The sequence below is a fragment of the Brucella oryzae genome (assembly GCF_041929965.1).
Classification (GTDB): domain Bacteria; phylum Pseudomonadota; class Alphaproteobacteria; order Rhizobiales; family Rhizobiaceae; genus Brucella; species Brucella oryzae.
The window spans coordinates 1-56,230 of record NZ_JBHEEO010000023.1 but is presented as its reverse complement, the minus strand read 5'-3'; the positions used below and the strand labels follow the sequence as shown (position 1 = coordinate 56,230).

The following is a 56,230-nucleotide window of genomic DNA, read 5'->3' as shown; positions in this document are numbered from 1 at the left end:
TCCATTCGGGGCAGGTCTTCATCAATAATTATGGCGCTGGCGGCGGTATCGAACTGCCCTTCGGCGGCGTGAAGAAATCCGGGCATGGCCGCGAAAAGGGTTTTGAGGCGCTCTACGGGTTTGCCTCGCTGAAGACCATCTCGGTCTGGCACGGATAAATATAGCATTTGGGAGAAGCATAGTGTCGCTTGAAGGTAAGGTCGCGCTCATCACGGGAGCAGGTTCGGGGTTTGGCGAAGGCATGGCGAAGCGCTTTGCCGAGGGTGGCGCAAAGGTCGTCATCGTCGACCGCGACAAGGCGGGCGCTGAGCGCGTTGCAGGCGAAATCGGCGATGCGGCGCTGGCCGTGGCCGCCGATATTTCCAGGGAAGCCGATGTCGATGCGGCGGTGGAAGCCGCTCTGTCGAAATTCGGCAAGGTCGATATTCTCATCAACAATGCGGGCATCGGTCACAAGCCGCAAAATGCCGAACTGGTGGAACCGGAAGAGTTCGACCGCATTCTGGGCGTCAATGTGCGCGGCGTCTATCTGATGACGCGCAAGCTCATTCCGCATTTCAAGGGCAATGGGGAGGGCGTTATATTGAACGTCGCTTCGACCGGCGCTGGTCGCCCGCGTCCGAACCTCGCCTGGTACAATGCCACCAAGGGCTGGGTCGTTTCGGTGACGAAGGCGCTCGCCATTGAACTGGCGCCATCGAAAATCCGCGTTGTGGCGCTGAACCCGGTTGCTGGTGAAACGCCGCTTCTCACCACATTCATGGGTGAGGACACCGAAGAAATCCGCAAGAAGTTCCGCGATTCCATCCCGATGGGCCGCCTGTTGAAACCTGATGATCTGGCTGAGGCGGCGGCTTTTCTTTGCTCGCCCGCTGCCTCTATGATTACGGGGGTTGCGCTCGACGTGGATGGCGGGCGTTCGATTTAAAAGTTGGAGGGATAGGGGAACCCATGGGTAACTTACTGAAAGCCGGACTTATAACGGCTGCGATGCTGGCATCGATCAACGGTGCCTTCGCGAAAGACACACTGGTGGTCGGCGAAGTGCTGGAGCCGCCCGGTCTGGACCCGACCGCCAATGCCGCCGCCGGTATCCGGCAGGTTACCTATGCGAACCTCTATGAAGGTCTCGTGCGCATTGTCGAAGACGGCACGGTGAAGCCGCTTCTGGCTGAAAGCTGGACCGTCTCCGACGACAAGAAGACCTATACGTTCAAGCTGCGTCAGGGCGTGAAGTTTCATGACGGCACGCCGTTTGACTGCTCGGTGGTGAAATTCTCCTATGAGCGCGCTGTCGCTCCGGATTCCACCAATGCGCAGAAGGGTCTATTCGAACCCATCGAAAAGACAGAATGCCCCGATCCGGCGACAGCCGTTGTCACGCTGAAGCGCCCGACCTCGAACTTCCTGTTCAATATGGGCTGGGGCGATGCCGTCATGGTCGCGCCGAATTCGGCTGGCGAGAACAAGACCAAGCCGGTCGGCACGGGTCCGTTCAAGTTTAAGCGCTGGGTGCAGGGCGACCGCGTCGAGCTGGAACGCAATGCGGATTATTGGGGTGAGCCTGCAAAGCTCTCCGCCGTCACCTTCCGCTTCGTCAGCGATCCTTCGGCTGCGGCTGCTGCCATCCTTGCCGGTGACATTGACGTATTCCCGATGTTCCAGGCGCCTGAGCTGATCAGCCGCTTCAAGAGCGACGACAAGCTGCAGGTTGAAGTGGGCGATACGGCGGGCAAGGTTCTCTTGTCGCTCAACAATGCCAAGGCGCCTTTCGACAATGTGAAGGTGCGCCAGGCGCTGGCCCATGCCATCGACAGCAAGGCGCTGATCGAAGGCACTTATTCGGGCTTCGGCACGCCAATCGGCTCGCATTATTCGCCGGTTGATCCGGGCTATGTCGATCTCTCGCAGACCTATCCTTATGATCCGGCCAAGGCCAAGCAGCTTCTGGAAGAGGCTGGTGTACCGGCAGGCACGTCGATCACCATCACGCTTCCGCCACCGGCCTATGCGCGTCGCGGCGGCGAGATCATCGCGGCGATGCTGGCCGAGGTCGGCATTCAGGTCAATCTGGTGCCGATCGAGTTTGCACAGTGGCTGGATCAGGTGTTCAAGCGGTCGGATTTCGACGCGACGATCATCGCCCATACCGAAGCGCGCGATCTCGATATCTATGCCCGCGACAAGTACTACTTCAACTACAACAACCCGGATTATAAGGCGCTTTACAAGTCTTATGCCGAGGCTGGCAGCGACGAAGAACAGCTGGAACTCGTCAAGAAGTTGCAGGAAAAGCTGGCCGCTGATGAACCGAATGTCTTCCTCTATGCGCTGCCGAAAATCGGCGTCTGGAACAAAAACGTCAAGGGTCTGTGGAAGAACATGCCGATCCCGGCGGACGATCTGACACAAGCCTATTGGGCTGACTAACAAAGTTCGCCCCGTCGTCTGTTCGGCGGGGCGATTTCATGCGGATGGCCGTGCACCCCAATAAGATAAGGGGAGGGCGTGCGGCGAGTTGGAATGTGGAAAGCGGATATCCGTCTTTTCAAGGAGGTCGCTTTGCTGGCTTACATATCCGGGCGGTTGGTCTCGCTCTTGCTGACGACGCTTGCGGCTTCCGTCATCGTCTTTCTGCTGATGCAGGTGCTGCCGGGCGACCCGGCAGCTGTGATCCTTGGCATCAATGCGCAGCCTGAAACGCTGGCCGCGCTTCATACCCAGCTTGGCCTCGACCAGCCGATCTGGTGGCGCTATCTCACATGGATCGGCGGCTTTCTCAAAGGCGATTTCGGCACGAGCTATACCTATTCCGTGCCGATCAGCGAGTTGCTCGGACCGCGCATCATGGTCACGCTGCCGCTGGCGCTTTTGTCCATGGTGCTGTCGGTCGCGGTCGCCATTCCGGTTGGCGTCTATGCGGCGTCGAAGCGCGGCAAGACCGGCGATGTGCTTTCCATGGGCGTGGCGCAGGTCGGCGTCGCCATCCCGAATTTCTGGCTTGGCCTGCTTTTGATCCTGCTGTTTGCCTTGCAGCTCGGCTGGTTTCCGGCTTCGGGTTTTGCCGGATGGGAAAATGGTTTCTGGACAGGTATGCGCTCGCTGTTTCTGCCTGCGCTGGCGCTCGCGCTGCCGCTTGCCGCTATTCTGGCCCGCGTGACGCGCTCCGCTGTCATCGAAACATTGGGTGAGGATTTCGTGCGGACCGCGCGCGCCAAGGGCCTGACACGCAAGGCCGCACTCTGGCGTCATGCGGTGCCCAATGCGCTGATCCCGGTCGTCACCATCATCGGACTGCAATTCTCCTTTCTGCTGGCGGGAACCATCATCATCGAAAACGTCTTCAATCTGCCCGGCCTTGGAAGGCTGGTGTTTCAGGCCATCGCGCAGCGCGATCTCGTCACCGTGCAGTCGCTGGTGACGCTGCTTGCTGCCTCCGTGATTGCGGTCAATTTCATTGTCGATCTTGTCTACGGCTTCATCGATCCGCGCCTTTCGACAGGAGGCAGCCGATGAGCCCAGCAAAGCAAGACGCACAAATCCTGCCGAAGCCCGGCATTTTCCGAACGGTGCTTTTGAGCCGCAGCCTGACCATCGGTACGCTGATTACGGTTATCCTCGTTGCGATGGCGCTCATCTCCTTTTTGTGGACGCCCTATTCGCCGACAGCGATGAATTTCCGCGACAAGTTGCAGGGGCCAAGCTTCAATCATCTGTTCGGCACGGATAATTTCGGTCGCGATGTGTTTTCCATGATCATGGTCGGGGCGCGCAATTCCATCGCCGTGTCGATCATTGCCGTGCTTGTCGGTGCCGGGATCGGCATTCCGCTTGGCGCTTTCGCGGCTGCGCGCGGCGGCATGGTGGACGGTTTCGTCATGCGCGTGACGGATCTCGCCTTCGCCTTTCCGGCGCTGCTGACGGCGGTGATCATCACGGCTGTTTTCGGCCCCGGCGCGGTGAACGCGATGATCGCCATCGGCATTTTCAACATTCCGGTGTTTGCGCGTGTCACACGCGGCGCATCGCTGGGGCTTTGGAAGCGTGAATATGTGCAGGCAGCCCGTTGCGCAGGGCGCGGCGACGTGTCGATCACGCTGTTGCACGTGCTGCCCAATATCAACCATGTGCTGATCGTGCAGGCGACGATCCAGTTCGCGCTGGCCATCGTCGCCGAAGCGGGGCTGTCCTATGTCGGGCTTGGCACCCAGCCGCCGATGCCGAGCTGGGGCAAAATGCTCAATGACGCACAGACCTTTATTTATGACGCGCCTTGGCTCGCCATTTTCCCCGGCCTCGCCATCACATTTGCCGTGCTTGGCCTCAACATGCTGGGTGACGGATTGCGCGATGTGCTCGACCCGCGCGTCAGGAGGCAGAGATGACAGCACCCCTCCTTGAAATGGACAATATGTCCGTCGAGCTGCCCTTTGGCGCTCGTACGGCAGACATTGTCTCCGGCATCACGCTCACGCTGAACCGTGGCGAACGCCTTGGTGTGGTGGGCGAATCCGGCAGCGGCAAGTCGATCACGGCACTTGCCGCCATGGGCCTGCTGCCCGAGCGCATGCGCGTGCGCGGTCGCTTGCGTTTCGACGGCGAGGATCTGGCGAACAAGCCGGAAGCGGAACTCTGCAAGATGCGCGGACGGCGCATGGCGATGATCTTTCAGGAGCCGATGACGGCGCTCAATCCGGTCAAGTCCATCGGTGCGCAGATTGCCGAAGGTCGTCGTCTGCATTTGGGTGAAAGCCGTGCCGATGCCGAGCGCAAGGCGCGCGAGTTGCTGGATCGCGTGGGGCTGCCTGCGCCGCGCTTCAATCTCGATCTTTACCCGCACCAGCTTTCCGGCGGGCAACGCCAGCGCGTGATGATCGCCATGGCGATTGCCTGCGAGCCCGACCTGCTGATTGCCGATGAGCCGACAACGGCACTTGATGTGACCGTGCAGGCGCAGATCCTCGATCTGATGGACGAGCTGATCGATGAAACCGGCACCGCCCTGATGCTGATCACCCACGATCTCGGCGTGGTGTCGGAAATGACCGACCGGATCGCCGTCATGTATGCGGGCCGCATTGTCGAGACGGGCCGTACGGAAGCCGTCTTCCACCGCATGGCGCATCCCTATGCGCGCGGCTTGTTTGCAGCCTCGCCGCATGGCGCCGCCCTCGTGCGCAACCACAATACGGGAAAACGCCAGCGCCTTGCCGCCATTCCGGGCGTGGTGCCGGACCCGCTGGCGCGTCCGCCTTATTGCACCTTTGCCGATCGCTGCGCCTTTGTGCAGGACGATTGCCGACAGGCGATACCGGGGCTGGACTTCATCGCCGAGAATGACGGCATCGCGCATCGCGCCGCTTGCCTGCATCCGCGTGAAGGCGAGGTGGTGTCATGAGCAAGATGATTTTGCAGGTGCGCGATGTGGTGCGCGAATATCAGCTTCCGCGCGCATCGTTCTTTTCAAAGCCCAGCGCATTGCGTGTGTTGCATGGAGTGAATGTCGAGATCGAAGCAGGGCAAAGCCTTGGCATCGTCGGCGAAAGCGGTTCCGGAAAATCCACGCTGGCGCGCGCCGTGATGGGGCTGGAGCGCCCGCAATCGGGTCAGATTCTCATCAACGGGCAGGATATCTATGCACTGGATCGCTCGGGCCTGCGTGAAGCGCGCAAGGGCTTTCAGGCGATATTTCAGGATCCATACGGTTCGCTCGATCCGCGCCATACGGTCAAGCGGATTATTTCCGAGCCGATTGTGTCGCTTGAAAGCGGCGCCAGTTCCAAGGACCGTGACGACCGCGTGGCGGAAGTGCTGGAAGCGGTTGGCCTGCCGAAAGCATCTGCGGAAAAATATCCGCATGAATTTTCCGGCGGGCAGCGCCAGCGCATCGCGATTGCGCGGGCGCTAATCACCAAACCGGCGCTGATTGTCGCTGACGAGCCGGTCTCGGCGCTCGACGTTTCCATTCAGGCGCAGGTCTTGAACCTGATGATGGATTTGCAGGAAAAGTTCGGTCTTTCCTATCTTTTTATCAGCCATGACCTTGGCGTGGTGCGCGCGATTACCGACCGTGTTGCGGTGATCTATCGCGGCAATATTGTCGAGCAGGGGCCGACGAATGAGGTCTTCGACAATCCACAGCACGACTATACTCGGGCGCTGGTTGACGCCGTGCCAAAGCCTTTCTCCGGTCGCCGCAAGCGCGCGCGGCGATCCGATTCTACACTGAAATTGCCTGAGTGATTTGAGGAAATATCCAATGTCGAATCTAGCCGATTTGTCAGCTGTCGAACTCGTGTCCGCCTATCAGGCGAAGTCGCTTTCGCCGGTCGAAGTCACCGAAGCCGTCATCACCCGCATCGCAGCCTATGAGCCGAAGCTGAACGCGCTTTGGGCTTATGATCCGGATGCGGCGCGGGCGGCGGCCAAGGCCTCGGAAGCGCGCTGGTCGCAGGGCGAGCCTGCCGGTCCCATCGATGGTGTGCCGCTGACAATCAAGGAGAATATCGCGACCGAAGGAACGCCCGTGCCGCTTGGCTGTGCGGCGCTGCCGTTGAAGCCTGCCGCCGCTGACGCGCCGCCTGCGGCGCGCACCCGAGAGGCTGGTGGCGTGCTGCTCGCCAAGACGACCATGCCGGATCTCGGCATGTTGTCATCGGGCCTGTCGAGCTTTCACAAGCTTGCCCGCAATCCGTGGGACCTGAACACCAATCCGGGCGGTTCAAGCGCCGGTGCGGGCAGCGCGGGTGCCGCCGGTTACGGCCCGCTGCACATTGGCACCGACATTGGCGGCTCCATTCGCCTGCCTGCCGGCTGGTGCGGTCTGGTCGGTCTGAAGCCGTCTTTCGGGCGCATTCCGATCGATCCGCCGTTTTTCGGTCGTGTTGCCGGTCCGATGACCCGCACGGTTGCCGACAGCGCGCTTTACATGTCGGTGCTGTCGCGGCCAGACCGTCGCGACGCCATGAGCCTGCCTTATCAGGACATTGACTGGATGAGCCTTGATATCGACGTCAAGGGCCTGAAGATTGGCCTTTGGCTCGATGCCGGTTTCGGTGAACCTGTAGGCGACGAAACCCGCGCTGCGGTGGAAGCGGCGGCCAAGCTTTTTGCTGATGCGGGCGCGATCATCGAGCCGGTTGCGCCATTCCTCAATCGCACCATGATCGATGGTCTCGACCGTTTCTGGCGCGCGCGGTCGTGGTCGGATATCAAGAAGATGACGCCGGAAAACCGCGCGAAAATCCTGCCTTATATCTATCAGTGGACCGAAACCGCCGAAGGTCTGAACGGTGAGGAAGTCTATCTCGGTTTTGCCCAGATGGACGCTATGCGTAACGCGGCTCTTTCTGCATCGAAGGGTTTCGACTTCATCATTTCGCCAACCGCTCCAATGCCGACCTATCCGGCGGAATGGGCGTCTCCAATCAACGATCCGCAGCGTCCGTTCGAACATATCGCCTTCACCGTTGCGATGAACATGTCGGAACAGCCGGCCATTTCGATCAATTGCGGTTATACGGCAAAGGGCCTGCCCATCGGCTTGCAGATTTTCGGCCAGCGTTTCGACGATTTGGGCGTGTTGCGCCTTGCAAAAGCATATGAAGATATGCGGCCTGCGCAGAAGCCTTGGCCGGTTATCGCCTGATCGCCAAACCCTGCCCCTCATCCTGAGGAGGCGCGAAGCGCCGCCTCGAATGGCGAGGGGCCATCTCCCATCCTTCGAGACGGTGACCTTCGACAAGCTCAGGGTCACCTCCTCAGGATGAGGGAGATGGGGCGGGCGCTCAGGATGTGGGAGCTGTTATTTCTTCGGACGAAGCGGTGCCCGTTCCTTGTAGCGGTCCATGGCGGTGAGCTTCTGGATCAGCGGATCGGCGTCGCGCCAGCCGTAAATCTCGGTACGCAGATATTCGAGTTCGGTTTCGAGCTCTTCTTCGCCGATTTCCGTCCACCATGATTTCGGGCGTCCATCGCTGCCGTCCGACCATCGATAGCCGCGTGCTTTCAGGTGGTCCTTCATTTCGAACGGGCTGTTCTCGGCATAGATGCGCATCCGCGCGCGCTGGCTCGCCTTCAACAGTTCGGCAAAGGGCGTGGTATCGCCGGATTTTTCCTTCAGCACCGCGAGCAGGGCCTGGCAGTCATCTTCGGCCCGGTGTCCGTTGTGGAAATAGCCGCTCTGGCCGATCAGATAACCGAGCTTGGTGCCTTCAAAACCGCGTGCGGTCCAGTCGATCTCCTTCACCGAGCAGGCCCAAGGCTTGTTGGCGAAAGCGATTGAGAAACGCTCGAGAAACGGGCGGTCGAAACCGGCATTGTGCGCGATGATGATGTCGGCCTCGGCGACGAGCGCGTCGAGCTTTTCGCGCGGGATCGTCTGGCCTTTCACCATATCGTCGGTAATGCCGGTGATGCGGGTGATATCAGCGGGGATCGGCTTGGACGGTTGCTGCAGCGCGCCGAATGTGGCGCAAACATCACCTATCGACCCGTCATCCGCATAGCGAAAGGCCACCGCACCGATTTCGATGATTTCTTCCTGCGCCGGATTGAGACCTGTCGTTTCCGTATCCACCACCACGCCAAGACGCGGAAAGGCTTGTGTGTCGGCATTCGGTACTGTCGGCGGTGGGTCGAGCCGCTGTAGGATGCGATAACGCCCGCTGTCTTTCAGTCGTTTCACCATCTCCGCTTCATCGATGCCCGTCGTCTTGCCGGGCCTGGTGCGGGCAGGGCGCAGTTCTGCCCGTTCCTCTCCTTCCTCCGGCGAAGGAGCAAAAAGGTCGAACTGATGGCGCATGGAACTTCTCCGCATGGGGGAACGGGTTTGACAAAGAATGCCATTTTGCGGTGCTGTAACCAAGGCCGCATTCGTATAAGTAACAGGTAATGATCCTGTCGAGCGGCAGCAAGGCAGGGCGCTTGCGCAGGGAAAAGACGTGAGGAGGGGACTTCGTGGCAGATTATGATTATTGCGTCATCGGTGGTGGCATTGTCGGGCTCGCGACAGCAAAAGCCATGCAGGAAGCTGAGCCGGGTGCAAGGATCATTCTGCTGGAGAAGGAAAGCGATTTCGCGCGCCACCAGACGGGACATAATAGCGGCGTCATCCATGCCGGTGTCTATTACCAGCCAGGTTCATTGAAGGCACAATTGTGCCGGGCGGGTGCAGAGGCCACGAAAGCCTTTTGCAAGCAATATTCCATTCCATTCGAAACATGCGGCAAGCTTTTGGTCGCGACCTCTTCGCAGGAAGTCGAACGCATGGAGGCGCTCGCCAAACGCGCGATCCAGAACGACATCACCTTCCAGCATATGGACCAGCAGGCTTTGCGCAAGGTCGAGCCTGCCGTTGCGGGGCTCGGGGCGCTGCTCGTTCCGGCGACAGGCATTGTCGATTATGCAAAAGTATCGCGGGCGATAGCTGCAGAAATCATCGAGCGCGGCGGTATCGTGCGGCTCAATGCACCGGTTACGGCAATCCGGGAGGATGGCAAAGGCGTTACGGTAACGGTGAAGGATGAAACCGTGCGTGCTGCCAAACTGGTCGCTTGTGCGGGCTTGCAGTCAGACCGCATCGCGCGGCTTGCGGGGTTGGATATCAGTCATCGCATCGTGCCTTTTCGCGGTGAATACTACACCCTGCCGCAATCGAAGGCGAATATCGTCAAGCATTTGATCTATCCGATCCCCGATCCTGATTTACCATTTCTCGGCATCCACCTGACGCGAACGATTGACGGCGGTGTCACGGTCGGCCCAAACGCAGTTCTGGGTTTTTCGCGCGAAGGCTACGATAAAGGCAGTTTCCGTGCAGGCGATGTCGCGGATATGTCCACATTTCCCGGTTTCTGGAAGATGGCGATGAAGAACTGGCGCTCGGCACTATCCGAATTCAGCAATTCCGCCTCCCGTGCACGCTATTTGAAGGAATGTCGCAAATATTGCCCGACGCTGGAGCTTTCCGATCTTGGTGCGCCCGGCGCCGGAATACGCGCGCAAGCCGTTCTCGATGATGGCACCCTGGTACACGATTTTCTCTTCAGGGAAACGGAGAGAATGCTGCATGTATGTAATGCGCCGTCACCGGCGGCAACCTCTTCTGTCCCTATTGGTCGTATGATTGTCGAAAAGCTTCTGGGGATAAACCTGAAGGTAAAAACTGCGTGAAAAAAGATTTTCGCCGAAATATGTTGTTTTCAATTTATTTTTAGCAATCGCTTATTCTAATTGTTGCTACATTAGGCTCTAATGCTCATCAATATTGCGGGCTAACAACTTGACTTTGATCCTGGTTTGTAATTGCACATTGGGTTCAATCTGAAATAGCGTTTTTTGCATTCTCATTTTCAACCGATTCAGGACCTGTTCGTGAAGTTCGTGCCGCCGCTGGTAGTATTGCTGTTTGCTGCGACGATGTTGGGCGTCTGGACGCTCGACACGAAGCGCAGGCATCTTTTGCTCTTCGGCCTGAGCTTTACCAGCTTTGCTTTCGGGCTTCTGGTTCCCATATCGCTGATCTCGAACAGTCTGACCCTAACCTCGCCGGTTGCCACGACTTTCCATTTTATGGGAGGCTGGCTGCTTTGCGAAGGTGTGATGATACGCATGGGCGGACATTATTCCCGCTTGGCGTCTGGCCTGATCGGGCTCAGCCTTCTCGCCGCCATGATCTATTTCATTACAAATGATATGGGCTATTCGTGGATTGCACCTGCAGTCCAACTGACGTTAGGTAGTCTGGTAGCTGTCCTTTGCATTCAGACGCGCGACCTTGCACGCCGAAGCTGGGTCGAGCGCGTGCTGTTCGGCGCCTTGATAGTGTTGACGGTGCATTTCTATGCGCAGGCAGGAATGGCATTGGGGCTCTCATCCGAAATTGCACGACCGTCCGAGTTGATACATTCGCGCTATTGGCAGGGCATCATGATATTTGGTGCTTTTTCCGGCGTTTTTTCCGGTCTTGTTCTTTTGGTAGTGACCACTTCCGATGTGGTGAAGGAATTGCAGGCGGAGCGTGACTCCGATCCGCTGACCGGTGTTTTCAATCGTCGCGGCCTTGAGCGCTGCGCCTATCTGCGTCTGGCCGAGGCCCAGCGCGGTGATTATGGGGTCATCATCGCCGATATAGACCACTTCAAATTGATCAACGACGAACTGGGTCATGCCACAGGCGATCAGGTTCTGGTTGAATTTACCCGCGTCCTGCAAATGGTTGCTGCAAATACAACGATCATTGGACGCGTCGGTGGCGAGGAGTTCGTTCTTCTGGTTCAGGGCGATGCGGAAATGTGCGAGCGACTGGGCAGCAGGCTTTGCGGACGTGTGGCCCGACACAGTTTTTCCATGTTGCCTGCGGATCGTCAGATGACATGCAGTTTCGGTGTCGCCATGGTGCGCGGCGGTGAAACATTATGGGAAACGGCGGCCCGTGCGGATATTGCTCTCATGCGGGTCAAGCATCGCGGGCGCAATCGCGTGGCGGTGGAGGGGCTGGAGTTTCCAAGTGCAAAACAGAACGCCTATCTCCTGACTGCCTAACTTGGTTCCAGAGAACTGCGGACCGGATTTCTTCCTCCTGTAAAGGATTTGGTTACCATAATTGACGATGCTGGAGATGACCTTTCAGTCACCGCCTTGCTATGTCTTGTTCGTCTTTTTGCTGAACTGACATGCGAGGCGGTACATGAAAGTTGATCTCCACTCGGATTTGTACCATGGCGTGTGTAACAGAAGTGTATGGCTACGCGGCTCCGCGCAGCAATGGCATCAGGCTTCCATTCGGTTTCAGGGGATTTACGCGCGTTGCGATATTTGCTGCGACGGGCCTGGTGGCCGGAAGCTGGATGATGACCGCGCTCGGTACGCTGGAAACGGTTGTGCCGGCCTTTGCGCCCGTTGCCCCGATCATGCGCCGCGTCTCTCTGATCGCGCCGCAGACGCTTGCCGTCGTCGATCACAAAATCGCGCCATCGCGCCGCATCAGGCAAAGCTTCATCGATGCCTATACAGCCGATACTGTCTATTCCAATCTCGACTGGCACCGAACCAAAAACACGAACGATAAGCCGATTATCGCCGATATCGGTCCAGATTCCGTAATCGAGGACAAGCCTGTCGATACGGCATCTCTCATCGAATTGCGCGCAGATCGCGTCCATCGCGTAGAGCCCGTTGTGGCGAGTGTTCTGCCGGAGCAACCTGCCGCGGAGGCTGGTGCGACTGTGGTCGCCTATGCGCAGATCCCGAACGCATCGCAGGCAGCGTCAGCCTTCAGCAAGATAGAGCCGCTTTCGCAAACCGAAGAAGCGGATGCCGTCGAAAAGCAGACAAACCTTCCCACCGGCAATGTTGTTCCTGTTCCGCAGCCTGCTCCGGATCAGAAGACGGACATGGCTGCAGAAGACGAAGCCACCCAGGACGCATTCCTGCCCGATGATGTGCCGCTGCCGGGCGCCAAGCCTTCGCTGCGCCGTTCTCGTATGCATGGTAAGACCGAGCTTGCCTACGCGCCGGAAAGCGGTGCAACCGAAGAACCACGCCCTGGTCTGTTCAGCCCGCTTTTCAATCAGGCCGCGCGCAGCAAGGTCGCTATCTACGACATTTCCGCAGCCACTGTTTATCTGCCGAGCGGCGAGCGCCTTGAAGCACACTCTGGCCTGGGATCAATGCGTGACAATCCGCGCTACGTTAACCAGAAGAACCGCGGGCCCACGCCGCCTCATACCTATGATCTGCGCATGCGTGAAGCGCTGTTTCACGGCGTCGAAGCAATCCGCCTCACGCCCGTCGATGGCAACAACCGTTATAATCGCGATGGTCTTCTGGCGCATACTTTCATGCTGGGACGCCGCGGCGATTCCAATGGCTGCGTGGTATTCAAGGACTATCCACGCTTCTTGCGTGCCTTCAAGCGCGGTGAGTTCAACAAGATGGTTGTCGTGACCCGAATACCGTCCTCGAAGCCTGCGCGTATCGCATCGCTTTTCTGATAAATCGCCTGTCGCGGGACGATCATTTCGAAGAATGAGGTTACACAAAGAATTGTGATCCCCAATTCCTTGCTAGGTACGTAAGAATTGCTAGAAATCTTTCATCGAAACCGTTGGGAGATTTCTATGAAACTTTATTACAAGGTTGGTGCTTGTTCGCTCGCACCTCACATTATTCTGAGCGAAACGGGCCTGCCTTATGAGCTGGAAGCCGTGGACCTCAAGGCCAAGAAGACGGCGGATGGTGGCGATTATTTCGCGGTCAATCCGCGGGGCGCGGTTCCGGCGCTGGAATTAAAGCCCGGCACTGTTATCACGCAGAATGCGGCAATCCTCCAATATATAGGCGACCATTCCGACGTTGCGGCGTTCAAGCCCGCCTATGGCACGATGGAACGTGCACGCCTGCAGGAAGCGCTAGGCTTCTGCTCGGATATGCATTCGGCTTTTGGTGGCCTGTTTGCGCCTAATCTGACCGAGGAAGCGAAGGCTAGCGTTATCGCCAACATCAATCGGCGTATGGAGCAGTTCGAAGCCATGCTGTCGGACAAGAATGCCTACTGGCTTGGCGATGATTTTACGCAGGCAGACGCCTATGCTTCTGTGATCATCGGCTGGGGCGTCGGCCTCAAGCTCGATTTGAGCGCCTATCCAAGGGCACTGAAGCTGCGCGAACGCGTGCTGGCTCGTCCAAACGTACAAAAGGCGTTGAAGGAAGAAGGTCTGAACTAAAAGCAACTGCCGGAGGCCCAAACCTTCGGCTTTTTGTTGCCTGAGGTGCGGATGCAGTTAACAGGCTGACCGTTGTGGAAGAGGTAATTCGCGTCGATTGTTGGAAAATCAAATGGCGGAGAGAGAGGGATTCGAACCCTCGATACGGTTTCCCGTATACACGCGTTCCAGGCGTGCGCCTTCAACCACTCGGCCACCTCTCCGTCTGCCTTGCTGTCGGGAAACCGTGTCTCACGGTGAAAACTGACTGCAAACGTGACACCGCTTTTTGAAATAGGCGCTGGTTAATCGCCAATTAGCGGGTGCGGCGCGAATATAGCCAGAAAATGCATATGTTCAACAGCTATTTGCAAGTTTTTGCGTCTAAATCACTGAGCCTGTGCAAACTGCGGCGACCGTTGGGTAACTGTATGTAATTATTATGTTTTATTTTGATCGTAAAATTGTGTTCCTGCGTGGCTTTGAGTCTGGCGAGCTCTTTGTGCTATGCTTTAACAACGTCAAAAAGATAAATCTTCGGACGTCCGGCCTTAAAACCGGTGCCGAGATCAGGGCAGGAAATCTGGGGCAGAGAATCGTGATCCGATTTGTATTGCGTAGTTTTGCGGTTGTCTTTCTGGCTTTCGCGGTGATTTTTGCGGTCCTTGACGGCGCGCGGTCCGTCGGTGCGTCGCAGTTCATAGCGAAGCCGCTTTTGTCCATGTGGTCGCGCAACGCGCCTGAAACATTGGCCGATGCAGAAACCTTCGTGACGCACTATATAGGAGCAGGAGCCTGGAATGCGGTCTGCATCCCTCTGCTTGAGCAGCCGGGTTGGCTTCTTTTCGGCATTCTCGCTCTTTTATTCTATGCAATCGGTCATCGTCGGGAGCGCCCTCTGGGACGCTTTGCCGCTCGATAATCAGGAGGTGGATACCATGAGTTTCTTGGACAGCTACCGCAAGAAGACGCAGATGCCTTCGACGGATGAAGCTTTGCCGGGACGCGCGCAACCGATCCCGACATCCGCGACCCACTTCGTCAATCGTCGCTCGCTGAAAGGACCATGGCCGGAAGGCTATAAGCAGGTTCTGTTCGGAATGGGCTGTTTCTGGGGCGCCGAGCGGCTCTTCTGGCAGGTGCCAGGCGTATATGTAACAGCTGTCGGTTATGCGGGCGGAGTCACGCCCAACCCCACCTATGAGGAAACCTGCACGGGGCTGACCGGCCATGCGGAAGTTGTGCTGGTCGTCTACGATCCGAAGGTAGTGAGCCTCGATGAGCTGCTGACCCTTTTCTGGGAGGAGCACGATCCGACGCAGGGCATGCGGCAGGGCAACGATATCGGTACGACCTATCGTTCGGTCATCTATACTTTCGACAAGGCTGATCGTGACGTGGCGGAAAAGAGCCGGGAGGCCTATTCGCAGGCGCTTGCCGGTCGTGGTCTCGGTCCGATCACCACGGAAATCGAGGATGCGCCGGAGCTCTATTATGCCGAGGACTATCACCAGCAATATCTGGCGAAGAACCCTAACGGTTATTGCGGATTGCGCGGCACTGGCGTGAGCTGTCCGATCCCACTGGCACAATAAGCGGGCTGTCATCAACAGATCGCGCGGTGCTTACCGCGCGATTTTCTTTTTCAGGATCAGCATCCCGGCATAGTCGCCTTCCAGATGCTCGAAATCGCTCCAGCCGATCCGGCGGTACAGGTCCGGCTTGTCGGTGTAGAGAAAGGCTTCTGCATAGCCGAGTTCCTGCGCCGCGTCCTCGATAGCGCCGACGAGACCTTTGGCAATGCCTTTGCCGCGATAGTCAGGCGCGACGAAAACACTTGCCACCCACGGCTTCAGATGCGGATGTGTTTCCAGATCGCTGTGGATCAGAAGGGCAAGGCCGGCAGGTTGTCCGTTCCAGAGCGCAACCCGCGCCGCCTGACCATCGTCTTCGTGCGAAATATCGCTAAAAGCCTTTGCGGTTTGCGCCAGGGACGAGCCGGTAAATTCGCCCCATTCCGCATGGTTCCATGAGGCGCAGACGGACACAAGATCGGGACGGTCGGCGAGGGAGACGATCTGAAGCATGGTGTTACCAGTGCGGTGGTCTGGTGACCGGGACGTCCGGCGCGGTTTGTTCTTCCAGTTCCAGAAAGCGGTCGGTCAATGCGCCGAGCTTCTTAGAAAGCTGGTCTATGGTTTTCCATTGTTCCGCCAGAACGGATGACAACTCGTCGATTGTCTTTTCCTGTTCGGCTACGCGAATTTCGAGCTCGGTCAGGCGCTGGTCCGGTGTCATGGCTGGCTTCCATTGGTATTTTGAGCATCGGTGTTTAGCCGCTTTCGATCCATATCGGAAGTACGGTAACACATCATTGCGTCAGCACGAGCGCGCCGTTTGAAACTTCATAATGACGAAGACGCCTCAGAAAACTCATGCCGAGAAGTGTGTCGGACAGGGCATCGTCACGCAGAACCATGGCTTCCACATTTTCCAACCGGACACGTCCAATTTCGATGCTGGGCAAGATGGCGGATGCAGCAATGGTTTCGCCGTTGGCGGTCGAGACGCGATATTTGAAATCGGCGGGTTTTAGCGCCAGGCCGACGCGCCTTGCGGCGCTGGCGTTGATCGCAACGACACTTGCTCCCGTATCCACCATAGCGCGAAGGGATTGACCGGCAACTTTTATGTCCGTGATGAAATGGCCGCGGCTGTCCGGCGCGATCTGCATCCGGCGTCCGCTATAGGCGATCAGGTTCTGCGAAGGAGTTGCAGAAGCTGAAGCGGATGTGTTTGAACCGGCTTTCGGCTGCTGGCCGAATTTTTCAAACAGAAGCGGGAAGGCAATTGCCAGTCCCGCAAATACTAGAAAGATCGTAAAAACCCTCGCCATGCCGACCCCATTCCTAGAAATGATAGCAGGCGCGGGCCGCTCTGCGTTGTTTATTTTAGCACGCATCCCAAAAACCGCTTCACACTTTTCGGGATGCGCACTGGTGCTTACTTTGTGCCGTACATACGGTCGCCTGCATCGCCGAGACCGGGAACGATATAGCCCTTTTCATCAAGACGTTCATCGATGGAGGCCGTGAATACGTCGACATCCGGATGGGCTTCGGTAAAGCGCTTGATGCCTTCCGGAGCCGCCAGCAGGCAGAGGAAGCGGATATTGGTCGCACCGCGTTCCTTCAGCTTGTCGATGGCTGCGATTGCCGAATGTCCGGTGGCCAGCATCGGGTCGACAACGATGATGAGGCGGTTGACGATGTCTTCCGGTGCCTTGAAATAATATTCGACCGGCTGCAGCGTGTCGTGATCGCGATAAAGGCCGATATGGGCGACGCGCGCGGCGGGCACCAGATCGAGCATGCCTTCAAGAAGACCATTGCCTGCCCGCAGGATTGAGGCGAAGACGAGCTTCTTGCCTTCAAGCACCGGTGCGTCCATCGGCATCAATGGGGTTTCGATCGACATGGTGGTCAGTTCGAGATCGCGCGTCACTTCGTAGCAAAGCAACAGCGATATTTCCTTCAGCAGCCGCCGGAAGCTGGCTGTGGACGTTTCCTTCTTGCGCATGATGGTGAGCTTGTGCTGGACAAGCGGATGGCTGACGACTGTAACGCCCATGATCTTTCCACTTTTCTTGTTATCTTTTCTGAATTTAACGGCAGTTTGCGCCGGAGAAAACGCGTGGCGAGCGCGCACGCACAGTTTTATGTCTCTTTGGCCATTTTTCGGCGTCAACGCAAGCCGGTTCGATAACCATGTTCACAAAAGGGGTAGTGGGAAAACGTCTGTGCTTGTATCGTTCGGCACAAGCTTTATATGCATAACCGAAATTGTTTTCGTACTATTCAAAAGCAGGATGAGCTATGAGCCAGCAAAACGGCAATGCGGACCGCGTGGGCGCACAAGGTGGCATGGAGCATTCATTCGGCTTCAAGGCGGTTGACGAAAATGAAAAGCAGGGTCTCGTCAACGACGTTTTCCATAAGGTCGCAAGCAAGTACGATGTGATGAACGATCTCATGTCGGCGGGCATGCACCGTGTCTGGAAAGATGCGATGATCGCATGGCTGGCGCCGTCGAAACGCCCCGGCTGGACTTCTCTTGACGTTGCAGGCGGCACTGGCGATATTGCTTTCCGCATTGTCGAGGCCTCCAACCGTCAGGCTCATGTCACCATTCTCGATATCAACGGCTCAATGCTGGGCGTCGGGCGCGAACGCGCCATCAAGAAGGGGCTTATCGACAATCTCGAATTCGTCGAGGCCAATGCCGAAGAGCTGCCGTTCGGGGACGATAGTTTCGACGCTTATACGATTGCTTTCGGCATTCGCAATGTTCCGCATATCGACAAGGCGCTGTCGGAAGCCTATCGCGTGCTGAAACCGGGCGGGCGTTTCCTGTGCCTCGAATTCTCCGAGGTTGAACTGCCGGTTCTCGACAAGGTCTACGACCAGTGGTCGTTCCACGCCATTCCGCGCATCGGCAAGATGATTACCGGCGATGCCGATTCATACAGCTATCTTGTTGAATCGATCCGCAAATTCCCCAAGCAGCAGGATTTTGCCGCGATGATCGAGAAGGCTGGTTTCGAGCGCGTGAGTTATCGCAATTTTACCGGCGGTATTGCCGCGCTTCATTCCGGCTGGAAACTTTAGCATATGAGTAATCTTTCCGCCGCTTTCCGGCTGATGCGGGCCGGATGGATATTGACGCGCGAGGGTGTCATCAGCGCGCTTCCCGTCGAGGGGCTTTCCGGCCTTCCGGCGTTCGGACACAGGATTGCGGGCATTCTGGCGCGTCCGCGCGCGCGTCACATGCAGCGTTCCGAGCGCATGTCGCGGGCCATGAACAAGCTTGGTCCGTCCTATGTGAAGCTCGGCCAGTTTCTGGCCACGCGACCCGATATTGTCGGGCGCGATGTTGCTGCCGATCTCGAACTTTTGCAGGACAGGCTCGATTTCTTCCCGCAGGCCGATGCGGTTGTCGCCATTGAAGGTTCGCTTGGCCGCAAGATCGATGATCTTTACCTGCAATTCGACGCGCCGATTGCCGCCGCTTCAATGGCGCAGGTGCATCCGGCGGAAGTCATGAAGGACGGATCGCGCCAGAAAGTGGCGGTCAAGGTCATTCGTCCGGGCGTTCGCCACCGCTTCGCCCGCGACCTTGAAGGCTTCTATATGGTTGCGCGTATGCAGGAACGCCACGTTCCCTTCACGCGCCGCCTGCGCCCGGTGCAGGTTGTCGAGACGCTGCAGCAGACCACGCGTATCGAGATGGATCTCCGTCTGGAAGCGGCGGCACTTTCCGAGATCGCCGAGAACATCAAGGGCGATGCGGGTTTCCGCGTTCCCAATGTCGATTGGGAACGTACAGGTCGCGATGTGCTGACCCTCGAATGGATCGACGGCATCAAGATGTCTGATGTTTCGGCGCTTGAAGCCGCGGGTTTCAATCTCAAGAAGCTTGCTGAAACGCTGATCCAGTCCTTCCTGCGTCATACGCTGCGTGACGGCTTTTTCCATGCCGACATGCATCCGGGCAACCTGTTCGTCGATCATCAGGGGCTGATTGTTGCGGTTGATTTCGGTATCACCGGGCGGCTCAACAAGCAGCAGCGGCGCTTCCTCGCCGAAATTCTCTACGGCTTCATTACCCGCGACTACATGCGCGTGGCAGAGGTGCATTTCGAAGCAGGCTACGTGCCGCACACCCATGACGTGGCAAGCTTTGCGCAGGCCATTCGCGCCATTGGCGAGCCAATCCACGGCCAGCCCGCCGAAACCATTTCCATGGCGAAGCTCCTGACGCTTCTGTTCGAAGTGACCGAGCTTTTCGATATGGAAACCCGGCCTGAGCTCCTGATGTTGCAGAAAACCATGGTGGTGGTGGAAGGCGTGTCGCGCACGCTCGACCCGCATTTCAACATGTGGAAGGCAGCCGAACCTGTCGTGGGTGACTGGATCGCCAAAAATCTCGGGCCGCAGGGCATGTTGCTCGATGCGAAGGACAGCGCTTATGCGCTGCTGCATTTCACGCGCAAGACGCCGGAACTCGTGGCGCGTGTCGAGCGTGTTTCCGTTGCGCTGGACGACATGGCCGCAAATGGATTGCGCTTCGATGCGGCAACGGCGGAAGCCATTGGCCGGGCCGAAGCCCGGCATTCACGCTGGGGCCGCATCGCGCAGGGCGTGATTGCGATTGCACTCGCAGCCATAGCGATCAAGCTCTATATCTGGCTGTGAAACTATTCTCTTTTGAGAGGTCGGCGACACATGGCATTGCTGGACGGTAAACGCATCCTTCTCATCATTGGCGGCGGCATTGCCGCCTACAAGACGCCGGACCTGATCCGCCGTCTGCGTGAGCGTGGTGCGCATGTCCGCCCGTTAATGACGGCGGCAGCGCAGCAATTCGTAACACCACTGACCATTGGCGCAGTTTCTGCCGATCATGTCTTTACCGATCTTTTCTCGCGTGAGGATGAGCAGGATGTCGGCCATATCCGGCTTGCCCGCGATGCGGATCTGATCGTCGTCGCGCCTGCGACGGCTGACCTGATGGCGAAGATGGCCCATGGACTTGCGGATGATCTTGCAAGCACGGTGCTGCTGGCCCGCAAGGTTCCGCTGCTGATCGCGCCCGCCATGAACCCGGCCATGTGGGACAATCCCGCGACAAAACGCAACCGCCTGACTCTCGAGAAGGATGGCGTTCGCTTCATCGGGCCGGAAAAGGGCGAGATGGCGGAAAGCGGCGAAGCGGGAACGGGACGAATGGGCGAGCCGCTGGCGATTGTCGCGGCAATCGAAAACCTGCTCGCACCGCAGGAAAAGCCGCTTGCGGGCAAAACCATTGTCATGACTTCTGGCCCTACGCATGAGCCGATCGATCCGGTGCGCTACATCGCCAACCGTTCGTCGGGCAAGCAGGGCCATGCCATTGCGGCAGCGCTGGCGCGGCTTGGCGCGACGGTGCATCTGGTGTCCGGTCCGGTCACTATTCCCGATCCTGAAGGTGTGGATGTCATCCATGTCGAGACGGCGCGTGAAATGCAGGCGGCTGTAGAGCGGCATCTGCCCGCCGATGCGGCGGTGATGGTTGCAGCGGTTGCCGATTGGCGCACGGCCAATGAAACTGGGCAGAAGATCAAGAAGAAACCTGGCGAAAGCGCTCCGACGCTTGCCATGGTCGAGAACCCGGACATTCTGGCCGGTGTCGGCCATAGCGACAAGCGCCCCGGTCTTGTGGTGGGCTTTGCAGCGGAAACGCAGGACGTGACTGAAAACGCGCTGCGCAAGCTTGAAAAGAAAGGTGCGGACTGGATTGTTGCTAATGATGTTTCGCATGCCCCGGATGGCAGCAGTGTCATGGGCGGCGATCGCAATCATGTCCGTATTCTAAGTCGGACCGGCATTGAGGAATGGTCGGAAATGAGCAAGGAACAAGTGGCTGAAAAGCTGGCAGAGAAGATTGCCGAGCGGCTTCTTGAAGCAAACACATAATTTTTCCGCAGTGCATGTCACATTTGGGTGGTCTGTTTCGTCTTGATAGTGAGCGACGATAGGTCGTAACTCTCAAGGAGACATATAATGGAAGCGAGACTCGTTCCCTACAAACTGGCACCGAAGATCATGCAGGCCATGATCGCGCTTGAAAAAGCCGTATCAGAGGCCGGGCTGGAATATAGCCTTTACGAGCTCATTCGCATTCGGGCATCGCAGATCAATGGATGCGCCTATTGCATTCATATGCATACGCGCGATGCCCGTAAGGCGGGTGAAACAGAAGAGCGTCTTTACCTTGTGGCAGCTTGGCGGGAATCGCCTTTGTTCACGCCACGCGAACGGGCTGCTTTGGCCTGGACTGAAGCCCTGACACTGCTTGCGCAGACGCGTGCGCCGGACGAAGATTTCGAGGCGCTGAAAGCGCATTTCACGGATGAGGAAATCGTGAAGCTGAGCATGGCCATCAACACGATCAATGTCTGGAATCGTGTCGCGGTCGGGTTCCGTACCGTGCATCCGGTTGGTGCCGAGGCAGCAGCTATCTGAGCATGGAACCGGTGTTTCGAATGTGGTCGAAGCGCCGGTCCGGTCAAAAAAAACTCGTCCAGCAAACGGTAATAGGCGATTTTCGTTTCGTCGATTGCCAGACCGCCATAAATGTCGAGGAAGGGCTTCACCCATTCGTCGCCCAGATTATGGCGGATACTCCAGCAAGCAAGCGCCAGATCCTGATGACGGTCGGCAAGGCCGAGCCTGCCGCAGTCGATAAAGCCCGTGAAGGCGCCGTCGCTCGCCATAAAGTTTGGCAGGCAGGCATCGCCGTGGGTGACGACAATATCTTCCTGTGACGGTTTCAGGCGGCAAAGTTCCGAGAACAGGTCTTCGGCGCTGCGCCCTTCACGCTCATCATCGAAATCATCTTCATCGACTGCACCCGCTTCAACGCGTTTGCGTGCATCTTCAATGCGACGGTCGAGCCGGTGGTCGAAGGGACAAGCGGCGGGATCGACGCTGTGGAGCATCTTGAAGGCGGCTGCCAGAATGGAGATGATGCGGTCTGCCCGGAGGATGCTGACAAATGAAGCGAGATCCGATCCGGCAAGGCGCGTCATCAAAAGAAAGTGGCGGTCAGCCTGCGTTTCGTAGGCGACAACTCTGGGGCTGGGCAATCCCTGCATTGAGAGCCATTCGAGCCGGGCGCATTCACCGGCAAGTTCGCTGACGTTGCTTGCCGGTTCGATTTTCAGAACGAGCGGATCACGTTCGTCATGATCGAGAAGCAGGACATTGGCGGACGAGCAGCCAAGTTCATCCTGATGGCTGCTGTAACCTGTAAGCCGTTGCAGCAACGTAGCGGGCAGATCGAGAGCGGCCAGAACAGGATCGGTCATACCGCCTTACCGTATCAGGCCTTGTCGCGGACCTGATAGTCCTTGATGGCTGCAAAGCGTATATTTTTCCAGCGCTCGGCTTCATAATTGAGCGAAAAGCCGTTCTGCGCCAGGAAAACCGGATCATTGTCGAGATCATGCGCAATGTCAGCGCGATGAGACGCGATGAAGCGGTCGAGTTCGTCCGGATCGTCCGCCGTAATCCAGCGGCAGACTGAGAAGCGCGACATTTCAAAACCGACCGGCAGCGAATATTCCACTTTCAGGCGTTCGGTCAGAACGTCGATCTGGAGAGCGCCGACGACACCGACAATGGCCGGGGAGCCATCATCTGGCACGAAAAGCTGCACGACGCCTTCTTCGGCCATTTGCTGCAGCGCTTCACGCAGCTTCTTGGCTTTCATTGCATCGTCCAGACGCACGCGGCGCAGGATTTCCGGCGCGAAGTTCGGCACGCCACGGAACAGGATATCCTCGCCCTCGGTCAGTGTATCGCCGATGCGCAGCGTGCCATGGTTCGGAATGCCGACCACATCGCCCGCAAAGGCCTCGTCGGCGATCTGGCGTGAACGCGCAAAGAAGAATTGCGGTGCAGACAGGCTGATGGGCTTCGCCGTCCGCACCAGCTTGGCCTTCATGCCGCGCGACAGCTTGCCCGAGCAAACGCGCAGGAATGCGATACGATCACGGTGGTTCGGGTCCATATTGGCCTGAATCTTGAACACGAAACCGGTCATCTTGTCTTCGGTCGAACCGACCATACGCGTATCTGCCTGCTGGTCACGCGGCGAGGGGCCGAAATCGCAGAAAGCTTCGATCAGGTCGCGCACGCCGTAATTCTTCAATGCCGAACCGAAATAAACCGGCGTCATGTGCCCTTCGCGGAAGGAGGCGAGATCGAACGGACGACAGACGCCGCGCGCCAGTTCCACGCCTTCCAGCCAGGCTTCACGTTCATTTTCAGGCAGGAGTGCGGCTGCTTCTTCCGGGCCGCTGACCTTGGTTGGCTGCTCTTCACTGTCCTGACGGCGCATCGTATCGTTATGCAGGTCGAAGGTGCCTGCGAAGCTTTTGCCTGAGCCGATAGGCCAGGTGATAGGGGCCGTGTCGAGCGCCAGCTTTTCCTCGATCTCATCGAGGATTTCGAGCGGGTCGCGTGCTTCGCGGTCCATCTTGTTGACGAAAGTGACGATGGGAATATCGCGCATGCGGCAGACTTCGAACAGTTTCAGCGTGCGTGGCTCGATACCCTTGGCGGCGTCGATGACCATGACGGCGCTGTCCACCGCCGTCAGCGTGCGATAGGTGTCGTCGGCAAAATCTTCGTGGCCCGGCGTATCGAGCAGGTTGAAGATGCAGTCCTTATATTCGAAGGTCATCACCGAGGTGACAACGGAAATGCCGCGGTCCCGCTCGATGTTCATCCAGTCCGAACGGGTCTGGATGCGGTCTTTCTTGGCCTTCACCTCACCGGCAAGCTGGATGGCACCGCCGAACAGCAGCAGTTTTTCGGTTAGCGTGGTCTTACCGGCGTCCGGGTGCGCGATGATCGCGAATGTGCGGCGCTTGGAAACGGGATGGTCAGCGGGCATGAAGAAACTCGTGATGGCGAAATGTTGGGCTGCGCGTGAAAGCGTGCCGCGAAGATGTTGGGCAGCATCTAGCAGGACTTGGCCGAAAGGTCGAGTTCAAATGAAAAAGCGGCGCAGTATGCGCCGCTTTGCCAGCAATGTGTGATGCTTATCGGCTCTTGATGCCAAGGCCGAAAGCGATAAAGGACCAGCCCTGGAAGATCAGGTCTATTGCCAGGAAGAGACCAAGGATGAACAGGCTGTTGACCGGCCATTGCATGGCGATGATGAGACCTAGAAGCATGGTGATGACACCGGCGGCGACGATCCAGCCCCAACCGGAGGATGGTTTCGACTTGAAGCCGAGCCAGATGCGGAAAGCACCGGAACCGAGAAGAGCTGCCGCCAGAAGGAAGGTCAGCACACCGGCGGCCAGCACGGGATTGATGAAGGCGACAATACCGGCTGCCGTATAAAGCAGGCCGCTCAGGAGCCAGAAGAAGAAGCTGCCCCAGGTTTTGACGCCAAATGCGTGAATGATCTCGATGACGCCACCGATCAGCATCATCAGGCCCACATAGTAGACTGAGACCACGGTGGCCAGAACGAGATTACCGAAGGCGATACCTCCGAGAATCAGCAGCGCCACCCCCAGGGCGACGAACCAACCCCACTTGCTGGAAAGTTCCTTTGGAAAGGTCGGGCGGTCGAAATCATTATGAGCTGTTGCCATGAGACGTCCCTCAAATTTTAAATACCTTGTGAACAATATAAGGCGTGTACTGAATTTGACCAGCTTTTGTGCAGGGCAGACCGGAGCGTTATTGCGCCCACTGTTCGTTTGGTCTGCGCCGCATTATATCTCTTTGCTATTGCAGTCGTTTTCCGCTTAAAGTTCGTTTGATGTTCGATCTCGTTTCCCACTACTGGCCGCATATCCTGTTCGTTCTTTCGGGCGTTCTGGGCGCGATTGCCGCCATTCATGCGACCATGACCAAGGAAGAAGTGCGCACCGCCATCGGCTGGGTAGGTGTGATCGTGCTGTCGCCTATAGTGGGAGCGGTGGTCTATGCCATTGCGGGTGTGAACCGCATCCGCCGTTCGACGCTCACCCACCAGCGCGCCAATATGGGCAAGATCGCGCTCTATCACCTGTCGCACTTCGATACGACAAACGATCTGGTGCGCGCCGCCTTTGGACGCCAGTTCGGGGCGATGAAGATATTGGGTGATGCGGTCAGCCTCTATGATTTCACCAGCGGCAACAGTATCGAGATGCTGGAAACGGGTGACGAAGCTTATGCGGCAATGCTCGACGCCATAGGCAAGGCCCACCGCAGCATCATGCTGGAAACCTATATTTTTGACCGGGATGCTATTGGCGAAAAGTTTGCCGATGCTCTGGGTGAGGCGGTCAGGCGCGGCGTGGAGGTGCGGGTGCTGGTCGATGCAGTCGGGGCGCGCTATTCGTTTCCAAGCATCGTCAAGCTTCTGAAGGAGAAAGGCGTTGCCGTCGATGTGTTCAACGGCAATATCATCATCGGGTTGCGCCTGCCTTATGCGAATCTACGCACCCACCGCAAAATCCTAATTGTTGACGGCAAGATCGGCTTTACTGGCGGCATGAATATTCGTGCGGGTTTCGTGCGTGCAATAGCAGGCGACGGGGTTGCCTTCGACACGCATTTCAAGCTCGAAGGTCCGGCAGTTGCCGATCTTTTTCATCTTGCATCCGAAGACTGGCGCTTTGCCACCGGCGAACTCCTGACCGGCGGGGCCTGGAAGATAGCGCCGCCGGAAAATCCGCCGGGGACAGGAACGCTGGTGCGTGTCGTCGGGTCAGGTCCCGACAAGAATGTGGAAACCAACCAGCGCATGATGATGGGCGCCTTTTCGATTGCCGAGCAGCATATTCTCATCATGACGCCTTATCTTCTGCCGGACCGCGAATTGATCAGCGCGCTGGTGACGGCGGCGCGGCGCGGCGTGTCGGTGGATATCGTCGTGCCGGGCGTCAATAATCTGAAGCTGGTGGACCGTGCCATGCGCGCCCAGTTCGACCAGCTATTGAAGGATGGCTGTCGTATCTGGCGGGCCGGTGGCGCTTTCAATCACTCCAAGCTGATGACCATCGATGGCGCATGGTCCTATGTCGGATCGTCCAATATCGACCCGCGCTCGCTGCGGCTCAATTTCGAGGTCGATCTTGAAATCCTCGACCGCGATGTGGCGCGCCGGGTGGAGGAGCGTATCGGCAAGGCGATAGAAGACAGCCGCGAGGTCAATCTCGCGCGTCTGAAAAGCCGACCCTTTCTGGAGCGCTTGCTGGACCGGATAATCTGGCTGGGTTCGCCTTATTTGTAGATATTATCCCGTTTTGCTCGTGAATATTTCCGGGCTGTATTCTTCCAGCAGGTTCGTTGCCGATTTGAGATCGAGATGCGCCTTGATAGGCAGATGATCGGATGCCAGACGCGCAAGCGGCGTGTTGTGTACTTCAACCGATGTAACCAGATTGTGCGGTGCACCCAATACGCGATCCAGCGCAAAAACCGGGAACCGCGACGGGAAACTCGGAACTGCTGTGGCGACGTGATTGAATGTCGGCATAAGGGCAGCGAGCGACGAACGCTTGCCGACGCGCCATTCGTTCAGGTCGCCGATCAGCAGGGTCGGCAGTGTGTCAGCCTCCTGCAAGGCAGTCAGGATGCTTTCGGCCTGCTGTTCGCGGGAGCGTTTCAAGAGACCAAGATGCGCGGCAATCACCCGGAGAGGCCCTGCCGGAAATTGCAGGTCCGCGACCAGAGCGCCGCGCGGCTCGACACCGGGCAGCTTGAGCTGCTGCACATTGCGTACCACACCCTCGCGAAACAGAAGCACGTTACCGTGCCAGCCGTGGCCCTTGGGCATTGTTGCTGTAATGGGAACAGGTATGAGTCCATGACGGCGCTCAAGCAAACCCAGATCGAGCAGGCCGGAACGCTCGCCGAAACGCCTGTCGGCTTCCTGCAGGGCGATGACGTCCGCGTCGATTTCGCTGATGACTTCAGCCGTGCGCTGCGGATTGAACTGCTTGTCGATGCCAATGCATTTGTGGACATTATAGGATGCAATGACGATATCACCGCCGGTAATATTGGCGTTGAGCGGCCTGAAACCCGGCCTGTTCCGGATCGCAGTCAGGATGGACTTCGATATCCGGTTTGGTTCTTTCTTTTTCAGCACCCGTTTTTCACCTGTCAGGTATTCGGTTCCGAAAGATTACGATACGAGCCGGTGAGATGAACCGGCAATCCGTCTGAAACTGTATTGCAGCATTCTATATATAGACAGATTGCGCCCCTGTTTGAATAGCAACTCCCTACACAATTAGGGGACTACTTTGCAATGAAGCGGATCAGCCTGTCGGTGAGGCCGGTATAGGGCGGCTTGATGAGGTCGCTCGGGGCAGGGGCATATTTGGTCAGGACCGGCATCGCCTTGGAAAAGGTCAGAAAGCCGTCATGGCCATGATACTGGCCCATGCCGCTTGCACCCACGCCGCCGAATGGCAGGTTGCTGCAAGCAAAATGATAGAGTGTATCATTCACGCAGACGCCGCCAGCCACAATACGACTGAGCATCATTTCAATCTCCGCGGGATTGTCACTGAAGCAGTAAAGCGCCAGTGGACGATCAAGCTTGAGAACGAAGTCGGTCGCATCGTCGAGCAGGCGATAACTGACAATTGGCAGAAGCGGTCCGAAAATCTCCTCCCGCATGATCGCGCTGTCGGTGGCAGGTTCCAACACGAGTGCGGGTGCCATTGATCGCGGTTGATTAGAGTTCGCTAGAAGCTCAATGACGGCCTCGCTCTTGTTTATGGCATCGGCCAGCAGTTTCGACAGCCTTGCTTCCTGAGCATCGTTGATAATTGTCGTGCGGTCCTTGTCTGCTGATCCACCATCGTAACGCGTTTGCATTTCGGCACGCAGAAGATTCACGAAATCGTCGCGTTTGCTATGGTGGATCAAAACATAGTCCGGTGCGATGCAGGTTTGCCCTGCATTGAAGAATTTTCCCGTCGCGATTGCGCGGGCGGCGCGTTTGAGGTTGGCGTTTTCGCTGACGATAGCGGGCGATTTACCGCCGAGCTCAAGCGTTACCGGGGTCAGGTTTTGTGCGGCCGCAGCCATGATCTTGCGCCCGACGGCTGTCGAGCCGGTGAAAAAGAGATGGTCGAATGGTAGCGCCGCGAATTGCGCGGAAAGCGATGCATCGCCAAGCGCCACCGCGACGCGATCCTCCGAGAACACTTCTGAAAGCAGGCTTTGCAGAAATTCCGCAGTGCGCGGTGTGTGTTCGGACGGTTTCAGGAAAACGTGGTTTCCGGCTGCGATAGCCGCGACAAGCGGTGACAGCGCCAGATTGACCGGATAATTCCATGGCGCGATGATCCCCGCTACACCGAGCGGAACATAACGGATTTCTGCCTTGGCCGGCCACATTTTCCAGCCCGCCTTGCGGCGTTTCGGCTTCATCCAGCGCTTGAGGTTGTGCAGCGCATCGTCGATTTCGGCAAAGACGACACTGGCTTCACCGAGCAGGGTTTCGTGCAGCGACCGATTGCCGAAATCTGCGCTGATGGCCTTCGCCATTTCATCCAGCCTTGCCTCGAGTCGCTCACGCAGGCGCTTCAGGTCGTCCAGACGCTGTTCATAGGCAGGGCGGTCTTCAAGCCATGCGTGACGCAGGCGCTCGAATGAGAGCTGCAATGCCTGTTCTTCAGTCGCCATAGGCAAAATCCTCGGTCGAGCGGGCAAAGAGGAATTGTGCGGTATAATATGTCGCAAGTACCCAGAGGCCGTTTAGCGGAATGTCGAGGCTGAACCGCCCGTAGGCAAGCAGTGTGTCGCTTGCCATGAAAAAGAGGCCACCTGCCGCGGCGAGCCAGGCGGCGTAGCGTTGCGGCGTTTCCGGCGTGATGCCGATTGCGCGGCTCATGGCTTGTGCCGCCATGACGCCGAGGGCGGCGGCATAGATGATGACCGGGATTTTCAGCGATGTCGGCAGCGACGACCAGAGGCCCGCTATGATAGCGAGGGCTGCGATGGCGAAAAGGATGAAGATGCCCTTATGCGCTGCAAAGCGCGCATGGCGGCAAAGTGCATAAATGTAAGCGCAATGGGTGATGAGGAAGCAGATCAGGCCCGCCATGAAATAATCGCCGGGCAGCATCAGAAAGAAATCGCCGAGTGCAGCAAAAGCCAGTCCAAAGGCGACCGCGAAGCCATAGGATTTTGATTTGGGGTGTCCAGCGCACAGAACGGCGGCGAGCAGTAGCAGGGTTGCGGTTGGCTTGGTCAGATAATGCAGCCAGCGCCATGCCGAATCCTCACCACTATAACTCATGAGACTGCCTGCAATGGCGCAGACAGCGCAGAACAGAAACAGGCCGTAAAGCGTTCTGTTTCTGCCAAATTCCAGCAAGCCTCTTCGGCGCATATTGGCTCCCCGTTATTATAATTGTAAGCAAATGAATTAAGGACACGGGATTGTGCCGCCAATTGCGCGATCAACGCAATAGGCCCAACTCATCGGGTTGTTGACAAAGCCAAGCCCAAGGAGACAGGCACTCTGCTCCAGCAGTTCGGAAGCCGGCTGAAATCAGGAAAGGTTCTTGCGTCGCTCGATTTCTTCTTCCGAAGGGTTTTCCATCGCGAAAGAACCGGTCTTGAGGTCGCCTGAACGCTGATAATTGGCAATGATAACGCCGCTGGGCGATGTGGTGGAGCTGACCAGCTTGAAAGCTGATGGCATGGATTGACCGTCGAACAGGCGCTTTCCTTTGCCGAGGACGACCGGATAGATCAGCAGCCGCAGCTCGTCGACCAGATCGCTGGCAAGCAACTGATGAACGAGTTCGCTGCTGCCCGAGACTGACAGGTCGGGACCTTCGGTCGCCTTGATGGCTTTCAATGAAGCGATGATATCATCGCCCAAGAGTTCGCTGTTCTGCCAGTTCAGGCTTTCCGGCCTGTGCGTCGCGACATATTTCGTCACTTCGTTGAACATTCTGGCGATCTCGCCTTCGCCGGGCACGAAGCCGGGGGCGTTTGGGTCTGTCACCTGATGCGGCCAGTGGGCAGCAAAAATATCATAGGTGCGCCTGCCCAAAAGCAGGTCGAACGGCTTGGAAAAGCTTTCGCCCATGGCTCCGGCAACCACATCGTCCCAATAGGGTACTGTCCAGCCGCCATACTTGAATTGGCCGGTACGATCCTCTTCCGGTCCACCCGGCGCCTGCATCACGCCGTCGAGGCTCAGAAACGTTCCAACAATGATCCGTCGCATGATTTTCCTCCCAGAAAAGCCCGCCACGCAGGGCGTACCTTACAGGCTGAGAGCAGTTCAGGATAGTCGCGGGCTGTCAGAAGGTATTTCCGCCGCCTTGCGCCTTTTGTGGTCGGTGCGTTCAGCGCGGGTGGAAAGCTCCGTATTGCCTTCCAGGTCTGTTTGCAGAATCAGGCCTTCCTGCTGCAGCCAGCGGATGATTTCGCCAAAGTCCCGATCATAATCCGGTTGTTGCATGGCTCATCTCGCCTCCGATTTTCATATGACGAGAATGCGCATAGCGGCCATCCCTTGCAACAGGCAGTCGTCAGGCGCGTTGCCAGACCGTTGGCTTGTTTTTCTGCCAGCCGTTCTTGTGGAGCAAAGGCGTGTCGTCATTTGCCTGGGAAGCCTGAGGCCAGCCGATGCAAAGATAGAGGCTGAAGCACCAGCTTGGCTGGACTTGGAAAAGCGTTTCCATTGCGTGTGGATCGAGAATGGAAACCATACCGACACCGAGTCCGAACGATCTTGCTGCCAGATTGAGATTCTGGACCGCCATCGCCGTGCTGTGTTCCAGAGTGACGGGCATGGATTGTCTGCCGAGGCCATGTCCTTCAATGGGGGCCGTTTCGGTGAAAATGGCAAGCTGCAGGGGAGCAACGTTTATGCCTTCCAGTTTCAAATCACGGTAATGCTCCGCGCGCGACCCCTCATAGATCTGTGCCGCTGACCGGTTGGCTTTCAGAAAGATATCGTGCACCGCTGCGCGTTTTACGGAACTTTCGACTGAGATCACGCGCCACGGGCGGGCATTGCCGACTGAAGGGGCATAATCCATCGCTTCCTGCAACACTGTGACGATCCCGTCGTCCAAGGGGGCATCGCTGAAGTGACGAACATCGCGCCGCCATTTCAGCAACTTAAAGAGAGCGTCGCGTTCGGAGGGAGAAAACTGCATCGACTGTCAAATCTGTTGGTTTGAATAATTTGGCTAAAAGCCCGAAGCGGCTGCAAGAACAATCGAGATGCAAAAAAGCCCGCTTGCGCGGGCTTTTTTGGGATGCTTCAGAACCTTGGTAGTGGTCCGAAGACTTGGAAATGGTGCCCAGAAGAGGACTCGAACCTCCACGCCCTTGCGAGCGCCAGCACCTGAAGCTGGTGCGTCTACCAATTCCGCCATCTGGGCGACGAGGACCCATCTAAGGGGTCGACCTGCCTCTGTCAATCGCGTTTTCGACATTCAGCCAGCTTTTTTTCAGCCAATGCTTTTTTCGCGTTGAAAAGGGCGTCGGGCGCATGGGCGCGCCCGACAAATTTACAGCCAGACGGCGATCAGGCTTCGAGGATTTCCTTCGAAGCGACGGTCGAATCAGCATTGAGCCGGTAAACGACCGGAACACCGGTATTGAGCTCCTGCTTGAGAATCTGTTCCGGCGTCAGGCCATCGAGCGCCATGATGAGCGCGCGAAGCGAATTGCCGTGTGCGGCGACCAGAACCGTCTCGCCGCGCAGCACATGCGGCTGTACCGTGTGCAGATAATATGGCCAGACGCGCGCGCCAGTGTCCTTCAGGCTTTCGCCGCCCGGAGGCGGGACGTCATAGGAACGGCGCCAGATATGGACCTGTTCTTCACCCCACTTGGCGCGGGCATCGTCCTTGTTGAGACCGGACAGGTCGCCATAGTCGCGCTCGTTCAGAGCCTGATCGCGGATCGTTTGGAGATCGGACTGGCCGAGCTGATCGAGAATGTGCTGGCAGGTCACCTGCGCCCGCGACAGCGCTGACGTGTAGGCAATGTCGAACTTGAGACCGGCGGCTTTCAGGCGCTGGCCAGCGGCCTTTGCTTCGGCATGGCCCTGTTCGGTCAGGCCCGGATCGCGCCATCCGGTGAAAAGGTTCTTGAGGTTCCATTCGCTTTGACCGTGACGGACCAGGACGAGAGTACGAGACATATGCAACGCTCCGTTAATAAAGATAATCAGTCATTCAGCCCGAGAACGTCGAGCATGGAATAAAGACCGGGCTTTTTGTCATAGGCCCAGAGTGCCGCCTTGATGGCGCCGCGTGCGAAGATCGAACGGTCTTCGGCATGATGCGAGAGAACGACACGCTCACCGGGACCGGCAAGAAACACCGAGTGATCACCGATGACCGAGCCGCCGCGCAAGGTTGCAAAGCCGATAGAGCCCGTTTCACGCGGACCCGTGTAGCCGTCGCGCACGCGGACACTGTTTTCAGCCAGGGCGATATCACGCCCCCTGGCTGCGGCTTCGCCAAGAAGCAGCGCGGTGCCGGACGGTGCATCGACCTTGTGCTTGTGGTGCATCTCCAGAATTTCGATGTCGAAATCTGCTGGATCGAGCGCTTGCGCTGCCTTCTGCACGAGAACGGACAGAAGATTGACGCCGAGGCTCATATTGCCGGATTTGACGATGGTTGCGTGGCGGGCAGCGGCCCGGATCTTCTCTTCGTCTTCCGTTGAACAGCCTGTCGTGCCGATGACGTGCACAATGCGCGCCTGCGCGGCGAGACCTGCAAATTCCACGCTTGCCGTAGGGCTTGTGAAATCAAGGACGCCCTGCGCCTTGGCGAAGACCGGCAGCGGATCGTCGGTGATCGTTACGCCGAGCGGGCCTATGCCGGCGACTTCGCCCGCATCCCGGCCCAAAAGGGGAGAGCTGGCGCGTTCGATAGCGCCGACCAGTTTCGCGCCTTCGATGGTCTGGATAGTGCGGATCAAGGTTTGTCCCATGCGCCCGCCAGCGCCGACGACGACGAGGCCCATTTCGCTGTTCTGCGTTTCTCCGCTCATCGGGGTTCTCCTGTCCGCAATTCTTCTGCCGTCTGTTCGGTGATGATATCGCCGTTGCCGCTCTGCAACTGATAGAAACGTGCATAAACACCGTTCTGGATGGCGATCAGATCGTCGTGACGGCCTTCCTCCACCACGCGACCGGCTTCCATCACCACGATGCGGTCCGCATTGACCACCGTGGAAAGGCGGTGTGCAATCACGATTGTCGTGCGGTTTTGCATGATGCCTTCCAGCGCCTGCTGGACCCGCTTTTCCGATTCGTTGTCGAGCGCGGACGTCGCCTCGTCGAGCAGGAGAACCGGCGCGTTGCGCACGATGGCGCGGGCAATGGAGACGCGTTGGCGCTGGCCGCCGGAGAGCGTCACGCCGTTCTCGCCGACCGGTGTATCGTAGCCCTGTGGCTGTTGCAGGATGAATTCATGCGCATGGGCGAGCTTGGCCGCCTCGATGATTTCCTCGTCCGTCGCATCCGGGCGGCCATAGCGGATATTGTCGGCAATGGTGCCCTCGAACAGATAGGGCTGCTGCGAGACATAGGCGATGGCGTGGCGCAGCGATTGCTTCTTGACGTGTTCAATATCCTGTCCGTCGAACAGGATTCTGCCGCTGTCGAGATCGTAGAAGCGCTGGACGAGATTGATGAGTGTCGACTTGCCCGCACCCGAAGCGCCAACCACGGCAGTGGTTTCGCCTGCCTTGGCGACAAAGCTGACGCCATGCAGCACCGGGGCGGTCTCGTTATAGGAGAAATGGATATCCTCGAAGCGAATCTCGCCGGGGCCTGCTTTCAGTTCCACGGCGTTTGCAAGATCGCGCTGGCGCGGCTCGATATCGAGCACTTCATAGATCATGCGCGCATTGACGAGCGCCTTTTCCAGCCCGACCTGAAGGCGGGCGAGGCGGCGAGCCGGATCGTAGGCCAGCAGCATTGCGGTGATGAAGGCGAAGGTTGCGCCGGGGGGCTGTTGTTCGAGAATTGCGCGATAGCCGCTATAGGCCAGCACGCCCGCCACGGCGAAACCGGCCAGCATTTCGGAAATGGGCGTCGTGCGCTCGGAAACCTTGGCGATCTTGTTGCTGCGGCCTTCGGACTGGTCGATAAGCTTGCCGATCTTGGCGCGCAGCTGATCTTCCATCGTAAAGGCCTTGACGATGGCAATGCCCTGAATCGATTCCTGCATCGCGCCCAGCAGATGGGAGTTGAGATGCACGAGGTCGCGGGTGACGGAGCGAATGCGGCGCGAAATATAGGCAACGGCCAGAATGAGCGGCGGTCCGATCAGGAAGATCGCAACGGACAGTATAGGGTCCATATAGAACATCGTGCCGACGAGGCCGACAAGCGAAATGAGATCGCGCGCGATTGACGAGATCGTCATGTTGAGAAGATCGCGAATGCCGGAAACATTCTGGTTGATCTGCGCCGCCAGATGACCTGAACGTGTATCGTTGTAGAAATCGAGACCGAGCTTCATCAGATGGTCGAAAATGCGCTTCTGATAGCGCGCGACCAGATTGTTGCCGATCTTGGCGAGTTCCACCGCCTGTATGTAACCGGAAAAGCCGCGCAATAAGAAAATGGCCAGCAATGTGCCGCAAATGACCCAGACGAGACCGAGATTCTGCTCGTAGAAGATCTTGTCGATCATCGGCTTCATCAGATAGGCCAGCGCGCCATTCGATGCGCCGACAATGAGCGATGCCAGAATGGCGATAATGTAGTTCTTCTTATATTCGCGGATGTTTTCCGACATCATGCGCCGGATTACGCGGGTGGCTTCGCCCGTATCGATCTTCTTGTTTTTCTTCTTGAATAGACTCACGTGCCAAAGCGCTTTTTGTCTCTTAGCCTCCGCAGATCGGAGGCTAGTGTTGAAAAATACGACTTCCCATACGGAAACGCTGCACTGAAAAAGCCGGCGGCAATTCCCATGCAGCGTTTCTATAACGTTATCCGTGCGGCTTGACCATCCTCAAGCTTTACTGCTCAGAGCGGGATGATGGTTCAGCTTAAAAACATCCCGCTCTAAATTTTTGCTTGAGCATGACTTTACCCGAAAACCGGTTCCCACTTTTCGGAATCATGCTCTGATGCGCCAGCGGCGTCCTTCGGTTGCGACTTCAAAACGGGCAGGGGCCTGCGCAAAGGCGGAAAGCCCGGCGAGAGCCGCAAGCTGGTGCGTGATCACGCGGACAGGAATGTCGCGCATGATGGCTTTGTGCGGGGCCTTGTCCTCGAATGCTTCGCGAAAGGCGCCAGCCTTCAGCGCGGCAAGAATGCGCTGCGGAATGCCGCCGGAAAGATAGACGCCGCCATGCGCCATGAAGACCAGCGCCAGATCGCCAGCAACGCGACCGAGATAGGTGACGAACAGATGCAAGGTTTCTTCCGCTTGCGCATTACTGCCATCGAGCCCGGCTGAGGTGATGTCGGCGGGCGTCTCCAGCGTCGGCGTCACCTTGTCGGCGGCGCATATGGCGAGATAGAGATTGCGCAGGCCGCGCCCGCAAAGGATCTGTTCGCCTGCAACGCGGCCCTCGATGCGTTCGATATGCGGGAAGATTTGGTAATCGCGTTCCGTGCGCGGGCCGATATCGATATGCCCGCCTTCGCCCGGCACCGGCACCCATGCATGGCGCGTGCGCACAAGACCGGCAACGCCGAGCCCCGTTCCGGGGCCAAGCACGACGCGGGTGGCGATCACTTCTTCCGGCTTGCCGCCGATCTGCTCCAGATGATCGCTGCCGAGCGATACGACGGCGAGCGCCTGCGCCTCGAAATCGTTGAGCACGGTCACGTCCTCGAAACCGAGATCGGTAATCATCTTCTTCGGACGCACGACCCAGTCGCAATTGGTGAGGTCGATTTCGTCACCGTCGACGGGACCGGCCACAGCAAGAATGGCGGAACGCGGCCGGATCGAGGTGTGATCGAGAATGGCGCTCTGTATCGCCTCATCGATGGTTGCATAATCCGCCGTCTGGAGAACAGGAAACTCCTTCGGCTCGGCATTGGAATCCACCAGGATAGCAAAGCGGGCATTGGTGCCGCCGATATCGCCGACGAGTACCGGAAACGGGAAACCCTGTTCGGCATGGCTAGTCACTTGCATGTCCTCTCCCTGGTCATGTCTTCGCTTATTGGTTGGTCGTGCCGGATCAATCAAGCGCTTTGATGAGCTTTTCGGCCGTCGCACGATTGAGCGCCATTGGAATGTCGTAGACGCTGCCAAGGCGCGTCAGCGCCTTCACATCGACATCGTGCGGAAGCGGCGACAGGGGGTCGATGAAGAAGATGAGTACTTCCACCGTACCCTCTGCGATCATCGCGCCGATCTGCTGATCCCCGCCGAGCGGCCCGCTTTTCACACGCTGAATGCTGAGCGATGGGCAGGCATCCAGAATAAGCCCGCCGGTCGTGCCCGTCGCCACGATGTCATAGCGGGCCAAAGCCTGCTCATGCGCTTTGGCGAAGGCGACCATGTCATCCTTCTTCTGGTCATGAGCGATCAATGCGATGCGCAGGCGTTCCGTCATGAATGAGCAACCTTACGAGTTGATAACCTTGTCATTAGAACATTTCCAGCAAAAGTGTGAAACGGTTTTACGTCAGAAAATGCGATGAAACAAACAGTTGGAGCGGTTCCGATCATTTTGTCATAACAGGAACCGCTCCGGCATTCTAAATCGTTTTAAATCTATAGCGAAGTGCCAAAGACCTGAAAAGCGCCAAAAGCCTCTACTGCACGCCGTAGGTCACATCGGCGACCGAATTCGGCGCGGGACCGTTGAGGACGGCGGCGCAGGCCTTGGGCAGATCCGAAACCATCACTGGACGCGGCTTTTTCGGCGGTTCCTTCGATGGCTTTGCAGGCTTCCATGGTTCGTCGGTAAACCACCAGGCGAGCGACTTGTCACAGCCGTCACCTGCCGCCACTTTCGGCTGCGGCTTGCATTGGGGCGAGCCGGGCTGGCAGGTCAGGCGAACGTGGAAATGGTAGAAGTGACCCCAATAGGGGCGAACCTTGCCGAGCCAGCTTCTGTCGCCGGTTACGGTGTCGCAAAGCTGTTTCTTGATGCCGGGATGCACGAAGATGCGTTCGACTTCCGGATAGCTTGCGGCATGTCTGATGAGGGCCGTGCGGGCAGGCGTCCACTTCTTCGGGTCGACATAGAGCGAATCCGGTTTCAGCATTGAAACGGCGGAAACGCTCTCGCGTTCGGCATCGGTAAACCGCTTCTTCGGCATGGGCGTCAGCCAGATATCGGCATCGAGGCCGACCTGATGCGAGGCGTGGCCGGTGAGCATCGGTCCGCCGCGCGGCTGCGAGATGTCACCGACGAGCAGGCCGGGCCAGCCGTCCTTTGCTGCATCGCGGGACAGTTTTTCCAGAAGGCCGATCATGCGCGGATGTCCCCAGCGGCGATTGCGTGAAAGGCGCATGACTTGCCAGTTCGGTCCGTCGGTCGGCAGCGCCACGGCACCGGCGAGGCATCCCTTGGCATAAAAGCCGATAGATTGCGGCTGCTGTGCCAGCACGGGAAGCGCTTCGCCACCGAAGGCCTGTTTGGCGGGCATGTCCTCCGCCATGGCCATTGGCACGAAGTCGGGCGCGATCATTGCGGCCAGCGAGGCTGCAAGAATGATCTTCTTCAATCTGTTTGCGATCATGGGGCAATTCCATGGTTTGCCAAAGGGCGCTGTGACTGCGAATCAAACAGCAAAGCTGCCGACATTATGCTGTGTGAAATACGGGCCATCAATGCCGGTCGGCTGTTTGTGTCAGCCGACCGGCATTTGGATCAGCTCCGTTGCAACCTTGCAAGCATGGTCAGGACCACAAGAGGCATCACTGTGCAGAATGCGATTAGCGGCCAAGCCGTGTCGCCGGGCAGCAAAATGACGAGCGCAGTTCCTGCGAGACTGACGATCAGGCTTTGAATGCAGAAATAGACCGCCACCGCCATGCCTGCATTGTCGTCAAAAGCTGCAAGCGCACCATTTGCCGTCATCGATGCGGTGAGAACGATCCCGATAGCGGCAAGCCACATTGGGACGATGAGGCTTGTGAATGATGGTTGCAGCAGTTTCTCACCCGCCAGAAGCAGGAGCGCGCTGGCGACGAGCACGCTCATGCCAAGTGCGAGGCTGGTACGCGCTCCCCATTTCTGCGTATGGCGTGGCAGGATGCGCGTGGCGGCGATCATGACGACGGCAACGCTGGCGAAGGCGAAGCTGAAGCCGGTCTCGCCGAAGCCGCCGCGTTCGATCAGAATGCGCGGCGCCGTGGAAAAGAACACGAAGAACGTGCCCATCGCTGTCGCGAAACCGAGCGTATAGGTCCAGAACCCGAAGTCCTTCACGATCCGGCTGAGACTTCTGGCTGCTGGCGCATTGTTGGTGGGACGTGTCTCGTGCCAATGGCGCAAGGCGCGCCACGTTACGACGAGACTGAAAACGCCCAGCAATGCGAAGATTGTCCGCCATCCGAAGCCCTTCGCAATCAGTGCGCCTGCAATCGGCCCAAGCGCAGGGACGAAGGAAAGCATGGCGCTGAAAAGGCTGTAGATCGTCGCGCCTTCGGGACGCTTCGCATAGACGTCGCGGACCGTTGCGAAAGTGGCGACAAGTGCCGCCGAAGCGCCCGTTGCCTGTACGAAACGAAGCACTATGAAAACTGTGGCATTGTCGGTGATCGCCAGAGCGAAGGACGAGAGGGCGAAAACCAATCCACCGCCAAGCAGGATGGGCCTGCGTCCGAAACGGTCCGACAACGGGCCGAACAGCAGTTGCCCGACACCCAGCATCACCATGTAGAGGCTGAGCGTCAGTTGCACCATGGCGGGTGTCGTTTGCAGGATGGCGGGCATGGACGGTACGACCGGCAGGTAGATGTCCATGGCCAGCGAGGCGAGAATGTCGAAGGGAGCCATCAACGCGAGCGCAAATGGCAGGGAATAACTCCAGCGTGGAGTCTGTTTGTTATCAAAAGGCATGACGAAGCATCCGCTCGAGAAAGAATTCGGGCGGCGATCTGCCTTCTTTAAAACGCGCGTCTCATCCGAAAACCGTCACACGCTTTTCGGGATGCGCTTTAAGGGAAATTGGTCCGGGGCAGATGCCGCAACAGGTCGGAAAGGCTGTTGCGGCTTATCTGGTTGCGAGTTCGGTGCTGCTCATTCTGTGTTGTCCCGGTTCGATTGCAGACCTGCTTTTAGCATTGGCGCGACTTCAGCGCCAGCTATCGTCGCGCCACATGGCTGAAAAGGCCGCCTTGTAGTCGGGATAGGCAAATTCATAGCCGAGATCCCTGATGCGCTGGTTGGAGACCCGTTTGTTCTCGCCATAGAAGGAGCGCGCCATTGGGGTCATGTCGGCTTCCGCGAAGGGGACTTCCGGCGGCGGCGTCACGCCCATCAGCTCGGCTGCATAGGTGACGACATCCTGCGGCGGGCTTGGTTCATTATCGGTGATGTTGAAAATGCCGTCCGTATTGGTGCCCGCCAGAAAACGCAAGGCACCGGCAATGTCTTCGACATGGATGCGGTTGAAGACCTGATCGTCCTTGATGATGCGCCGTGCCGTGCCGCGTTCCAGATTGACGAAGGCATTGCGGCCCGGCCCGTAAATGCCGGAAAGGCGCGAGATAGCGAGCGGCGTTCCGTGCCGTTCGCTCAATTGTCCCCATGCTTCTTCGGCTTCAACGCGTTCCAGACTGCGCCGGGATGCAGGCTTGCAGGGAACGGTCTCGTCCACCCAAGCGCCCTGATGGTCGCCATAGACGCCGACCGTCGACAGATAACCGATCCAGAGGATCGTATTATCGGGACGGCGAAGCGCTTCTTCAACGACGGCGACCGCCGGATCGCCGCTCTCGCCGGGAGAGATTGAAACGACCACATGGGTCGATTGCGAAAGCCGGTCCAGAAGATCGGGCGAGGGCGTTTCGCCGTCAAAGAGCATCGGCTTTATGCCTGCCTGTTCAAGGAGCGGGAATTTCTGCTCGTGTCGCGTGGTCCCGTCGATGCGTTCCGCCTCACTGGCCATTTTTCGTGCAAAGGCTTGGGCAGAATAACCGGCTCCGAACAGAAAAATGCGCATCAAACTTCCTCCATAGAGCGCCGTGCGTCCTTTGAGACGCACAAAGGACGCTCTAATCCACTGAATCTACGCATCGTGCTTTCCGAAAATCGATTCCGATTTTCGGGCCGATGCGGTATTCCACTCTGCCCGTACCGTAACATCCTCTTCCGATGAGGCCAGACGTTTCTGCATTTCAGCCACACGGTCAGGATCGGCCAATTGCTTCAAGGCCCATATGGCTGCGCCGCGCACGACAGGCGCTTCGTCTTCCAGCAGGTGTTCGATATCGGGCAGAAGAGCCGTATCGTCGGAATTGCCCGCCGCGATCAGCACGTTGCGGATGAAGCGGTCGCGCCCGATCCGCTTTACCGGAGAGCCGGAAAAGAGTGTGCGAAAAGCCGGGTCGTCCAGCGCCAGCAGGTCGCTGAGACGCGGCTCTTTCAGGTCGTCACGCGCTTTCAGCTTCATTTCGTTGGTTGCCTGCGCAAACTTGTTCCACGGGCAGACGGAAAGGCAGTCGTCGCAGCCATAGATGCGGTTGCCCATGAGTTTACGGAATTCGTGCGGAATCGGCCCCTTGTTCTCGATGGTGAGATAGGAAATGCAGCGCCGCGCATCGATGCGATAGGGCGAGGGGAAAGCCTTGGTCGGGCAGGCGTCGAGACAGGCGCGGCAGGAGCCGCAATGGTCGCGTTCCGGTTCGTCTGGCGGGATTTCCGCCGTGGTGAAGATCGAGCCGAGGAACAGCCACGAGCCAAGCTCGCGGCTGACCAGATTGGTATGCTTGCCCTGCCAGCCAAGCCCGGCAGCCGCAGCCAGAGGCTTTTCCATGACGGGCGCTGTATCGACGAACACCTTGACGTCCTGCCCGGCGCGGGCGGCAAAGCGGCTTGCCACATGCTTGAGCTTGCCCTTGATGATGTCGTGATAGTCGCGGTTCTGCGCATAGACCGAGATTGCCGCGCGGTCTTTTTCGTCCAGAATGGCGAGGGGATTGACATCCGGCCCGTAATTCATGGCCAGCATCATGATGGAACGGACTTCCGGCCACAGCACGCTCGGATCGCTGCGGCGCGCCTCGGTTTCCTCCATCCATTCCATGTCGGCATGGTGGCCATCGGCAATATACTGGCGCAATCGTTCGGGCGCTTGCGGAATTGCATCCGGCGTGGTGAAGGCGACGGCATCGAAACCGACCGCCTTCGCCTCTTCGATCAGGAAGCGCTTCAGCTTGTCTGTCTTCAAACTAGAAGTCGAGGTCGCCATAATGGGCCACCGGGGCAAGCCCGCGCACGCGGTCTGACAGCAACGGGCGGAAAGCCGGGCGCGATTTCATGCGGGCATACCAGTCGCGCGCCGCTTTGGTTTCGCCCCACTCGATTTCGCCCAGATAATCGAGCACGGAAATGGAGGCCGCTGCCGCCGTGTCGGCATAGCTTGGATGCGCGCCGCCGAGCCAGTCGCGGGTCGCGGCCAGCCAGTCGATATATTTCATGTGCTGACGGATATTGGTGCGGGCGGCGCGAATGGCGGTCGAATCCGGCGCACTGCCGCCCATCTCCGCCGCCATCTGCAGCTTGAACACGCGTTCGCGGGCGATGTGGCGGGTCACTTCATTTTCGAATTTCAATAGGAACCAGTCAACGAGGCGACGCACTTCGGCGCGCTCCATCGGGCTTTCCGGCAGAAGGCGGCGGCTGCGTTTCAACGCGCCGCGCGTTTCATCCAGATATTCGGCAATCACTGTCGCGCCGACGACCGGAAGGTCGTTTTCAGCCAGGAGTACAGGCAGGGTCCCCGCTGGGTTCAGCGCCAGAAATTCCTTGCGGCGCGACCACGGTCGTTCCTCGATCAGCTCCGCTTCAACGCCATATTCGCCGAGGATGAGCCGCACATAGCGCGAACCCGAGGACATGGGATGATGAAAAAGCGTAAGCATGATCGACGCGATACTCTCGACTGAAGCTTGAATTGAACGTCCGGCGATTAGCACGGCGGCTGGCGTTTGCGCATGCAGCAGGCTATTCCTGCTACCGAGCGATTCGACGCCGCCTCAACGGAATATAAAGTCTATAAGGGCTATGTCTGCGTGAGACAAGCAATCGCTGCAAGTGCCCGTTTTAGTCTCCATAACCGCTAATGCGAGCCGGCTCAGATACCGTCATCGTGCCCACTATTCTAAGGTGCTGACTTCATGGATGTTTTTAATCTGCTGGAAGCCGCGTTTCTCGGTCTTGTCGAAGGCTTGACCGAATTTATCCCGGTTTCCTCTACCGGGCATTTGCTGCTGATCGGCCATTTTCTCGGCTTTGAATCCACAGGAAAGACCTTCGAGGTGCTGATCCAGTTGGGTGCCATTCTGGCCATTCTGACTGTCTATTCGGCAAAACTTTTGAAAATCCTGACTGATTTTCCTCGCGATGCCCGCACGCGACGCTTTGTTCTTGGCATTCTGGTTGCCTTTCTGCCCGCTGCCGTCATCGGCGCGCTGGCGCATGGCTTCATCAAGAGCGTGCTGTTCGAAACACCGATGCTGGTCTGCATCATGCTGATCATCGGCGGTTTCATTCTGCTCTGGGTGGACCAGCTCAATCTGCGTCCGCGCTATCACGATGTGATGGATTATCCGCTGCCCATGTGCCTTGCCATCGGCTTCATCCAGTGCCTGGCCATGATCCCCGGCGTGTCACGCTCCGGCTCCACCATCGTCGGCTCGCTGCTGCTGGGTGCCGACAAGCGCTCGGCGGCGGAGTTTTCGTTCTTCCTCGCCATGCCGACCATGGCAGGCGCATTTGCCTATGACCTTTACAAGAGTCGCAATATCCTGTCGTTCAACGACGGCGCGCTGATTGGCGTCGGCTTCGTAATGGCCTTCATCTCGGGCGTTTTCGTCGTGCGCTATCTGCTCGACTATGTTTCGCGCCATGGCTTCAAGCTGTTTGCCTGGTGGCGTCTGATCGTCGGTTCCGCAGGCCTCGCTGCCTTGCTGATCTGGAACTAGAGCAGTTTTGTCGCATTATCCTACGCAAAACCGTTTCACACTTTTGCTGGAAATGCTCTAACCAAAGAAAAGGGGCCTCAAAAGCCCCTTATTGATCTCCGCTTTTGGCTGCGGCTCACGCAAAGCCGGTTTTGGTATACTGGCCAGCCACGCGGTAACGCCACAGATAGGATGGCAGTACGGCGTCAACACCTTCCGGCGTGATGCCCATGCCTTCCAGCGTGCGGCCTTCCTTGATGGCTTTCTCGGAAACGACATTGTCAAATTTCAACAGCGTCACCTGATCATTGGTAAGCATCGGGTTCGGCAGCAGGCTGAGAACCGATGCCTGCAGGCGAGCCACCCACCAGGGCATGGAAACAATCATGCGCTTGCGCCCGATGACCTTGAGCATATCCTTCATCCAGTTTTTGAACGGCTGCACGTCCGGGCCGCCAAGCTCGTAGACACCGCCAGGCATCAGCTTGCCGTCGACAGCGCGGGCAACGGCTTCCGCGACGTCACCGACATAGACCGGCTGGAGCTTCGTTTCGCCGCCGCCGATAGCGGGAAGGAACGGTGAGAAGCGCGCCATGTTGGCGAAGCGGTTGAAGAAGCGGTCTTCGGGGCCGAAAATGATCGAGGGGCGCAGGATAACGCTTTCCGGCAGAACGGAAAGAACGACGTTTTCGCCTTCGCCCTTGGTGCGTGCGTAATCCGATGGCGAATTGACGTCGGCTGCAAGCGAGGACACATGCGTCATGCGGATGCCTGCGGCCTTGGCGGCTTCGGCGATGTTCTTCGCGCCCAGCACCTGAACGGTATTGAAACGCTGGCGGCCGCTTTCAGCAAGGATGCCGACGAGGTTCACGACATGGTCCGAACCCTTGACGACATGTTCGACCGAAGCGCGATTGCGGACATTGGCCTGCACCATCTGTATTTGGCCGACATTGCCGAGCGGGGCCATGTAATAGGCAACTTCCGGCTTGCGCACGGCAACACGCACGCGATAGCCTCGCTTGGTGAGACTTGCTACGACCGCGCGCCCGACAAAGCCGGAGCCGCCGAAAACGGTGACCAGTTTCGGCCTGTTGTGGACTTCGTTCGGTTCGGTCTTCATCCTAAACTCCTGCATGAAAGCACGCTATTCGAGCGGTGATTTATCGCCTTTTTGCCACAAGGCAAAGGGGACTTGTTGTCACGATTGCGAAAGCTGCCGGTTTTCCCGCCTTTTGGCGCGAATACTCCTTTGAAATTTGGCGGCTTGCTGTTAAATCGCGCGCATGAGCACACCACTTGACCATATTCGCAATTTTTCGATCGTCGCCCATATCGACCACGGCAAATCGACGCTGGCCGACCGCCTCATTCAGTTGACCGGCGGGCTGGATACGCGCGAGATGAAGGATCAGGTTCTTGACTCGATGGATATCGAGCGCGAGCGCGGCATCACCATCAAGGCGCAGACCGTTCGTCTTACCTATAAGGCGAAGAACGGCGAGGATTACGTGCTGAACCTGATCGACACGCCCGGACACGTCGACTTCGCCTATGAAGTTTCGCGCTCGCTGGCCGCGTGCGAAGGCTCGCTTCTTGTGGTGGACGCTTCCCAGGGCGTGGAAGCGCAGACGCTCGCCAATGTCTATCAGGCCATCGACAACAACCACGAAATCGTGGTCGTGCTGAACAAGATCGACCTGCCCGCTGCCGAGCCCGAGCGCGTGAAGAGCCAAATCGAGGAAGTGATCGGCATCGATGCGTCGCAGGCCGTGCATATTTCCGCCAAGACCGGCCTTGGCATCGAGGATGTGCTGGAAGCCATCGTCACGCAGCTGCCCGCGCCAAAGGAAGGCGACCGCAATGCGCCGCTCAAGGCCATGCTGGTCGATAGCTGGTACGATTCCTATCTTGGCGTCATCGTTCTGGTGCGCGTCATCGACGGCGTGCTGAAAAAGGGTCAGACCATCCGCATGATGGGCACGGGCGCAAAATATCCGGTGGAGCGCACCGGCGTCTTCACGCCGAAGATGGTTCAGGTGGACGAACTAGGCCCCGGCGAGCTTGGCTTCATCACCGCTTCGATCAAGGAAGTGGCGGACACCCGCGTCGGCGATACGATCACCGAAGATCGCCGCCCGACGGAAAAGATGCTCTCCGGCTTCAAGCCCGCACAGCCGGTTGTGTTCTGCGGCCTGTTCCCTGTCGATGCAGCGGATTTTGAAGATCTGCGCGCCGCCATGGGCAAGCTGCGCCTCAACGACGCGTCGTTCTCGTTCGAAATGGAAACGTCTGCGGCGCTCGGCTTCGGCTTCCGCTGCGGTTTCCTCGGTCTTCTGCATCTGGAAATCATTCAGGAACGTCTTGAGCGCGAGTTCAATCTCGACCTCATCACGACCGCACCTTCGGTTGTGTATCGTCTGAACATGATCGACGGTTCGCAGAAGGAACTTCATAACCCTGCCGATATGCCGGATGTGGTGAAAATCACCTCCATCGAGGAGCCGTGGATCAAGGCAACCATCATGACGCCGGACGATTATCTCGGCGCGATCATGAAGCTGTGTCAGGAACGCCGCGGCATCCAGATCGACCTCACCTATGTCGGTCCGCGCGCCATGATCACCTATGATCTGCCGCTCAACGAAGTGGTGTTCGATTTCTACGACCGCCTGAAGTCGATCTCGAAGGGCTATGCTTCGTTCGACTATAATCTTTCGGATTATCGTGAGGGCGATCTGGTCAAGATGTCGATCCTCGTGAACGAAGAGCCGGTTGACGCGCTTTCGATGCTGGTGCACCGAACGGCTGCTGAAAAGCGCGGCCGTGCGCTCTGCGAGAAGCTGAAAGAACTCATCCCGCAGCACATGTTCAAGATCCCGATCCAGGCGGCCATCGGCGGCCGCATCGTGGCGCGCGAAACGATCTCGGCGCTGCGCAAGGACGTGACGGCCAAGTGCTATGGCGGCGACGTGACGCGCAAGCGCAAACTTCTGGAAAAGCAGAAGGAAGGCAAAAAGCGCATGCGCCAGTTCGGCAAGGTCGAAATCCCGCAGGAGGCCTTTATTCAGGCACTCAAGATGGGCGATGATTGATCAACTTTGTGTCGCCATATTGGGATACTAAGGTAGATTATCATTTGTTGCTGGATTTTTGGCCGAAATCGAGCAACCATCGGTATGTGATTTGGCTGATATGATGTGGCTAAGCATCAGGGGGTTAGCAATGACGGACGCATTAAAAATACTTATCGAGGCTGCCAAGACAATAAAACAGTCGACACAAGATCGAGAGCAGCAACGGCGTAGTTTTGCCTATGGCAATACGAAATTTGAGAATGATTTGATCACCAAAGCTATGATCGATGATCAAGCTGATAAACTAAAATCAGTCTTGCGGTAAATTGGGGGAGCTTTTTGCTATGGGTGGGGGAGCAGAAAGCCAGCGTCACAGTGTGGCTTTAGAAGCAGAGATCATAACTGATCCTCAAAAAAAGGCGGAGACGGAAGCTAGAAATGGCTTGCGTCAATTTGACGTTGCCATGCAGGTGGTGGCTCAGGCTATCGAACGAAAGCAATTCAAGCTTCGCGTATCATTGATTTTAAGTTTACAACGCGAGGCGCTTGCAGAACTCAGCGGATATGCGGGAAATTTTCGTCCGGCGGGAGTCGAGATTCAGGGCAGTAAACATCAACCAGTTGCTGCGCATCTAGTGGCTGAGTTGGTTGAAGATCTTTGCGAGTATGTGAATACTAATTGGGAAACAGCCACCCCGATCCATCTGGCGGCATATGTAATGTGGCGCTTAAATTGGATACATCCCTTCTCGGATGGAAATGGCCGGACTTCAAGAACTTTATCTTATTTAATATTATGTGTTAAGTTGGATGCTATTCTTCCAGGTTCTCCTGCTATTCCAGAACAAATTGTAGAAAACAGGGTGCCTTATTTCGAGGCATTAGATACTGCTGACGCTGCATATGCTGAAGGCCGGATTGACGTTTCGGAAATGGAAAAGCTTTTATCCGCAATGTTGGCGGTGCAGCTAACAAGTGCTTATCAGCGTGCTGGCGGCAGAGTCTGAATAAGATGAAGGGTGCAGTGGATATCTCCATCACCTACTGCACCCAATGCAGCTGGCTGCTGCGTGCTGCGTGGATGGCGCAGGAACTGTTGCAGACTTTCGGGCAGGACTTAGGTGAAGTGGCGTTGCGTCCGGGCACGGGTGGAGTGTTTGAAATCCGCGTTCATATGCCGGATAGCAGGGAGGAACTCATTTGGGAACGCAAGCGCGACGGCGGCTTTCCCGAAGCCAAGGTGTTGAAGCAGCGCGTGCGTGATCTCGTCTGGCCGGAACGCGATCTGGGGCATTCGGACCGGCCAGTCAGACAATAGTTGATAGGGCCTACGCGTTTCCCTCATCCTGAGGAGGTGCGTAGCACCGTCTCGATGGACGAGGGAAAACAGGATCAATCCTCATCCACTACGCGCAGGCGTAGCTGACCCGGTTCGGTCGGTCTGGCCTGTGGGCGTGAAGGTTCCTCCGTGGGCGCAGGGCCGAATTCCAGCGCCTCGATTTTTGCGCCGCGCTTGGTCACTTTGTTGGAAGACACAAGAATATCGTCAATATCTTTGTTGGCCTGTGCGAAATGGGTTTGCAGCTTGCGCACGCGCTCGTCGAGGCGGCCGACATCTTCCATCAGCCGGATCACTTCGCCCTGAATGACATGCGCCTGCTCGCGCATGCGGGCATCTTTCAGGATTGCCTGAATGACCTGAATCGACAGCATCAGCAGCGAAGGCGAGACGATGACCACCCGCGCCCGGTGCGCGCGCTGGATCAGAGCTTCGAAATGCTCGTGAATATCGGCGAAGATCGATTCCGACGGCACGAACAGGAAGGCCGTATCCTGCGTTTCGCCGGGGATCAGATATTTGTCTGAGACATCCTTGATATGCACTTCCATGTCGCGGCGGAACTGGGCGACGGCTGCCTTGCGCGCCTCCGGCTGTTCCGTTTCGCGCATGGAATTCCAGGCTTCGAGCGGAAATTTCGCGTCGATCACCAAAGAGGGCGCGTTGTTGGGCATCCGCACTAAGCAGTCGGGGCGGGTGCTGTTGGAAAGCGTCGCCTGAAACTCGTAAGCGCCCTGTGGCAGGCCGTCGGCAATGATCGCCTCCATCCGTGATTGGCCGAAAGCGCCGCGCGTCTGCTTGTTGGCGAGGATCGCCTGCAACTGCACCACCTGTCCGGCGAGCGACTGGATATTGTTCTGCGCCGTGTCGATGACGGCAAGGCGCTCCTGCAATTTGGCAAGGTTCTCATGCGTCGAGCGGGTCTGCTCGGTCATGGTCTGGCCGATGCGGTGCGTCATGCCGTCGAGCCGTTCGCGGATCGACTGGTTGAGTTCGGCCTGCCGCGAGCCGAACACTTCCGCCATGGTTTGCATCCGGCCCTGCATTTCGGCTTGTGCCTTCAGGATTTCCGCCATGCGAAATTCCGCGTCGCGGGCACGGTCCTCCGCCTGCGCTTCCGCGACCGCGCGAAGCCGTGCGGAACGTGTCGCCGCAATGAGAAAAACGCACAGGCAGAGCACAAGCACGACGATGCCCGCCAGCAGGATATTGCCGAGCGTGAAGGACGTGGCGCCGAGCTGTAGAAGCGGCTCATTCAAGAGGTTCTGATTTTCCATGAAGGGAGCTTAACTGATTCGTGACGCCTTGATGAGATCAAAACAAGAACATTTTGCAATGTGGAATTGACGATTCTCGCGCGACCCATTACGTGAAAGCCCATGTCTGTAAAACCGCTTATCATCCTTCCCGATCCCGTGCTGCGTCAGGTTTCCGCGCCTGTTGAACGCTTCGACGATCAATTGCGCAAATTCGCCAGCGATATGTTCGACACCATGTATGATGCGCCGGGCATCGGCCTTGCCGCCATTCAGGTGGGGGAACCGATCCGTATGCTCGTCATCGACCTTGCCAAGGAAGGCGAGCCGAAGGCGCCGCATGTCTTCGTCAACCCGACGATCGTGCAGTCCTCCGACGAGCGCAGTACCTATGAAGAGGGCTGTCTTTCAATCCCGGATTATTATGCGGAGGTCGAGCGCCCCGCGACGGTCAAGGTCGATTATTTCGATGCCGACGGCAAGCCGCAGTCCATGGAGGCCGATGGATTGATGGCCACCTGCCTGCAACATGAAATCGACCACCTGAACGGCGTGCTCTTCATCGACCATATTTCCAAGTTGAAACGCGATATGGTTATCAAGAAGTTCAAGAAGCTCGCCAGCCAGCGGGCATCGAAGAAAGTGCTTTAATGCGTGTCGTTTTCATGGGGACGCCGGAATTTTCCGTGCCGATCCTCACCGCCATCATCGGTCATGGTTATGAGGTCGTTGCCGCCTATACGCAGCCGCCGCGCCCGGCAGGCCGCAGAGGTCTGGAGCTGACCAAGTCGCCGGTGCATGAAAAGGCCGAACAGTTCGGCATTCCGGTGTTCACGCCGAAGAGCCTCAAGGGTGCGGAAGAGCAGGACGTTTTCGCAAGTCTCGAGGCTGATGTTGCGGTTGTCGTGGCTTATGGCCTGTTGCTGCCGCAGGCCATTCTGGATGCGCCGCGCCTTGGTTGCTATAACGGCCATGCCTCGCTGCTGCCGCGCTGGCGCGGCGCTGCTCCCATCCAGCGCGCCATCATGGCGGGCGATGCGGAAACCGGCATGATGATTATGAAGATGGATGCGGGGCTTGATACCGGGCCTGTCGCCATGGCGGAAAAGGTTGCGATCACGCCCGACATGACGGCAGGCGAACTGCATGATCGCCTGAGCATGATCGGCGCCGACCTGATGATCCGCGCGCTGGGCGCGCTGGAACGCGAAAGCCTTGCTTTGCAGCCGCAGGCGGAAGACGGCGTCACCTATGCCGCCAAGATCGACAAGGCCGAAGCGCGCATCGACTGGTCGAAGCCGGCAACGGATGTGCACAACACCATTCGCGGCCTGTCGCCCTTTCCGGGCGCGTGGTGCGAGATGGAAATCAATGGCGCTGTCGAGCGCGTGAAGTTGCAGCGCTCCACGCTGGGCGAAGGTTCGGGCGCGCCGGGCACGGTGCTGGATGATCGCCTGACGGTTGCCTGCGGCGAGGGTGCTGTGCGGCTCGTCACGCTGCAGCGCTCCGGCGGCAAGCCATTGCCTGCGCAGGAATTTCTGCGTGGTGCACAGGTCACGAAGGTTCTGTAGGCAGTGCCGCGCTACAAGCTCACTGTCGAATATGACGGCACGCCCTATGTCGGCTGGCAGCGGCAGGAAAACGGCCATGCGGTGCAGAATGCCATCGAACTGGCGTTCAAGAAGTTCTGCGGCGAAGACCTGACGCTGAGTGCTGCGGGGCGCACCGATGCGGGTGTTCACGCGACCGCGCAGGTCGTCCATGTCGATCTTGCAAAGGATTGGGGCGCGGGCAAGGTGCGCGATGCGGTCAATGCGCATCTGGTGATGGCAGATGAACGCATCAGCATTCTGAATGTCGAGAAGACGACCGACACATTCGATGCGCGTTTTTCCGCGCGCGCCCGGCATTATCTCTACCGTATCCATAATCGCCGTGCGCCTCTGGCTATCAATTATCAGCGTGCATGGTGGGTGCAGAAGCCGCTCGATGCCGGAGCGATGCACGAGGCGGCACAGCGGCTGTTGGGGGAGCATGACTTCACCACTTTCCGCGCTACCCAATGCCAGGCCAAGAGCCCGGTCAAGACGCTCGACCGGCTCAATGTCACCCGCAACGGCGACATGGTAGAAATGCGTGTTTCAGCGCGGTCCTTCCTGCATAATCAGGTGCGTTCCTTTGCGGGCAGCCTGATGGAGGTGGGCGTCGGGCGCTGGACGGCGGATGATCTGCAGGCCGCGCTCGAAGCGCGTGACCGCAAGGCTTGCGGCCAGGTTGCCCCGCCCTATGGGCTTTATCTGGTTGGCGTCGACTACGCCTTTCCATTTTAGAGCCTGTTCCAAAAGACGCCCTGTGTGGCTGCAAATGGCAATTTATCTGCGTTCCGGTGCTCACGTACCTTTAAGTACGCTCCGCTCCGGTACTCGAAAATCACCATTTTCGCACACACATGCCGCTTTTTGATTCAGGCTCCAAGAGCGAGGTATTTGAGCCAATCTCGCTCAATAAGCGTGCGGGTCGAAACCGATCCCGAGCAGTTGCTGCAGCAGGACGGTCATGAACAGCGAGCCAAAGATGAGGCAGGCGTAGAACGGCGCCGCATAGGTGTGCGGACGTTGCAGTGCGACGAATGTCAGCCGATAACTCAGCACGATAGATATGCCGAACATGATGAAGGCGAACAGCGTCGCGATGTCGAACCGGCCGGGGAAGAACAGCTGCAGCAACGTGATCGGTGCGAATATCCATGAGAGCAATGCGCTGCCCCAGTTGGTGGCGATCACAAAGGCTGCATAACGCTTGGCGATGCCGATCCGTTTGGCGATAAGACCTATGATGACAAGCGGGATAATCCACGCCGCTATGTCCACGAAGGCCGCGCGGGTAACGATGGCAAAGCGCAGGCCCGCTTCCTCGCGACCTGCCGTCAGATCCGCAGCATAGGCGACCCAGCTTGCGAAGAGCGGCGGCAGCGCAATTGCTATCGCATAGAAGGACGACCAGAAGCCCTCGGCCGAAATGTCGAGATAGGTCAGTCCTTCCTTGCGCCCGAGCATCATTTTCCAGACGCCCCAGAAATATCTGAAAATATCATCCAGGCTTGGCATGAGATTCCCAATTTTTCGCGTAATCCCGGCGGAAAGTCATGCAACTTTTCGGGATTATGCTCTACCCAAAGAAATCGGCGATGAAACGTTCATAAATCTGTGTCAGGCCTTCGAGGTCGGCAAGGGCCACGCGCTCGTCAACCATATGCATGGTCTGTCCGACGAGACCGAACTCGACCACCGGACAATAATCCTTGATGAAGCGGGCATCGGACGTGCCGCCCGATGTCGAAAGTTCCGGGCGCTTGCCGGTCACCGCCTCGACGGAGGCCGTCAGCGTGCCGATCAGCTTTTCGTCGCGGGTCAGGAACACATGGCTCGGATGCTCGCGCCAGGTCAGTTCATAATTGATCGGCGTTTCGCGCCCTGGGCGCAGGCGATTGTCGCGTGCAGCCTTTTCCAGCCGGGAAATGATTTCCGCCTGCAGGCTTTCGGCTGTCCATGTGTCGTTGAAGCGGATATTGAACGAGGCGGTTGCCTTGTTGGCAATGACATTGGTGGCCTTATTGCCGACATCGATGGTGGTGACTTCCAGATTGCTGGCCTGGAAATTCGCCGTGCCTTCGTCGAAAGCCGGATAAAGCAGGCTGTCCACCAGTGTTGTGATGCCGCGCACCGGGTTCTCGGCCAGATGCGGATAGGCTGCATGACCCTGCACGCCGTGAACGGTGATCGTGCCGGAGAGCGAACCGCGCCGTCCGATCTTGATCATGTCGCCTAGCGCGTTGGGGTTGGTCGGCTCGCCGACGATGGACGCATCCCAGCTTTCGCCGCGCTCTTTTGCCCAATCGAGAAGCTTGACAGTGCCATTGATGGCCGGACCTTCCTCGTCACCGGTGATGAGAAAGGAAACACTGCCCTTGATGTTGCCGTGCTGTTCGATATGGCGGGCAACTGCAGCCACAAAACAGGCAACGCCGCCTTTCATGTCCACCGCGCCGCGGCCATACATGATACCGTCTTCGATGGCGGCGGAGAAGGGCGGGTGTTTCCAGTCGGCTTCATTGCCGGGCGGCACGACATCGGTATGGCCTGCGAACATGAGATGCGGGCCATTGCCCGACTTGCGCGCATAGAGATTTTCGATATCCGGCGTACCTTCATCGTGGAAAACGGGTCGCTCTACCGAAAATCCCATCGGCTTCAGCATTGCTTCCAGCGCTGTCAGCGCACCGCCCTCGGCGGGCGTTACGGATGGGCAGTGGATCAGGGCGGCAAGGTTATCGGCGGGATTGACGGCTAAACGCATGAGATAGGGACTTCTGAAAGGAATCGTCTGATAGCGAGATTATAGCGCATCCCGAAAAGTGCGAAGCGGTTTTCGGAATAAGATGCGCGCGGCAAACAACTGCATCCCGAAAAGTGCGAAGCGGTTTTCGGAATAAGATGCGCGTGGCAAACAACTGCATCCCGAAAAGTGCGAAGCGGTTTCGGAGGAAGTCGGGGTAAATTCCGGCGGTTGCGCGGGAGAGGCGATTTTCGCCTTTCACTTGTTTTTCTCACCCGGTTTCAATTTGGGAACGAAATTTCCTTGACCGGAGGTGCCCTGTCATCGTTAGTTAAAAATAAGTTGATAACGAGACCCGCAAAGGGCCGGTCGACGGGGACTCTTTTAAAATGGGAAATAGCGCATGCGTTTTGTCACTTCTGCGATAGCAGGCATGATGGTGTTCTTTGGGGCAACGACGATACCGGCCAAGGCCGCGCAATGGAGTGAAACTGGCGGGTTTACAAGCATTCCTTATGGACACAAAGATTATTGTGATCGCAATCGGCGCGATTGCGGTGCACACCGTGTGTTGCCGCCCATGAAGCTGACCCCGCAGCGCATGAAGCTGTTGCAATCGGTCAGCAGTGCCGTCAATCGGCGTATCAAACCGGTTTCCGATCAGGATAATTACGGCAAGCGCGATTACTGGACCATTCCCGTCAACGGCAAGGGCGATTGCGAAGACTATGTCCTGATGAAGCGGGCGCAACTGATGGCGCGGGGCATCAGCCCGTCGCAGCTTCTCATCACCATGGTGCAGGGCAGCGAGCCGCATGTCGTCTTGACGGTGCGCACCGATCATGGCGATTACATCCTCGACAATCTGCGCGACGAGGTGTTGCCGGTCGAGAAGACTTCATATCGCTATATCAAGATGCAGTCGCCAGCCAATTCCGGTCAATGGGTTTCCATCGCAGGACGCTCTGTCGCTGTCGCAAACAATTAAATCTCGGCAGCGTTCGAATGAGCGCTGCTTCAGTCAATCCGTGAACTGTTGTCGGCCGCATTTCGATGCGGCTTTTCTTTTTAGAGCTTGCTGATTTGACCCATTGATTGATGCCAGCGGCAAAACAGGGATTATTTCCGTGATGCACACTGTTCGCAAACTATCCTCTATTTTTCAGGAATAGTGTCATTGTTCAATATAATTGGACAATATATTGAGACAGACTGTTTGTGTTTTTTGAACAAAAAGTCCTTTATAACAGTTGCGTGAATGCTGGTATATCAATCAACTATATGTTTTTGTTGTGTTTTTAGAAGAGAAATCGCTGCCATCCAAATATTAGGCTGCACAAATGTGTGATTAAGAAAACAATTTCGTGACTGGAACTTTCGCTCACTGTCACCCATTTCAGGTGCATCGGAACGACGAACAAAACGCCGCTCCACTTTCCAAGGAGATAGGAAAATGAAGAAGATTGTTCTTGCTGCCGCTGCCCTCGCGCTTAGTGCCGGTGCCGCTTTTGCAGAAAATCCACATGTCGGTGAACCTGCCGATCTTTATGCAAACGACCGCACCCCGGTCGCTTCCCAGAAGGTCGACTACACAGCTCCTGCCTCGATCAAGGCTCCTGTCTATCAGGACGGTTCGGCTCATCGCTTTGGTGACGCATCGCCTTCCTCTTACCAGAACTAAAAGTCCGTTCGGACTTTTGGTCTTTCCGGTCCAAATGGATCGGGCATGAATGAAATACCGAAATTGCATGTATTCCCTCATGTGTCGGTGCATTTCCTCCCAGATGTGCCTGACACCAAGGGGCGGGCCACGAAGGCCCAGTTAACCGAAAGTCCCCCGTAAATTCGAGGCGCGATCTCGTCGGCGCGAAGTGCCGATATTGCGGGGACGCTATGAAAAGAAGGAATGAAGAAATGAAGAAGTTTGCTCTCGCCGCTCTTGCTGTCGCTCTTAGCGCCGGTGCTGCTTATGCCGAAAACCCGTTCGTTGGCCAGCCTCCTGAAATGGCTGCTCAGGACAAGGCTTTCATTCTTCCTGGTGAAACTCCGGTTGCTTCGACCCGCAGCAACATTGATTACACGGCTCCGGCTGCAATTCGTCAGTCCGCACCTGTCTATCAGGATGGTTCGGCTCATCGCTTTGGCGACGCTTCCCCATCCAGCTACCAGAACTAATTCGTTGCGATAGCTGAGCCTGTCGGTCGTCCTGCAAGTGTTCTATGCGTTCGTCCCCCTCACACATAGGATACGCAGGGCAACCGAAGGGCTGGTAAGAAATCTCCCCGGAGGATGGCGTCAATGTCTCTCCGGATTGCCCGATAAGAGGCATTGTGCCATCCGATGGGGCGGCCAGTTTCAAATGAAAAAGGCGACGCTGTCAGCGTCGCCTTTTGTTTTCAGCACATTGGCTTGTTGCCCATTGGCTTGTTGCTCAGTCGCGCAGCAATTCGTTGATGGAGGTCTTGGAGCGGGTCTTTTCATCGACGCGCTTGACGATGACGGCGCAATAGAGGCTTGGGCCCCAGTTTTCGCCGGGCACATTCTTGCCCGGCATGGTGCCGGCAACGACGACCGAATAGGGCGGTACTTCACCGTAGAAGACTTCGCCGGTCGCACGATCCACGATCTTGGTCGACTTGCCGATGAAAACGCCCATGCCGAGGACCGAGCCTTCACGCACGATGCAGCCTTCGACGACTTCCGAGCGGGCGCCGATGAAACAATTGTCCTCGATGATGGTTGGGCCAGCCTGCATCGGTTCCAAAACCCCGCCAATGCCGACGCCTCCGGAAAGATGAACGTTCTTGCCGATCTGTGCGCAGGAGCCGACGGTCGCCCAGGTA

Annotated in this window: 58 protein-coding genes, 2 tRNA genes and 1 pseudogene (1 of these 61 cut by a window edge); 30 read left to right on the top strand and 31 right to left on the bottom strand. The window is 57.6% G+C overall.

All coding sequences use genetic code 11. The annotated features are described in order from the left end of the window. The 8 genes from JNC70_RS19145 to JNC70_RS19110 all read left to right on the top strand — a co-directional run. A protein-coding gene (locus JNC70_RS19145) for an aldehyde dehydrogenase family protein (RefSeq protein ID WP_104754205.1) crosses the window boundary here: on the top strand, positions 1–158 show its 3' portion. It extends 1,315 nt beyond the left edge of the window; the window shows 158 of its 1,473 coding nt (coding positions 1,316–1,473); the start codon falls outside the window, past its left edge; its stop codon occupies positions 156–158. Between the two features lie 23 nt (positions 159–181). Further along, on the top strand, positions 182–928 hold the full coding sequence (locus tag JNC70_RS19140) for an SDR family oxidoreductase (protein WP_104754206.1): 747 nt from the start codon (positions 182–184) through the stop codon (positions 926–928). 23 nt (positions 929–951) lie between these two features. Beyond that, a complete protein-coding gene (locus JNC70_RS19135) occupies positions 952–2,430 on the top strand; it encodes an ABC transporter substrate-binding protein (protein ID WP_104754207.1) in 1,479 nt (492 codons plus the stop codon). Positions 2,431–2,562: 132 nt separating this feature from the next. Continuing rightward, positions 2,563–3,516, top strand: a complete 954-nt coding sequence (locus tag JNC70_RS19130; RefSeq protein ID WP_104754232.1) for an ABC transporter permease — start codon at positions 2,563–2,565, stop codon at positions 3,514–3,516. Then, complete coding sequence (locus JNC70_RS19125) at positions 3,513–4,385, top strand: ABC transporter permease (RefSeq protein WP_104754208.1); 873 nt, start codon at positions 3,513–3,515, stop codon at positions 4,383–4,385. The genes JNC70_RS19130 and JNC70_RS19125 overlap by 4 nt, the downstream gene beginning before the upstream one ends. Further along, positions 4,382–5,398 carry an ABC transporter ATP-binding protein gene (locus tag JNC70_RS19120; RefSeq protein ID WP_104754209.1) on the top strand — a complete coding sequence of 339 codons (1,017 nt, stop codon included), beginning with the start codon at positions 4,382–4,384 and terminating at the stop codon, positions 5,396–5,398. Before JNC70_RS19125 ends, JNC70_RS19120 begins: the two co-directional genes overlap by 4 nt. Further along, a complete protein-coding gene (locus JNC70_RS19115) occupies positions 5,395–6,243 on the top strand; it encodes an ATP-binding cassette domain-containing protein (protein WP_104754210.1) in 849 nt (282 codons plus the stop codon). Before JNC70_RS19120 ends, JNC70_RS19115 begins: the two co-directional genes overlap by 4 nt. A gap of 16 nt (positions 6,244–6,259) precedes the next feature. Beyond that, positions 6,260–7,648, top strand: a complete 1,389-nt coding sequence (locus JNC70_RS19110) for an amidase (RefSeq protein ID WP_104754211.1) — start codon at positions 6,260–6,262, stop codon at positions 7,646–7,648. 156 nt (positions 7,649–7,804) lie between these two features. Here the strand turns inward: JNC70_RS19110 and JNC70_RS19105 are convergent, their stop codons facing one another. Next, positions 7,805–8,803, bottom strand: a complete 999-nt coding sequence (locus JNC70_RS19105; protein ID WP_104754212.1) for a 3'-5' exonuclease — start codon at positions 8,801–8,803, stop codon at positions 7,805–7,807. A 155-nt stretch (positions 8,804–8,958) separates the two neighbouring features. Between JNC70_RS19105 and lhgD the strand changes: the two genes are divergently transcribed. The 4 genes from lhgD (at position 8,959) to gst (ending at position 13,727) form a co-directional block, all read left to right on the top strand. Next, a complete protein-coding gene (gene lhgD, locus JNC70_RS19100) occupies positions 8,959–10,173 on the top strand; it encodes an L-2-hydroxyglutarate dehydrogenase (protein ID WP_104754213.1) in 1,215 nt (404 codons plus the stop codon). A 201-nt stretch (positions 10,174–10,374) separates the two neighbouring features. Beyond that, complete coding sequence (locus JNC70_RS19095) at positions 10,375–11,544, top strand: GGDEF domain-containing protein (protein ID WP_208623421.1); 1,170 nt, start codon at positions 10,375–10,377, stop codon at positions 11,542–11,544. A gap of 176 nt (positions 11,545–11,720) precedes the next feature. Beyond that, positions 11,721–12,995 (top strand): tlde1 domain-containing protein, encoded by a 1,275-nt coding sequence (locus JNC70_RS19090; RefSeq protein ID WP_104754214.1) that lies wholly within the window; start codon positions 11,721–11,723, stop codon positions 12,993–12,995. A 126-nt stretch (positions 12,996–13,121) separates the two neighbouring features. Further along, a complete protein-coding gene (gene gst, locus JNC70_RS19085) occupies positions 13,122–13,727 on the top strand; it encodes a glutathione transferase (protein ID WP_104754215.1) in 606 nt (201 codons plus the stop codon). 113 nt (positions 13,728–13,840) lie between these two features. Here gst and JNC70_RS19080 read toward each other — a convergent pair. Beyond that, a tRNA-Ser gene (locus JNC70_RS19080) sits at positions 13,841–13,930 on the bottom strand. Between the two features lie 374 nt (positions 13,931–14,304). On the opposite strand from JNC70_RS19080, the gene JNC70_RS19075 reads away from it, so the two are divergent. Together JNC70_RS19075 and msrA are read left to right on the top strand one after the other, a co-directional pair. Next, positions 14,305–14,628: a hypothetical protein gene (locus tag JNC70_RS19075; RefSeq protein ID WP_104755775.1), complete on the top strand. Its 324-nt coding sequence runs from the start codon at positions 14,305–14,307 to the stop codon at positions 14,626–14,628. 16 nt (positions 14,629–14,644) lie between these two features. Then, the gene (gene msrA, locus JNC70_RS19070; protein WP_104755768.1) at positions 14,645–15,301 is read left to right on the top strand and encodes a peptide-methionine (S)-S-oxide reductase MsrA; all 657 of its coding nucleotides are present in this window, start codon (positions 14,645–14,647) and stop codon (positions 15,299–15,301) included. 30 nt (positions 15,302–15,331) lie between these two features. Here the strand turns inward: msrA and JNC70_RS19065 are convergent, their stop codons facing one another. From JNC70_RS19065 to upp, 4 genes are all read right to left on the bottom strand, one after another. Continuing rightward, complete coding sequence (locus JNC70_RS19065; protein ID WP_104755767.1) at positions 15,332–15,793, bottom strand: GNAT family N-acetyltransferase; 462 nt, start codon at positions 15,791–15,793, stop codon at positions 15,332–15,334. 4 nt (positions 15,794–15,797) lie between these two features. Next, positions 15,798–16,004 carry a SlyX family protein gene (locus tag JNC70_RS19060; RefSeq protein WP_104755766.1) on the bottom strand — a complete coding sequence of 69 codons (207 nt, stop codon included), beginning with the start codon at positions 16,002–16,004 and terminating at the stop codon, positions 15,798–15,800. Between the two features lie 73 nt (positions 16,005–16,077). Then, on the bottom strand, positions 16,078–16,602 hold the full coding sequence (locus JNC70_RS19055) for a retropepsin-like aspartic protease family protein (RefSeq protein WP_104755765.1): 525 nt from the start codon (positions 16,600–16,602) through the stop codon (positions 16,078–16,080). A gap of 107 nt (positions 16,603–16,709) precedes the next feature. Beyond that, a complete protein-coding gene (gene upp / locus JNC70_RS19050) occupies positions 16,710–17,336 on the bottom strand; it encodes a uracil phosphoribosyltransferase (RefSeq protein ID WP_139977048.1) in 627 nt (208 codons plus the stop codon). A 245-nt stretch (positions 17,337–17,581) separates the two neighbouring features. Between upp and ubiE the strand changes: the two genes are divergently transcribed. From ubiE to JNC70_RS19030, 4 genes are all read left to right on the top strand, one after another. Next, entirely contained in the window at positions 17,582–18,373 is a 792-nt protein-coding gene (gene ubiE, locus JNC70_RS19045) for a bifunctional demethylmenaquinone methyltransferase/2-methoxy-6-polyprenyl-1,4-benzoquinol methylase UbiE (protein ID WP_104755764.1), read from the top strand. Between the two features lie 3 nt (positions 18,374–18,376). Continuing rightward, on the top strand, positions 18,377–19,960 hold the full coding sequence (gene ubiB / locus JNC70_RS19040) for a 2-polyprenylphenol 6-hydroxylase (RefSeq protein ID WP_104755763.1): 1,584 nt from the start codon (positions 18,377–18,379) through the stop codon (positions 19,958–19,960). Between the two features lie 30 nt (positions 19,961–19,990). Beyond that, positions 19,991–21,220 carry a bifunctional phosphopantothenoylcysteine decarboxylase/phosphopantothenate--cysteine ligase CoaBC gene (gene coaBC / locus JNC70_RS19035; RefSeq protein ID WP_104755762.1) on the top strand — a complete coding sequence of 410 codons (1,230 nt, stop codon included), beginning with the start codon at positions 19,991–19,993 and terminating at the stop codon, positions 21,218–21,220. A gap of 87 nt (positions 21,221–21,307) precedes the next feature. Beyond that, positions 21,308–21,769, top strand: coding sequence for a carboxymuconolactone decarboxylase family protein (locus tag JNC70_RS19030; protein WP_104755761.1), 462 nt, complete (start codon positions 21,308–21,310; stop codon positions 21,767–21,769). 47 nt (positions 21,770–21,816) lie between these two features. Here JNC70_RS19030 and JNC70_RS19025 read toward each other — a convergent pair. From JNC70_RS19025 to JNC70_RS19015, 3 genes and pseudogenes are all read right to left on the bottom strand, one after another. Then, a pseudogene (locus JNC70_RS19025) lies at positions 21,817–22,614 on the bottom strand (APH(3')-II family aminoglycoside O-phosphotransferase); the annotation flags it as partial. A 14-nt stretch (positions 22,615–22,628) separates the two neighbouring features. Then, complete coding sequence (locus JNC70_RS19020) at positions 22,629–24,206, bottom strand: peptide chain release factor 3 (protein WP_104755760.1); 1,578 nt, start codon at positions 24,204–24,206, stop codon at positions 22,629–22,631. Between the two features lie 148 nt (positions 24,207–24,354). After that, positions 24,355–24,918, bottom strand: a complete 564-nt coding sequence (locus JNC70_RS19015; protein WP_104755759.1) for an HdeD family acid-resistance protein — start codon at positions 24,916–24,918, stop codon at positions 24,355–24,357. Positions 24,919–25,088: 170 nt separating this feature from the next. On the opposite strand from JNC70_RS19015, the gene cls reads away from it, so the two are divergent. Beyond that, positions 25,089–26,549 carry a cardiolipin synthase gene (cls, locus tag JNC70_RS19010; protein ID WP_104755758.1) on the top strand — a complete coding sequence of 487 codons (1,461 nt, stop codon included), beginning with the start codon at positions 25,089–25,091 and terminating at the stop codon, positions 26,547–26,549. Positions 26,550–26,552: 3 nt separating this feature from the next. On the opposite strand, the gene JNC70_RS19005 is transcribed toward cls, so the two are convergent. The 17 genes from JNC70_RS19005 to JNC70_RS18925 all read right to left on the bottom strand — a co-directional run bounded on the left by JNC70_RS19005 (position 26,553) and on the right by JNC70_RS18925 (position 42,339). Further along, positions 26,553–27,410, bottom strand: a complete 858-nt coding sequence (locus JNC70_RS19005; RefSeq protein ID WP_104755757.1) for an endonuclease/exonuclease/phosphatase family protein — start codon at positions 27,408–27,410, stop codon at positions 26,553–26,555. Between the two features lie 152 nt (positions 27,411–27,562). Next, entirely contained in the window at positions 27,563–28,960 is a 1,398-nt protein-coding gene (locus JNC70_RS19000; protein ID WP_104755756.1) for a coniferyl aldehyde dehydrogenase, read from the bottom strand. Beyond that, on the bottom strand, positions 28,950–29,669 hold the full coding sequence (locus tag JNC70_RS18995; protein ID WP_104755755.1) for a lysoplasmalogenase: 720 nt from the start codon (positions 29,667–29,669) through the stop codon (positions 28,950–28,952). The genes JNC70_RS19000 and JNC70_RS18995 overlap by 11 nt, the downstream gene beginning before the upstream one ends. Positions 29,670–29,831: 162 nt before the next feature. Continuing rightward, positions 29,832–30,518, bottom strand: a complete 687-nt coding sequence (locus JNC70_RS18990; RefSeq protein WP_104755754.1) for a dihydrofolate reductase family protein — start codon at positions 30,516–30,518, stop codon at positions 29,832–29,834. A 57-nt stretch (positions 30,519–30,575) separates the two neighbouring features. Next, on the bottom strand, positions 30,576–30,755 hold the full coding sequence (locus tag JNC70_RS18985; RefSeq protein ID WP_104755753.1) for a hypothetical protein: 180 nt from the start codon (positions 30,753–30,755) through the stop codon (positions 30,576–30,578). 70 nt (positions 30,756–30,825) lie between these two features. Continuing rightward, on the bottom strand, positions 30,826–31,458 hold the full coding sequence (gene bluB, locus JNC70_RS18980; protein ID WP_104755752.1) for a 5,6-dimethylbenzimidazole synthase: 633 nt from the start codon (positions 31,456–31,458) through the stop codon (positions 30,826–30,828). A 141-nt stretch (positions 31,459–31,599) separates the two neighbouring features. Beyond that, positions 31,600–31,686: transfer RNA gene (locus JNC70_RS18975), tRNA-Leu, on the bottom strand. A 146-nt stretch (positions 31,687–31,832) separates the two neighbouring features. Further along, a complete protein-coding gene (locus tag JNC70_RS18970) occupies positions 31,833–32,453 on the bottom strand; it encodes a 2,3-bisphosphoglycerate-dependent phosphoglycerate mutase (protein WP_104755751.1) in 621 nt (206 codons plus the stop codon). 26 nt (positions 32,454–32,479) lie between these two features. Beyond that, complete coding sequence (dapB, locus tag JNC70_RS18965; protein ID WP_104755750.1) at positions 32,480–33,313, bottom strand: 4-hydroxy-tetrahydrodipicolinate reductase; 834 nt, start codon at positions 33,311–33,313, stop codon at positions 32,480–32,482. Beyond that, complete coding sequence (locus JNC70_RS18960; RefSeq protein WP_104755749.1) at positions 33,310–35,139, bottom strand: ABC transporter ATP-binding protein; 1,830 nt, start codon at positions 35,137–35,139, stop codon at positions 33,310–33,312. The genes dapB and JNC70_RS18960 overlap by 4 nt, the downstream gene beginning before the upstream one ends. A gap of 258 nt (positions 35,140–35,397) precedes the next feature. Beyond that, the gene (locus JNC70_RS18955; protein WP_104755748.1) at positions 35,398–36,429 is read right to left on the bottom strand and encodes a glucokinase; all 1,032 of its coding nucleotides are present in this window, start codon (positions 36,427–36,429) and stop codon (positions 35,398–35,400) included. A gap of 46 nt (positions 36,430–36,475) precedes the next feature. After that, positions 36,476–36,853 carry a methylglyoxal synthase gene (locus tag JNC70_RS18950; RefSeq protein ID WP_061345582.1) on the bottom strand — a complete coding sequence of 126 codons (378 nt, stop codon included), beginning with the start codon at positions 36,851–36,853 and terminating at the stop codon, positions 36,476–36,478. Positions 36,854–37,055: 202 nt separating this feature from the next. Continuing rightward, the gene (gene mepA / locus JNC70_RS18945) at positions 37,056–37,988 is read right to left on the bottom strand and encodes a penicillin-insensitive murein endopeptidase (protein ID WP_104755747.1); all 933 of its coding nucleotides are present in this window, start codon (positions 37,986–37,988) and stop codon (positions 37,056–37,058) included. Positions 37,989–38,119: 131 nt separating this feature from the next. Continuing rightward, the gene (gene cml / locus JNC70_RS18940; RefSeq protein ID WP_104755746.1) at positions 38,120–39,313 is read right to left on the bottom strand and encodes a CmlA/FloR family chloramphenicol efflux MFS transporter; all 1,194 of its coding nucleotides are present in this window, start codon (positions 39,311–39,313) and stop codon (positions 38,120–38,122) included. Positions 39,314–39,548: 235 nt separating this feature from the next. Further along, complete coding sequence (locus JNC70_RS18935; RefSeq protein WP_104755745.1) at positions 39,549–40,418, bottom strand: SDR family oxidoreductase; 870 nt, start codon at positions 40,416–40,418, stop codon at positions 39,549–39,551. Between the two features lie 66 nt (positions 40,419–40,484). Continuing rightward, complete coding sequence (gene queG / locus JNC70_RS18930) at positions 40,485–41,666, bottom strand: tRNA epoxyqueuosine(34) reductase QueG (RefSeq protein ID WP_104755744.1); 1,182 nt, start codon at positions 41,664–41,666, stop codon at positions 40,485–40,487. Continuing rightward, positions 41,647–42,339, bottom strand: a complete 693-nt coding sequence (locus tag JNC70_RS18925) for a glutathione S-transferase family protein (protein WP_104755743.1) — start codon at positions 42,337–42,339, stop codon at positions 41,647–41,649. The genes queG and JNC70_RS18925 overlap by 20 nt, the downstream gene beginning before the upstream one ends. A gap of 255 nt (positions 42,340–42,594) precedes the next feature. Between JNC70_RS18925 and JNC70_RS18920 the strand changes: the two genes are divergently transcribed. Next, positions 42,595–43,401 carry an undecaprenyl-diphosphate phosphatase gene (locus JNC70_RS18920; protein WP_104755742.1) on the top strand — a complete coding sequence of 269 codons (807 nt, stop codon included), beginning with the start codon at positions 42,595–42,597 and terminating at the stop codon, positions 43,399–43,401. A 115-nt stretch (positions 43,402–43,516) separates the two neighbouring features. Here JNC70_RS18920 and JNC70_RS18915 read toward each other — a convergent pair whose 3' ends face one another. Beyond that, positions 43,517–44,503 (bottom strand): complex I NDUFA9 subunit family protein, encoded by a 987-nt coding sequence (locus tag JNC70_RS18915; protein ID WP_104755741.1) that lies wholly within the window; start codon positions 44,501–44,503, stop codon positions 43,517–43,519. Between the two features lie 163 nt (positions 44,504–44,666). Here JNC70_RS18915 and lepA point away from each other — a divergent pair, with 163 nt between their 5' ends. The 4 genes from lepA to JNC70_RS18895 all read left to right on the top strand — a co-directional run bounded on the left by lepA (position 44,667) and on the right by JNC70_RS18895 (position 47,775). Further along, on the top strand, positions 44,667–46,475 hold the full coding sequence (gene lepA / locus JNC70_RS18910) for a translation elongation factor 4 (protein WP_104755740.1): 1,809 nt from the start codon (positions 44,667–44,669) through the stop codon (positions 46,473–46,475). A gap of 130 nt (positions 46,476–46,605) precedes the next feature. After that, positions 46,606–46,782, top strand: a complete 177-nt coding sequence (locus JNC70_RS18905; RefSeq protein WP_167394062.1) for a hypothetical protein — start codon at positions 46,606–46,608, stop codon at positions 46,780–46,782. Between the two features lie 19 nt (positions 46,783–46,801). After that, positions 46,802–47,464 carry a Fic family protein gene (locus JNC70_RS18900; RefSeq protein WP_104755738.1) on the top strand — a complete coding sequence of 221 codons (663 nt, stop codon included), beginning with the start codon at positions 46,802–46,804 and terminating at the stop codon, positions 47,462–47,464. A 5-nt stretch (positions 47,465–47,469) separates the two neighbouring features. Further along, on the top strand, positions 47,470–47,775 hold the full coding sequence (locus JNC70_RS18895) for an Rdx family protein (protein WP_104755737.1): 306 nt from the start codon (positions 47,470–47,472) through the stop codon (positions 47,773–47,775). 74 nt (positions 47,776–47,849) lie between these two features. Here the strand turns inward: JNC70_RS18895 and JNC70_RS18890 are convergent, their stop codons facing one another. Next, positions 47,850–49,073 carry a DNA recombination protein RmuC gene (locus tag JNC70_RS18890; protein WP_104755736.1) on the bottom strand — a complete coding sequence of 408 codons (1,224 nt, stop codon included), beginning with the start codon at positions 49,071–49,073 and terminating at the stop codon, positions 47,850–47,852. Positions 49,074–49,175: 102 nt separating this feature from the next. Between JNC70_RS18890 and def the strand changes: the two genes are divergently transcribed. From def to truA, 3 genes are read left to right on the top strand one after another with little or no spacing between them, the layout of a single operon-like run. Next, positions 49,176–49,703 (top strand): peptide deformylase, encoded by a 528-nt coding sequence (gene def, locus JNC70_RS18885; RefSeq protein ID WP_104755735.1) that lies wholly within the window; start codon positions 49,176–49,178, stop codon positions 49,701–49,703. Then, positions 49,703–50,623 (top strand): methionyl-tRNA formyltransferase, encoded by a 921-nt coding sequence (gene fmt, locus JNC70_RS18880; protein ID WP_104755734.1) that lies wholly within the window; start codon positions 49,703–49,705, stop codon positions 50,621–50,623. Before def ends, fmt begins: the two co-directional genes overlap by 1 nt. A gap of 3 nt (positions 50,624–50,626) precedes the next feature. After that, positions 50,627–51,382 (top strand): tRNA pseudouridine(38-40) synthase TruA, encoded by a 756-nt coding sequence (gene truA, locus JNC70_RS18875; protein ID WP_104755733.1) that lies wholly within the window; start codon positions 50,627–50,629, stop codon positions 51,380–51,382. Between the two features lie 171 nt (positions 51,383–51,553). On the opposite strand, the gene JNC70_RS18870 is transcribed toward truA, so the two are convergent. Both JNC70_RS18870 and dapE read right to left on the bottom strand, forming a co-directional pair. After that, entirely contained in the window at positions 51,554–52,159 is a 606-nt protein-coding gene (locus JNC70_RS18870; protein ID WP_104755732.1) for a hypothetical protein, read from the bottom strand. Between the two features lie 61 nt (positions 52,160–52,220). Further along, complete coding sequence (dapE, locus tag JNC70_RS18865) at positions 52,221–53,408, bottom strand: succinyl-diaminopimelate desuccinylase (protein WP_104755731.1); 1,188 nt, start codon at positions 53,406–53,408, stop codon at positions 52,221–52,223. Positions 53,409–53,823: 415 nt separating this feature from the next. Between dapE and JNC70_RS18860 the strand changes: the two genes are divergently transcribed. The 3 genes from JNC70_RS18860 (at position 53,824) to JNC70_RS18850 (ending at position 55,562) form a co-directional block, all read left to right on the top strand. Continuing rightward, positions 53,824–54,375, top strand: coding sequence for a transglutaminase-like cysteine peptidase (locus JNC70_RS18860; RefSeq protein ID WP_104755773.1), 552 nt, complete (start codon positions 53,824–53,826; stop codon positions 54,373–54,375). 465 nt (positions 54,376–54,840) lie between these two features. Beyond that, entirely contained in the window at positions 54,841–55,068 is a 228-nt protein-coding gene (locus JNC70_RS18855) for a hypothetical protein (protein WP_104755730.1), read from the top strand. A gap of 233 nt (positions 55,069–55,301) precedes the next feature. Further along, the gene (locus JNC70_RS18850; RefSeq protein WP_374788858.1) at positions 55,302–55,562 is read left to right on the top strand and encodes a hypothetical protein; all 261 of its coding nucleotides are present in this window, start codon (positions 55,302–55,304) and stop codon (positions 55,560–55,562) included. A 256-nt stretch (positions 55,563–55,818) separates the two neighbouring features. On the opposite strand, the gene JNC70_RS18845 is transcribed toward JNC70_RS18850, so the two are convergent. Next, a partial coding sequence (locus JNC70_RS18845; protein ID WP_374788857.1) for a 2,3,4,5-tetrahydropyridine-2,6-dicarboxylate N-succinyltransferase occupies positions 55,819–56,230 on the bottom strand: 412 nt, incomplete at its 5' end.

Coding starts and splice junctions, on each gene's coding strand:
- JNC70_RS19030 (WP_104755761.1), top strand. CDS start 21,308: ATGGAAGCGAGACTCGTTCCCTACAAACTGGCACCGAAGATCATGCAG.
- dapB (WP_104755750.1), bottom strand. CDS start 33,313: ATGAGCGGAGAAACGCAGAACAGCGAAATGGGCCTCGTCGTCGTCGGC.
- def (WP_104755735.1), top strand. CDS start 49,176: ATGTCTGTAAAACCGCTTATCATCCTTCCCGATCCCGTGCTGCGTCAG.
- JNC70_RS18955 (WP_104755748.1), bottom strand. CDS start 36,429: ATGCAAGTGACTAGCCATGCCGAACAGGGTTTCCCGTTTCCGGTACTC.
- JNC70_RS18860 (WP_104755773.1), top strand. CDS start 53,824: ATGGTGTTCTTTGGGGCAACGACGATACCGGCCAAGGCCGCGCAATGG.
- ubiE (WP_104755764.1), top strand. CDS start 17,582: ATGAGCCAGCAAAACGGCAATGCGGACCGCGTGGGCGCACAAGGTGGC.
- JNC70_RS19060 (WP_104755766.1), bottom strand. CDS start 16,004: ATGACACCGGACCAGCGCCTGACCGAGCTCGAAATTCGCGTAGCCGAA.
- cls (WP_104755758.1), top strand. CDS start 25,089: ATGTTCGATCTCGTTTCCCACTACTGGCCGCATATCCTGTTCGTTCTT.
- JNC70_RS19000 (WP_104755756.1), bottom strand. CDS start 28,960: ATGGCGACTGAAGAACAGGCATTGCAGCTCTCATTCGAGCGCCTGCGT.
- JNC70_RS19015 (WP_104755759.1), bottom strand. CDS start 24,918: ATGGCAACAGCTCATAATGATTTCGACCGCCCGACCTTTCCAAAGGAA.
- JNC70_RS18995 (WP_104755755.1), bottom strand. CDS start 29,669: ATGCGCCGAAGAGGCTTGCTGGAATTTGGCAGAAACAGAACGCTTTAC.
- JNC70_RS19090 (WP_104754214.1), top strand. CDS start 11,721: ATGGCGTGTGTAACAGAAGTGTATGGCTACGCGGCTCCGCGCAGCAAT.
- lepA (WP_104755740.1), top strand. CDS start 44,667: ATGAGCACACCACTTGACCATATTCGCAATTTTTCGATCGTCGCCCAT.
- JNC70_RS19135 (WP_104754207.1), top strand. CDS start 952: ATGGGTAACTTACTGAAAGCCGGACTTATAACGGCTGCGATGCTGGCA.
- JNC70_RS18855 (WP_104755730.1), top strand. CDS start 54,841: ATGAAGAAGATTGTTCTTGCTGCCGCTGCCCTCGCGCTTAGTGCCGGT.
- JNC70_RS18890 (WP_104755736.1), bottom strand. CDS start 49,073: ATGGAAAATCAGAACCTCTTGAATGAGCCGCTTCTACAGCTCGGCGCC.
- cml (WP_104755746.1), bottom strand. CDS start 39,313: ATGCCTTTTGATAACAAACAGACTCCACGCTGGAGTTATTCCCTGCCA.
- JNC70_RS18870 (WP_104755732.1), bottom strand. CDS start 52,159: ATGCCAAGCCTGGATGATATTTTCAGATATTTCTGGGGCGTCTGGAAA.
- gst (WP_104754215.1), top strand. CDS start 13,122: ATGAAACTTTATTACAAGGTTGGTGCTTGTTCGCTCGCACCTCACATT.
- JNC70_RS18925 (WP_104755743.1), bottom strand. CDS start 42,339: ATGCTTACGCTTTTTCATCATCCCATGTCCTCGGGTTCGCGCTATGTG.
- JNC70_RS18935 (WP_104755745.1), bottom strand. CDS start 40,418: ATGCGCATTTTTCTGTTCGGAGCCGGTTATTCTGCCCAAGCCTTTGCA.
- JNC70_RS18915 (WP_104755741.1), bottom strand. CDS start 44,503: ATGAAGACCGAACCGAACGAAGTCCACAACAGGCCGAAACTGGTCACC.
- coaBC (WP_104755762.1), top strand. CDS start 19,991: ATGGCATTGCTGGACGGTAAACGCATCCTTCTCATCATTGGCGGCGGC.
- JNC70_RS18950 (WP_061345582.1), bottom strand. CDS start 36,853: ATGACGGAACGCCTGCGCATCGCATTGATCGCTCATGACCAGAAGAAG.
- JNC70_RS19105 (WP_104754212.1), bottom strand. CDS start 8,803: ATGCGCCATCAGTTCGACCTTTTTGCTCCTTCGCCGGAGGAAGGAGAG.
- bluB (WP_104755752.1), bottom strand. CDS start 31,458: ATGCAGTTTTCTCCCTCCGAACGCGACGCTCTCTTTAAGTTGCTGAAA.
- JNC70_RS18920 (WP_104755742.1), top strand. CDS start 42,595: ATGGATGTTTTTAATCTGCTGGAAGCCGCGTTTCTCGGTCTTGTCGAA.
- JNC70_RS19115 (WP_104754210.1), top strand. CDS start 5,395: ATGAGCAAGATGATTTTGCAGGTGCGCGATGTGGTGCGCGAATATCAG.
- JNC70_RS19120 (WP_104754209.1), top strand. CDS start 4,382: ATGACAGCACCCCTCCTTGAAATGGACAATATGTCCGTCGAGCTGCCC.
- ubiB (WP_104755763.1), top strand. CDS start 18,377: ATGAGTAATCTTTCCGCCGCTTTCCGGCTGATGCGGGCCGGATGGATA.
- upp (WP_139977048.1), bottom strand. CDS start 17,336: ATGGGCGTTACAGTCGTCAGCCATCCGCTTGTCCAGCACAAGCTCACC.
- fmt (WP_104755734.1), top strand. CDS start 49,703: ATGCGTGTCGTTTTCATGGGGACGCCGGAATTTTCCGTGCCGATCCTC.
- JNC70_RS18970 (WP_104755751.1), bottom strand. CDS start 32,453: ATGTCTCGTACTCTCGTCCTGGTCCGTCACGGTCAAAGCGAATGGAAC.
- JNC70_RS19055 (WP_104755765.1), bottom strand. CDS start 16,602: ATGGCGAGGGTTTTTACGATCTTTCTAGTATTTGCGGGACTGGCAATT.
- JNC70_RS18850 (WP_374788858.1), top strand. CDS start 55,302: ATGAAGAAGTTTGCTCTCGCCGCTCTTGCTGTCGCTCTTAGCGCCGGT.
- JNC70_RS18905 (WP_167394062.1), top strand. CDS start 46,606: ATGACGGACGCATTAAAAATACTTATCGAGGCTGCCAAGACAATAAAA.
- dapE (WP_104755731.1), bottom strand. CDS start 53,408: ATGCGTTTAGCCGTCAATCCCGCCGATAACCTTGCCGCCCTGATCCAC.
- JNC70_RS18985 (WP_104755753.1), bottom strand. CDS start 30,755: ATGCAACAACCGGATTATGATCGGGACTTTGGCGAAATCATCCGCTGG.
- mepA (WP_104755747.1), bottom strand. CDS start 37,988: ATGATCGCAAACAGATTGAAGAAGATCATTCTTGCAGCCTCGCTGGCC.
- JNC70_RS19020 (WP_104755760.1), bottom strand. CDS start 24,206: ATGCCCGCTGACCATCCCGTTTCCAAGCGCCGCACATTCGCGATCATC.
- JNC70_RS18895 (WP_104755737.1), top strand. CDS start 47,470: ATGAAGGGTGCAGTGGATATCTCCATCACCTACTGCACCCAATGCAGC.
- JNC70_RS18900 (WP_104755738.1), top strand. CDS start 46,802: ATGGGTGGGGGAGCAGAAAGCCAGCGTCACAGTGTGGCTTTAGAAGCA.
- JNC70_RS19125 (WP_104754208.1), top strand. CDS start 3,513: ATGAGCCCAGCAAAGCAAGACGCACAAATCCTGCCGAAGCCCGGCATT.
- JNC70_RS19065 (WP_104755767.1), bottom strand. CDS start 15,793: ATGCTTCAGATCGTCTCCCTCGCCGACCGTCCCGATCTTGTGTCCGTC.
- msrA (WP_104755768.1), top strand. CDS start 14,645: ATGAGTTTCTTGGACAGCTACCGCAAGAAGACGCAGATGCCTTCGACG.
- queG (WP_104755744.1), bottom strand. CDS start 41,666: ATGGCGACCTCGACTTCTAGTTTGAAGACAGACAAGCTGAAGCGCTTC.
- JNC70_RS19110 (WP_104754211.1), top strand. CDS start 6,260: ATGTCGAATCTAGCCGATTTGTCAGCTGTCGAACTCGTGTCCGCCTAT.
- JNC70_RS18990 (WP_104755754.1), bottom strand. CDS start 30,518: ATGCGACGGATCATTGTTGGAACGTTTCTGAGCCTCGACGGCGTGATG.